The organism is Microbacterium sp. T2.11-28 (assembly GCF_950097975.1).
Lineage (GTDB): Bacteria > Actinomycetota > Actinomycetes > Actinomycetales > Microbacteriaceae > Microbacterium.
Genome location: NZ_CATNHF010000028.1, coordinates 112092 through 168787, shown reverse-complemented (window position 1 = coordinate 168787; position 56696 = coordinate 112092). Strand labels below are relative to the sequence as shown.

Sequence of the window (56696 nt, the reverse complement as noted above, 5' to 3'; positions counted from 1 at the left end):
GCGGCAAGGCGACATGGGCGGGCTGCGGCCAGCACGTGGAGGCCGCCCTGCGGGGTATCCCGGCAGAGGACCGCTGCCCCGGCCACGACGACGCGGTGGCGTGATGCGCATCGTCATCGTCGGTGGCGTCGCCGGAGGGATGAGCTGCGCCGCACGCGCCCGCCGCCTCGACGAGAGCGCCGAGATCATCGTGCTCGAGCGCGGTGCGCACGTGTCGTTCGCCAACTGTGGCCTGCCGTACTACGTCGGCGGCGAGATCGCCGAGGAGCAGTCGCTGCTGGTGCAGACGCCGGAGACGCTGCGCGCCGCGCTGGCCCTCGATGTGCGCACCGGCCATGATGTCGTCGCCGTCGACACGACGGCCAAGACGCTGAGCGTCCGAACCGTCGACGGCGACTCCGACCTCTCCTACGACGCGCTCGTGCTCTCCCCCGGCGCATCCGCATTGCGTCCGCCCCTGCCCGGGCTCGACTCGCCGCGCGTGCGCACGCTCCGCACGGTGGAGGACGCGATCACCCTGCGCGGCGCGGTGCTCGGCGGCGCTCGCCGCGCCGTCGTCCTCGGCGCCGGCTTCATCGGCATCGAAGCGGCCGAGGCGCTGGCCGGGCAGGGGCTCGACGTGTCTGTCGTCGAGTTGGCACCACATGTGCTGCCGCCGCTGGAGACCGAGCTGGCGTCTCTGGTGGCCCAGGAGCTCGGCGCGCTCGGCGTCGACGTCCGCGCCGGGATCGGGGCGGCGAGCGTCGAGCACGGTGACGACAGCGACATCGTCGTGCTCTCCGACGGAGCCCGCATCCCGGCCGACATCGTCGTGCTCTCGGTGGGCGTCCGCCCCGACACGGCACCGTTCGAAGCCGCCGGCATCGCCTGCGAACGCGGCGCCATCATCGTCGACGAGCACGGCCGCACCTCGGCCGAGAGCGTCTGGGCCGCGGGCGACGCGACGGTGTCGGTCGACGCCGTGACCGGCAGCCGTCGTCCCGTCGCGCTCGCCGGCCCGGCCAATCGTGCGGGGCGACTCATCGCGGACGACATCCTGCGGCCGGGCGCTGCGCGTGCCCTCCCGCAGCCCGTCGGCACCGCGATCGTGCGCGTCGGGTCGCTGACCGCCGCCCTCACCGGCGCGAACCGCTCCTCGCTCGACACCGCCGGCATCGCGCACCGTACGCTCCACCTGCACCCCAATCAGCACGCCGGCTACTTCCCCGGCGCTGCGCAGATCCATCTCATCGTGCAGCTGCGTGCCTCCGACGGACTCCTCCTCGGTGCGCAGGCCGTGGGCACCGAGGGCGTCGACAAGCGGATCGACGTGCTCGCCACGGCCATCCGCGCGGGGATGACGGTCGACGACCTCATCGACCTCGACCTCGCCTACTCCCCGCCCTACGGACAGGCGAAAGACCCGGTGAACCTCGCCGGGATGGTCGGCGAGAACGTCCTCACCGGCGCGCTGACCCTCTGGTACGCGGACGAGCTCGAAGAGCAGCAGCACCGCGCGCTGATCCTCGACGTGCGCACCGCCGCCGAGTACGCCACCGGCGCCATTCCGGGGTCACTCCACATTCCGCACACCGAGCTCCGCGAGCGCATCGATGAGGTCCGCGAGGCGGCCGAGGGCCGCCCGGTGCGGGTGACCTGCCAGTCCGGCGTGCGCTCGGCCATCGCCCATCGCGTGCTCACCCAGGCGGGATTCGACTCCGCCTCGCTGTCCGGCGGCATGCTGACCCTCCGCGCCTGGCTCGGTGAGCGTCAGTCCGAGGTCCTCACCGCGCCGGCAGTGCTCCAGCATGCCTGACCTCGCCCACTCCCCCTTCCACCGCCAAACCGACCGATCCGGAGAGAACGCATGAGCACCATCGACGTCGAGGCGCAGAAGCGCATCCTCAACCGCCTCCGCCGCGCGCGCGGCCAGCTCGACGCCGTCATCGCCGCGGTGGAGAACGAGCGGCCGTGCCGCGAGGTCGTGACGCAGCTGTCTGCGGTCTCGAGCGCCCTCGACCGCGCCGGCTTCGCGATCGTGTCGACCGCGATGAAGGACTGCATCGCCGATCCCGACGGGGCCCGGGAGAGTCAGGGCCTCACGACGGAGGAGCTCGAGAAGCTCTTCCTCATGCTCGCCTGAGAGCGACGCCCGCCGCCGACGACCCCGAAGGAGAAGACAGACGATGTGTTACCCCGTGACCTGCCGGAAATGCGGAAAGACGACGTGGTCCGGTTGCGGGCAGCACGTGGACCAGGTGATGCGACGCGTTCCCGCTTCTCAGCGCTGCGCGGGGCACCAGGCCGACCCGTCCAGCGGCTTCTTCGCGCGACTGTTCGCGCGCTGACACCGGCGGGCGGGCTGCCTCCGCTCAGCCGCGCGCCGGCTCCTCGACGGCCGCTCCCCAGCCGTCGTAGTCACCGCCGTGGCGCTCGATGATCGCGATCACCTCGCGCAGGAACTGCGCAACGGTGTCGTCGCTCAGCGCTTCCTGGCGCGCCGCTCGAAGGATGGTCTTCATCCAGCGGCGGCCCAGGCCGACCTCGAATCCCGCCGCAACGAGCTCATCGCCTGCGGACTCGGCCTGTGCACGACGCGTGAAGATCGCGAAATGCTCCACCTCGCGCGGCACGCTGAGCACGTCACCGAGTCCGCCGCGCTGATCGCGCTGCGTGGGCCACATCGACATCTGGAAGTCGTAGGTAGACATTCGCCCAGTATGGCCGAACGGGCGAGAGTGCCGCCCGGCGTCGCGGTCGGAGCGTCCTGGCAGCCTCGTGCGTCCCGTCCGACCTGAGCTGACCAAGCTGACCCCCTCCTGCACGGTGAGGGGTGGGAAGCACCCGTTCACGGGATGCGGGGCGACCCGACCGCCGCGCATCATGGGCGGAGACAAGCTCCCCGGCGCCGTTCACCCGTGTCCGCCAGGACACGGCGCCGCCCAGGAGCGAAGGAGTGCGACCATGCTCACCAAAGCTCTTCTCGTTCGCCTCGAGGCGCTGCCGGGCAAAGAGGAACAACTGGCGAACTTCCTGATCGGTGCGCGGTCGGTGGTCATGGAGGAGCCGGGCACCATCGCGTGGTTCGCGATTCGGCTCGGCCCCTCGACGTTCGGTGTGTACGACGTCTTTCCCGACGATGCCGCTCGAGACGCCCACCTCGCCGGTGGTGTCGGTCAGGCGCTCGGTCCCAACACGGGTGTCCTGTTCAGCGAGCCGCAGGTCGAGCGGATCGACATCCTCGCCGACAAGATGCCGGCATAGCCAGGTAAAGCTGAGGACCCTCATGACTACCTATAAGGTCGGCTACTTCGTCGGAAGTCTGTCGTCGACGTCGATCAACCGCATCCTGTCCAGAGCACTCATCCGCGTGGCCCCGGACGAGCTCGAGTTCAGTGAGATCCCGATCGGTGACCTGCCGCTGTACAGCCCGGACTACGACACCGACTATCCGCCCGCCGCGCGCGAGCTGAAGGCTGCCATCGACGCCGCCGACGCAGTGCTGTTCGTCTCCCCCGAGTACAACCGTTCCATCCCCGGCGCGTTGAAGAACGCGATCGACTGGGCGTCCCGGCCGTGGGGTCAGAACTCCTTCGATCACATTCCCGCCGCAGTGATCGGAGCCTCGATCGGTCAGATCGGAACGGCGATCGGTCAGCAGAGCCTGCGCGCTGTGCTCAGCTTCTGCAACGCACGTCAGATGACCTCACCCGAGGCGTACATCCATTACTCCGCCGAGGTCTTCCGGGACGACGGCGAGATCACCAACCACTCCACCGAAGAGTTCCTCCGCGCCTACATGGGCGAGTTCCGCACCTACATAGCTATGGTTCTCACGGTCCTCCCCCGCCGACCGGCGGCGTGATCAGCCTCGTACGCGCTCGGCGGCGTCTGCTCGGTCAGCCCTGGCGTGCAGCCGCCGACCCGCAGGTGCAGGGCCACTGGACCGTGGGGTGTCGGCAGAACCACTCGTGGTACTGATGGCCGTGAAGCGACCGACTCCCAGTGAACACCTCATCGCTTTGCGCATCGGCGCCCGCTGCGCAAATGTTCCCGTTGAGATCCCGCACAGCACGCTCAGCCGCGTACGGTCGACACCCCGCCGTATCTGATGCACAGGTCGCCAGCGAACGCCTTGCGAGACACGATCGTCTTCTCCAGCGCCGCGCACGTGACGAGGCTCCCCGCGGTCCCGGTGACGTATACCCACTTTCCGCCCGGGGGCTTGGCGAAGTAGAAGCCGGCGTTCGGAACGCGCGCCGACCATGAGAAGACCCGTCCGCTCACGTAGCCGGGGGTCCCGGAGCGGGTGCTGAGGCTGTGGAAGACCGCGTTCTCGAGGCGCGCAGGGTTCAGCGCCGCGATGAGCTTCAGGAACGGGCGGTAGCGGTCGACGATCGTTGCGAGAGTGGACCGGTCGATGCAGCGAATCCAGACCTGGGCGAGCGATTGCGTCCTCGCGAACGAGCGGTCGATCTGGCACATCAGCGTCGAGGAGACGAAGTTGCTGACCGTGCTGAGGGTTCCGTGGATGCCGCTGATCCGACCATCGCGTACGAACCCACTGGCGAGGAGAGCCTCCCGTGCGGCGATGACGTACTCCGTGCTACCGGTCTCCCCGTAGAAATAGGTGCGTGTCTGCGTGACGGTTCCGTCGACGTACCACGTCCGGCCGGGCACCTTGAGCTCCGCAGTTGTGCGCTCCACCGCGACTTCGGGGTTTATGCCGAGCGTGGCCACCGCAGCAAGACCGGCATCGTGCGCCGCCTCCCGGGCCGCCCACGCCGGCGGTGTCGCCGCGTTCGCCGCGGTCGCCGGGACCAGGGGTGTCACCGCGAGAAGCACGGCGATGACCGCACCCCACGCTCTGCGGCTGCTCGAACCGAACGACTTCATCTGATTCCGGTTCCCTTCGGCCTGGCCGGCGTTCACGCTACGCGACCTTCTTCGCGGCAGACAGGCGCGCGACCGTGGTGTACCCGGACTTCTTGCCGGTCACTTTCACGGTCAGGTACCTCCCCCGCAGCGACGACGGGATCACGTACGTGGACTTCGTCGCCCCTCTGATCGCCCTTCCGCTCGCGTACCACTGGTACGTGAATGTGGTGCCCGTGCTCCACGTCCCCGGCTTCGCGGTCACCTTCGCACCGGTCTTCACCGTCCCAGAGATCGTCGGGACCGCCGTCCGCGGCACCTTCAGCGTCGCCTTCGACGCGAGGCTGACGGTCGTGTACCCCGACTTCTTCCCCGCGACCTTCACCGTGAGCGACTTCCCCATCAGGCTCGACGGGATCGTGTACGTGGCCTTGGTCGCCCCTGAGATCTTCACTCCATTCGCGTACCACTGATACAGGAACGTCGTCGACGTAGACCACGCACCCGGCTTTGCCGTCAACGTCGCCCCCACCTTCGCGGTCCCCGAGATCGTCGGAACCGACGTTCGCGGCACCTTCAGCGTCGGCGCGGACTCCTTGAACTCCTGGTGGGACTCCGCGAGCTGGGCCCAGACGTTCACCGTGATGCTCTTGCCGAGGACGGCCGATGTGACCTTATAGGTCGACGAGGTCGCATCGGTGATCCGCGCCCCGTTCGCCAACCACTGGTAGCGGAGTGTGAGCCCCGCGGGCCACGCGCCTGTGGTGGTGGTGAGAGTGCTCCCGACGACCGCGGTGCCGGAGACCACCGGACGTGCCGGCAGACCGCCGACGGTGTCGACGTTCATGTCCACGCCCGTGACGGCGGTGCTCGTCGTCAGATCGACGGGAGTGGCTCCCGTCTGGTCGACCGAGTCGTTCCACCACTCGCCGGCGGATGATGCTGTTCCGGCGCCCGCTCCGAAGCGACTGAAGGCATGGACGAAGTAGACGCCGGGCACGTTGCGGCGGATCGTGTACGTGCCGTCGTCCTCCACGCGCACGAAGCCATACCCATTCGGCTCGGCGGACACCATCCAGTAGTCGTCGCGCGTCGCCTCGAACCAGGCGCCGCTGATCCGCCCGGAGATGGTCCGGCCCTCCATCAGCGTCTGCGTGACCTCGACGGTCGCGCCGGGGGCCGCCACGGTGATCGTGTGAGCGCCCTCGAAGTCGAAGGCGCCGCCCTGCCACTGGTACACGACGACGTTGCCCGTCTCCGAGTAGTCGTGGTTCTCATATTTGATCTTGTAGGACCCGGGCGGGAACCCGTCCAGGGTGAACGTCCCGTCGTCCGCCGCGTGAGCCGACGCGACCCGATCCTCCGGGTCGTCTACACGGTAGAGCGAAACATCCGTGGAGATCTCGGTCACGTCCGTGCCAGCGGGGTAGGTCACCGTCCCGGTGATGGTGGACCCCAGCGCGAGCTCCGCGTCGACACCCGTGCGCGCCTCCCCCTCCGCCAGAGTGATCGGTGTCGCTCCCCCGAGTGTGGGTGAGTCATGCCACCATTCCGAGGCGAAGGTCGGTCCCGCAAAGAACAGCACCCGGTAGGTTCCGGCGTCCAACCCGCTGTAGGTGTATGTCCCATCCTCCCAGCTGACGCGTCGGCTGCTGCTGAAGATCGGGCGGCTGTCCTCGTCGAGCATGGTGACGACCGCATAGATCGCGTCTTCGTCGACAGTGTGCCCGGCAGGCACGGCGACGGTCCCCGAGATAGACGCGGTGCTCCCCGCGATCGCAGGTGCCGCGACGAGCGACAGAACGAGGGCGAGCACGACGCTCGTAGCGACGGTGAGCGAGCGCGAGCGAGTGCGCATGGACATCATCTCCCCAGATGATCGAATCCAACGGTCGGAGGCAGAGCCAGCTGCACCCGAAACCCCAGGTGCGGGGTCAGCCTACTGGGGCCTAGCCCGGTCCGGATAGGGAATCGCAGACCAGGAGTCACGCAAACCCTCGGCGGTCCCTCGCGTTGCCCCACAAGCCGGCGACGACCGATCCAGTCGCCCCATAGACCATCGACACCACGGAAACGAAGAAGGGCACCGGCTGATAGCCGGTGCCCTTCCTCATTTTCGACCGTTTTGCCAACGGCCCAACCGTCGGGATGACAGGATTTGAACCTGCGACCCCTTGACCCCCAGTCAAGTGCGCTACCAAGCTGCGCCACATCCCGGTTCGCTGTCCGCACGCGGACAACTCCCCCATCTTACCCGCTCGCGGCGCGCCCCGCGAACCGGCTCGGCAGTGTCGGTGGTGGACCGTATGGTCGCGACATGGCCGAGATCGAGATCCTGCCGGCGTCCGCGGACCGCTTCGACGACATCGAGCATGCGCTGACGGGAGGTGGGGACGGCGGCTCGTGCTGGTGTCAGTGGTGGATGCTGCGGGCCAAGGACTTCGACGCGACGACCAACGACGAGAGGCGTGCTCTCCTGCGCGAGGACGTCGCCGCCTCCCCCGCGAGCGGGCTGGTCGTCTACGTCGATGGAACGCCGGTCGGATGGGTGAAGGTGTCGCCGCGTCCGGAGCAGCCACGCCTTGCGCTGACACGCAACTTCCACCAGTCGCCCGAGCCGTTCGACGACCCTGCCGTGTGGGCGATCACCTGCTTCGTCGTGCGACGGGAGTTCCGCAAGCAGGGCCTGTCGGAGCGGCTGCTCGATGCCGCAGTCACCCATGCGCGCACGCATGGAGCCCGGGTCGTGGAGGGGTACCCCGTCGACACCGACGCCACCCGCGCGTCCTCCAACAGCCTGTTCCACGGCGCGCTGTCGACGTTCGTGTCGGCGGGGTTCGTCGAGGTCGCCCGCCCAACGCCCAGCCGCCCGATCGTGTCGCTCGTGCTGGTCTGACGCGTCGTACGATGAGTGCCATGTCCACCTTCCGGCGGACGGCGGGTGAGCGAAGGGCCGCGATGACGCAGCAGGACACGAGATCCGCGCGCCTCGAGGCGACCCGCTGGTGGGGATTCTGGCTCTTCGCCGCGGTCGCCGCCGTCCACGTCGCGGCGATCGTGCTCCGCGCAGAGACGCTGACGTATCCGACGAAGCTCGTGCTGATCCCGACGCTCGCGCTCGCCTGCGTGTGGGCGCTGCGCGGAAGCCCCGCCACACCCACGGCGACGCTCCTGTACGCGGCGCTCGCCTTCTCGTGGCTCGGCGACGGCGCGGCCTTCTTCTTCCCGTACCTGACCGATGAGCTGCCGGCCATGCTGCTGTGCTTCGGCCTGGCGCACCTGCTCTACATCGCACTGTTCGCCGGGCGGGTCCGCGAACGGCAGGTGCCGCCGTGGGCTCTCGTCTACGCGGTGTGGTGGGGCGTCATGATCGCCGTGCTGTGGCCGCATCTCGGCGGACTGCTCGTGCCGGTCATCGTCTACGGCGCGGTGCTCGCCGGCACGGCCGTGTTCGCGACCCGGGGCGGCACGCTCACGACGGCGGGCGGCGCGCTCTTCCTGGTCTCGGACACCCTGCTGGCCCTGCGGCTGTTCCTCCCCGGCGTCTCGGAAGCGGCCGCAGGTCCCTGGATCATGGCGACCTACTGCGCGGGGCAGGGGCTGCTCGTGCTCGGTGTCGCCCGCATCCTGCGACGGGACCTGCGATGAGCGAAGCCGTGCGTGTCGATTCCTGGCTCTGGGCCGTCCGCGTCTACAAGACGCGCTCGGCGGCGACGACCGCGTGCCGCGCCGGACATGTGCGGGTCAACGGCGAGAAGGCCAAGGCGGCGCAGGCGGTGCGCGTCGGCGACGAGCTGCGGGTGCGGATCGCCGGCTTCGACCGCATCCTCATCGTGCGCCAGCTGATCGTCAAGAGGGTCGGCGCCCCGCTGGCGGCGGTCGCCGCCGAAGACCGGACGCCCGCCCGAGAGCCCACCGCCATGCTCGCCGTGCGCGATCGCGGCGCGGGACGCCCGACCAAGCGCGAGCGCCGCGACATCGACCGCCTGCGCGGCCGCGAGTGACTCAGCCGCGAGCGGGCCGTGCGGCCGCCCGGCGCGCGACCACATCCGTCACCGCTGCGATGGCGACCGTCGCCACGTAGACGACCAGGTCGCGCGGGTCGAACACGGTGCCGAGCACGAGCATGGCCGGTCCGAACCCCGCGCCCCACTGCGCGGGCAGTCCCGTGAGCTGGAACAGCTCGACCCCGACGCACCACGCCCCAGCGATCGCCGCGACGACCGGCGACGACAGCCGCGGCGCGACCGCCACGAGTCCCGCATAGACGGCCACCGCGTACAGCACGTCGCCTGCGATGTCGCCTCCGACGCCCGTGAGCCGCAGATGGACGAACAGCCCGACCGCCACCGCCGATGCGAGCGCGGAAGCCGCAGCGATGCGCCGCCCCGTCGCCGTGCGGGTGCGTGTGCGCCGTCTCGGCGTCAGAGCAGTGCCCGCAGCCACGAGACGGGCTCCACGGCGACGCCCGGGCCCTCGGTCAGACGCGAAGCCAGGCCGCGGTCGCTCGTCACCGCGGTGACGCGGCGGCCCGCCGCCGCCAGTCCCTTCGCCTGGTCGACGATCGCGTCGTCGCCGTGCGCGTCCGCGCGCACCACCGTCACCCCGTCGACCTCCGCGGCAGCCCTCGCCTCGCCCTCCAGCACCGCCACGATCTCGGGATACCAGCGGTCCTCGGGAAGCCCGAGCGCGGCGCCGTCTATGCCGTCTCCGGCCAGTTCGGCCAATCGCGCGAGCAGACCGGACGCAGCGCCGGCGCGGTCCTTCCACCAGCCGTCGGGGACGGAGCCGACGACGTTCGCGGCATCCACGACGAGCACCGGCCGCACATCGAGGAGGGGAAGCAGGTTGCGCCACGAGGCGGCGAAGCCCGGATGCAACGGGTAGTCGGTGACGGACTCCACCGGCACCCAGGAGAGCTCGCGGCTCTCGGGGTCGCTGATCACCGCTTCGAAGGGCGTCGTGACGTCGGCGACGACGGTGCTGTACGTCCAGATGCCCACGTCGAAGACACTGATGAGGCGCGGGTGGACGGCGTCGGCCGGGACACCCGCTTCTTCGGCGGACTCGCGCAGTGCGCCGTCGCAGGCCGACTCGCCCTCATGACGAGCGCCGCCCGGGAGCGCCCAGGTGTCGCCGTGATGGCTCCACGAGACCCGATGCTGGAGCAGGACGGACCCGCGCGTCCCCCGTGCCGGATCAAGGGCGAGCAGCCCCGCCGCACCGAAGCGGCCCCAGTACTGCGTGCCGTCCGGGGCGACCACCCACGCGTCGCCGGGATCGCGCGGCCCCGAGGGCCGGCGCGGCTCTCCGGGTGCGGGGGGCACGATCGTCATCCCCCCACCTTCGCACACGATGCGACCCCGGCCGCCTGCGTGTCGCAATAGGCAAGCGAGATTCCTTGCGACACGCCATATGTGTACTCGACGAAGCCAACAACCACTACATATGGTGGTCAGACCACATTCGGCGAGAGATCGCCGCTCGTCTTCTGAGAGAGGAACCCCCATGTCTTCCCGGCCCACCCCGCGCACCGTCACCGTCTCCGAGACCGTCGACGAGTACCTGTCGCGCGCCGACTGGCGCGTCAATGCCAACGCGAACCAGGGCTATTCGCTGGGCGGCATGATCCTCAACTCCGCCGGCAAGCTCATCGCGAACTACTGGCTCGACGAGGTCTACGCGCCGGAGGCGGGCGCCGCGCACCGCGACGGCGATCTCCACATCCACGACCTCGACGTGTTCGCGGGGTACTGCGCCGGGTGGTCCCTGCGCATGGTGCTCGAGCAGGGCTTCAACGGCGTCGCGGGCAAGATCTCCTCCGCGCCGCCCAAGCACTTCTCCAGCGCTCTGGGGCAGCTCGTCAACTTCCTGGGAACCCTCCAGAACGAATGGGCGGGCGCGCAGGCGTTCAGCTCCTTCGACACGTACCTCGCGCCGTACGTGCGCATCGACGGACTGGACTACGCGCAGGTGCACCAGGCGATGCAGGAGTTCATCTTCAACCTCAACGTCCCGTCGCGGTGGGGAACGCAGACGCCGTTCACCAACCTCACCTTCGACTGGGTGTGCCCTGACGACCTCGCCGCGCAGCATCCGCTCGTAGGCGGGTCGGTTCAGCCGTTCGCGTACGGCGACCTGTCCGAGGAGATGGGACTCATCAACCGCGCCTTCATCGAGGTGATGACGGCGGGAGACGCCGACGGCCGCGCGTTCACCTTCCCCATCCCGACGTACAACATCACCCGCGACTTCGACTGGGACGGTCCCCACGTCGAGGCGCTCTTCGCGATGACCGCGAAGTACGGCCTCCCCTACTTCCAGAACTTCGTCAACTCCGACCTCGACCCGCACATGATCCGCTCCATGTGCTGCCGCCTGCAGCTCGACCTCACGGAGCTGCTCAAGCGCGGCAACGGGCTGTTCGGCTCGGCCGAGCAGACGGGATCGATCGGCGTCGTCACGATCAACTGCGCACGGCTCGGCTTCGTGCACTCCGGCGACGAGACGGCAGCGCTCGCCCGACTCGACGCGCTGCTCGAGATCGCGCGCGACAGCCTGGTCGCCAAGCGCGCCGTCGTCACCGAGCACCTGGAGGGCGGCCTGTTCCCCTACTCGAAGCGCTACCTGGGCACCTTCGACAACCACTTCTCGACGATCGGCGTGAACGGCATCAACGAGTACGTGCGCAACCTCACCCGAGACGCCGACGACATCACCACCGAGGCAGGCGCCGCCCTGGCGACCCGCCTGCTCGACCACGTCCGCGCGCGCATGGTCGAGTTCCAGGAATCCACCGGCCACATGTTCAACCTCGAGGCCACTCCCGCCGAGGGCACCACCTATCGGTTCGCGAAGGAGGACATCGCACGGTTCGGCGATGCCGGCCTCCTCCACGCGGGAACACCGGCGCAGCCGTACTACACGAACTCGTCCCAGCTGCCGGTCGGCTACACCTCCGACCCGTTCCTGGCGATGGAGATGCAGGAGCCGCTGCAGGCCAAGTACACCGGCGGCACGGTCCTCCACCTCTACCTCGGCGAGGCGATGTCGTCGGCAGCCGCGTGCAGGCAGTTCGTGCGCCGGTCTCTCGAACGGTTCCGACTGCCGTACATCACGGTCACGCCGACGTTCTCGATCTGCCCCACGCACGGGTACCGCTCCGGGGAGCACGCGGTGTGCCCGGACTGCGGCCGCGAGTGCGAGGTCTGGACGCGCGTCATGGGTTACTTCCGGCCGATCGCCTCGTTCAACATCGGCAAGAAGGGCGAAGCTGAAGAGCGACGCCACTTCATCGCCGACGCCGTCGAGGAGGAATCATGGAGCGATCGCCCTCTGCTCCCTACGATCTGAGGATCGCGGGGCTCACACCGTTCTCGACCGTGGACTGGCCGGACATGCTGGTCGCCACGGTGTTCCTGCAGGGCTGCCCGTGGGACTGCTTCTACTGCCACAACCCGGCCCTGATCGACCCGCGCGCCGAGACGGTGCTGAGCTGGAGCGACGTCACCGATCTCCTCTGCGACCGCATGGGGCTGCTCGACGGCGTCGTGTTCAGCGGCGGCGAGCCCACGATGCAGAGAGGTCTCGTCCCGGCGATGCAGATCGCGCGGGCGCTCGGCTTCCAGGTCGGCCTGCACACGGGCGGCGCCTATCCGTCGCTGCTGGCAAAGGCACTCCCCTACGTGGACTGGGTGGGCCTCGACATCAAGGCGGCACGCGAGGACTACGCCGGCGTCACCGGCCGGGGTCCGAGCGGTGACCACGCGTGGCGGTCCCTGGAACTCGTGCTGGCCCACAACCTGCTGCGGACCGGCACGAAGCACCCGCTGGGCTACGAGGTGCGCACCACCGTGCACCCGGCAGCCATCGACGACGACGGGCTCCAGGAGCTCGGATGCCGCCTCGCCGACGCGGGCGTGGAGTGCTGGGCCGTGCAGCGGTTCCGTGATGCGGGGACCCGGCATCCGCTCCCCCGCATCACGGAGGCGGCCGCGGAGCTGCACTTCGATCGGCTGCCGGTCGAGCGCTTCGCGTCGTTCGAGCTCCGCTGAGGGCGACGACGTTTCGTCTCGTCGCTGCGCTCCTCGCTCAACGACCGGAGGGGCGAACCGGGCGACGTTTCGTCTCGTCGCGACCGGGGGCGAGCCGGCCGGTCGTTGAGCGAGCGCAGCGAGACGAAACGAAGTTCGGTCAGCGCTGGCGGCGCTCGCGCACCCGCATGTTCGTGACGATCGGCGTGCCCTCGAACCCGAACAGCTCGCGCAGCCGCCGCTGGATGAACCGGCGGTAGCCGGGGTCGAGGAACCCCGTCGTGAACAGCACGAAGGTGGGCGGGCGGGTCGAGGCCTGCGTCCCGAAGAGGATGCGGGGCTGCTTGCCGCCGCGGAGCGGGTGCGGGTGCTCGGCGACGAGTTCGGCCAGGAAGGCGTTGAACTTGCCGGTGGGGATGCGCTGGTCCCACGACTCGAGGGCGGTCTCGAGCGCCGGAACGAGCTTGTCGAGGTGCCGTCCGGTGCGGGCGGAGAGATTCACGCGGGGCGCCCAGGCGACGTGGGCGAGATCCTGCTCGATCTCGCGCTCGAGGTAGCGGCGACGGTCGATGTTCTCCATGTCGTCGTCGTTCAGGCGGTCCCACTTGTTGTAGGCGAGCACGAGCGCCCGGCCCGACTCCAGCACCAGGTCGATGATGCGGACGTCCTGCTCGCTGATCGGCTCGGACACGTCGAGGACGACGACCGCGACCTCGGCCTTCTCGAGCGCGGCGGAGGTCCGCAGCGACGCGTAGAAGTCGGCGCCCTGCTGCAGGTGCACGCGCCGGCGGATGCCCGCGGTGTCCACCAGCCGCCACAGCTTGCCGCCGAGTTCGACGATCTCGTCGACGGGGTCGCGGGTGGTGCCGGCGAGATCGTTGACGACCACGCGCTCCTCGCCCGCGGCCTTGTTCAGCAGCGACGACTTGCCCACGTTGGGGCGCCCGAGGATCGCCACCCGACGCGGACCGCCGAGCTCGTTCTTGGCGACGGCCGAGACCTCCGGCAGCACCTTCATGATCTCGTCGAGCAGGTCGGCGACACCACGGCCGTGGATCGCCGAGACGGGGTGCGGCTCGCCGAGGCCGAGGTTCCACAGCGCCGCGGCCTCCGGCTCCTGCCGTGCATCGTCGATCTTGTTGGCGACGAGGAAGACGGGCTTGTCGGCCTTGCGCAGAAGGCGGACGACCTGCTCGTCGGTGGCCGTGGCACCGACCATGGCGTCGACGACGAACAGCACGACGTCGCACAGCTCGATCGCGACCTCGGCCTGCGCGGCCACGGAGCGGTCGATGCCGCGGGCGTCGGGCTCCCACCCGCCGGTGTCGACGAGGGTGAACCGGCGATCCATCCACTCGGCCTTGTACGTCACCCGGTCGCGGGTGACGCCGGGGGTGTCCTCGACGACGGCCTCGCGACGTCCGAGGATGCGGTTCACGAGAGCCGACTTGCCGACGTTGGGGCGCCCGACGATGGCGACGACGGGAAGGGCGGGCAGGACCTCGACGACCTCGCCGCCGGCGGTGAAGCCGGCCAGCAGGTCGGCGTCCTCCTCGTCGAGCTCGTAATCGGCCAGCGACGCGCGCAGCGCCGCCGCCCGCTGCTCGGCGAGCTCCTCGTCGAGGTTCGCGAGCTTCTCCTCGAGACGGTCGGGACCGCCCTCGTACTCGTCGTCCACTGCGGCCATCAGCGCGCTCCCGTTCCGTCGCCGACGACGGCCAGGACGGCGTCGACGGTCTGTGCGAAGTCCAACTCGGTCGAATCGACCACGGTCACGCCCGGTGCGGCGGTGAGGAAGTCGACGACCTTCGAATCGGCCGCGTCGCGCTGGTGCAGCGCGGCGGCGACGGCCGCGGCGTCCTGACTGGAGACCTCGGCGCTGCGCCGCGCGGCACGGACCTCGGGCGCGGCGGTGAGGAGGATCCGCACCGGCGCGTCGGGGAAGACGACCGTCGTGATGTCGCGGCCCTCGACGATGACCCCCGGGACGGCGGCATCCGCCACGAGTGTGCGGAAGAGCCCATTGACCGACTCGCGGACGGCGGGCACCCGCGCGACTCCGCTCACGGCGCCGGAGACCCGCGGGTCGCGGATCGCGTCGGTCACCGCGACGTCGCCGACGCGCACCCAGTAGTCGTCGGGGTCGAGCGAGATGGCGTAGTCGAAGTCGGCGACGGCGGCGAGCACCGCTTCGGCGTCCGAGGTGTCGCCACCGCGCTCGAGGACGTGCCAGGCCAGGGCCCGGTAGGCGGCGCCGGTGTCGAGGTAGCCGTAGCCCAGCCGGCGGGCGACCTGCTTGGACACGCTGGACTTGCCGCTGCCGGCGGGTCCGTCGATGGCGACGGCCCGCACCTCCGCGGAATCGGACGGGTGGTGGTCAGTCATTCGAGAGGCTCGCAATCTTCCAGCCGCGCGCTTCCAGACCATCGACCGCGTGCCGCAGCACGGCGGGGTCGACGCTGATGTCGGCGAGGCCGAATTGAGCGCCCGGAGAGTGCTCCAGGCGCAGGTCTTCGACGTTCACGTCGAGTTCGCCCAGCTCGCCGAAGAGGCGGCCGAGCTGGCCGGGGGTGTCGTCGACCATCACGACGAGCTGCTCGAAGCGACGGTTCTGCCCGTGCTTGCCGGGCAGCCGCTCCACGCCGTCGTTGCCGCGACGGATCGTCTCGGCCACGGCGCGACGGGCGCCGGGAGACTCCGGGGCGCGGAGGGCGTCGGCGACGGCGGCGAGATCGCCTGCCAGCGCGTCGAGCACGTCGACGACCGGTGCCGCGTTGGCACCGAGGATCTGGACCCACAGCTCGGGGCCGGACGCCGCGATGCGCGTGGTGTCGCGCACGCCCTGACCGGCCAGACGCAGAGAGCCGTCCGGCGCGTCGACGAAGCGCCCCGCGAGGAGCGAGGCCACCAGCTGCGGCACGTGCGAGACGAGGGCGACGGCCCGGTCGTGCTCGTCGGGGGTCATCTCGATCGGGGTGGCGCCGAGGTCGAGCGCGAGGCCCTCCACCAGCGCGAGGTCGGCCGCCGGCGTCTCGCCGTCGCGGCACACGACCCAGGGGCGGCCGACGAAGATGTCCGCGCGGGCCGAGATCGCGCCCCCGCGCTCGCGACCGGCCATCGGATGCGAGCCGATGTAGTGGGTGAGGTCGATGCCGCGCTCCCGGAGCGCGCGCAGCGGCTCCAGCTTCACGCTGGCGACGTCGGTGACGACGACGCCCGGGAAGGACGTGAGCTCGCGCTCGATGACGTGGGCGGTCACGTCCGGCGGAACGGCGACCACGATCAGCGACGGCCGGTCGTCGTCCCGCGCGGGGCGGCCGGCGCCGTAGTCCACCGCCAGACGCAGCTGAGCGGGCGACGCGTCCGACAGTGCCACGTCGACGCCCAGGGCGCTCAGCGCGTGGCCGATGCTCGAACCGAGCAGACCCGCGCCGACGATGCGGACCGTCCCCGACGTGCGCGCCGCGCGGGCGCGCGCATCCGCAGAGGTCGAGTCGGTCACCGCTACTCCGGTCTCATGTCGCGTCGGGGTGGGGCGGCGGGGCCGCCTGGCGCGCGAGAGTCAGCAGCGCGCCGCGTTCCATCGTAGTCAACTCCCGTGCGCGGCCCGCTGGGAGCGTGCCCAGGTGCAGCGGCCCGAACTGACGGCGGACGAGCTCGCGCACCGGGTGGCCGACCGCGGCCATCATGCGCCGGACGATGCGATTGCGGCCCGAGTGGAGCGTGAGCTCCACCAGGCTCGTGTCCCCGCTGGCATCCAGCAGTCGCGCCTTGTCGGCGGCGATCGGCCCGTCCTCCAGGTCGATCCCCCGCGTCAGCCGAGCGATGGTCTGCGCCGTGACACGGCCCTCGACCTTCGCGATGTAGACCTTCGTCACCCCGAACGAGGGGTGCGCGAGGACGTGTGCGAGGTCGCCGTCGTTGGTGAGGACGAGCAGTCCGCTCGTCTCGGCGTCGAGCCGGCCGACGTTGTAGAGCCGTTCGGGCCAGTCCGCGGTGAAGCGGCGCAGATCCGGGCGCCCCTGCTCGTCCTTCATCGACGACACGACGCCGGTGGGCTTGTTCAGCACGACGTAGCGCTTGGTGGCGTCCAGCTGGATGGCGGTCCCGTCGACGTCGATGAGGTCGGACGACGGATCGATGCGCGTGCCGAGCTCGGTGACGACGACACCGTTGACGCGCACGCGCCCTTCCACGATGTACTGCTCGCTGACCCGGCGCGACGCGACGCCGGCGTTGGCGAGCACCTTCTGCAGGCGCACGCCGTCCTCGCGCCCCTCGGACGTCGGATCGATGTCGCTCATCTGAGCACCTCGCTCTCGAAGCCCTCGGCGCCGTCGTCGAGCAGTGGCGAGATGTGCGGCAGCTCGTCGAGGGAGTTGATGCCGAGGTTCACCAGCAGCGCATCGGTGGTGCCGTAGTTGATCGCTCCGGTCTCGGGATCGGTGTACAGCTCGGTGATGAGGCCGCGGGCGACGAGGGTGCGGACGACCGAGTCGACGTTGACCGCGCGGATCGAGGCCACCTGGCTGCGGGTGACGGGCTGCTTGTACGCGATCACCGCGAGGGTCTCGAGGGCCGCCTGCGACAGGCGCGACGGAGCCTGCGCGTTGACGAACTCGCTCACCAGATCGTCGTGCTCCTCGCGGACGTACAGGCGCCAGCCGCCGCCCACTTCGCGCAACTCGAATCCGCGGCGCGATCCCCCGTTCTCGCCGTCGTAGTCGGCGACGAGCGCCTCGACGGCCTGACGGACGACCGGCACGGGCGAGCCCACCGCCGCGGCGAGCGCGACGAGGCTGTGGGGCTCGTCGACCACCAGCAGAATCGCCTCGAGGCGCCGGGCGACGTCGGCGGGGTCCTGCGACCGCGCCGGAGCCTCCCCGTCGATCGCCTCGGTCCCCGAGCTCGTCGAGGGGTCGTTCACGTCATCGGTCATAGTCGGCTCCCAAGGTGGCGAGGTTCTCTTCGGACCAGCGTTCGGCCGTCCAGCGCAGGGTGAGTTCGCCCAGCGGTTCGAGCTGCTCGAAGGTCAAGGCCGCGTGCCGGTACAGCTCCAGCACGGCCAGGAAGCGGGCGACGACCACGCCGGTCTGATCGACGCCGGCGATCAGCTCGCGGAAGTTCAGCTGTCCGGCGCCGCGCAGAAGCGTGACGACGACCGCGGCCTGCTCGCGGATCGAGATGAGCGGGGCGTGCAGATGGTCCAGGCCGACGTGCGGGATCTCCTTGGGCGCGAAGGCCAGCATCGCGAGCGCCGCGAAATCCTCCTTCGACAGCGTCCACACCAGCTCGGGAACGGCGCGCCGGTAGCGCTCGTCGAGGCGCACGGCGCGCACATGGCGGCGGTCCTCGCGCTGCATGCGCCGCGCGAACCACGCCGACACCTCTTTGAATGCGCGGTATTGGAGGAGCCGCGCGAACAGCAGGTCCCGCGCCTCGAGCAGGGCGACGGACTCCGCGTCGACGAGCTCGCCCTGCGGCAGCAGGCCCGCGACCTTCATGTCGAGGAGCGTGGCGGCCACGACGAGGAACTCCGAGGCCTGCTCGAGCTCCTCCTCGTCCTCGAGACCCTTGAGGTAGGAGATGAACTCGTCGGTGACCTTGCTCAGCGACACCTCGGTGATGTCGAGCTCGTGCTGCGAGATCAGCGAGAGCAGAAGGTCGAACGGTCCGTCGAAGTTGGCGAGCGAGACGCGGAACCCTTCGACAGGTTCAGGGACCGTGACGTCGACAGGCTCAGGAACCGACTCGTCAGGCGACGGCGCCACGGGCGACCAGCTCCCGCGCCAGTCGCAGATAGGCCTGGGCGGCCGGATGCTCGGGCGCGAACTTGGTGATCGGCACGCCGGAGACCGACGCGTCGGGGAACTTCACAGTGCGGCCGATGACGGTCTCGAGCACGTCGTCGCCGAAGGCCTCCACGACGCGCTCGAGCACCTCGCGCGAGTGGAGCGTGCGGGGGTCGTACATGGTCGCCAGCACGCCGTCGAGGGTGATCGAGGGGTTCAGCCGATCGCGCACCTTGTCGATCGTCTCGATCAGCAGCGCGACGCCGCGCAGCGCGAAGAACTCGCACTCGAGCGGGATCAGCACGCCGTGGCTCGCGGTGAGGGCGTTGACGGTCAGCAGCCCCAGCGAGGGCTGGCAGTCGATGAGGATGACGTCGTACTCGCCGGCGACCTTGCGGAGCACCCGGGCGAGGATCGTCTCACGGGCGACCTCGTTGACGAGGTGCACCTCCGCCGCCGACAGGTCGATGTTGGCGGGGATGACGTCGAGGCCGTCGACCGACGTGGAGACGATGACGTCGTGAGGATCGCGCTTGGTGTCCAGCAGCAGATCGTAGATGGTCGGCACGTCGTGGGTCTGGAGGCCGAGTCCGGCCGACAGCGCTCCCTGCGGGTCGAAGTCCACGGCCAGCACGCGGCGCCCGTACTGGGCGAGCGAGGCGGCCAGGTTGATGGTGGTCGTCGTCTTGCCGACGCCGCCCTTCTGGTTGCACAGCGCAATGATCCGCGCCGGCCCGTGCCCGTCCAGCTGAGGCGGGGTGGGGAACCCGTGATACGGGCGCCCGGTCGGACCCATCGGGGTCTCGTCCGGGGAGGCCTTCTTCGTCCCCCGCGCCTTGTCCGCCACCGACACTCCTGCTCTCTGATGCGTGCGTTCGATTCTCGCACAGCCGCGGCGGCGTCAGTCGATGCCTCGCAGGGTGTCGACATCGACCAGTCCGGCCCTCAGGCGCCCGCCCGCGACCAGCGACGGGATCGCGAGGGTGCGGATCTCCTCCTCCACGACGACGCGGGTCTCGGCCAGGGTCTGCGCTGTCTCGGACGATGCGGCGAGTTCGGCGATCTCCGTCACCTCTTCGGGGCGGTAGCCCGCGTCGCCGAGCCAGGCGTGCAGCTGCGCGCGCGCCTCGGTGGCCGAGGCGGTGTTGAGCCAGATCTGCCAGTCGAGACCGTCCGCGTTCTGCTGTGTGAAGAGCGTCTCGAGGATCGCCCAGTCCGCGCCGGACGCCGGCCCGCCGGCGGAGTCGTCGTAGGCGCGGATCGCCGTCAGATACGACGCCACGAGCGGGGAGTTCGCGAAGCGCGGCCCATCGTCGGTGACGATCGGGTACACGAGGTAGGTGACGTTGTGGGTGCGATCGAAGCCCCCTTCGCGCATGTTGCGGAACAGCTGCGCGCAGAAGCGGCAGCCGGGGTCGATGATCTCGAGCGCCGTCGGCAGGCCGCTCGTGTAGCCGCCCAGGTAGGTGGCGTCCGCGGCGGCGTAGTCCGCGGCGTCCCAGTCCCGCAGCCGGCTGGGGACGGCCGCGAACGTCTCGCCGAGCGAGGCGAACTCGTTGCCGAAGGCGCCGACCACGTCGCCTTGACCGATCGACTCCCAGAAGCCGATGGGCCCCGCATCGATCGAGCACATCTCCGCCGCCAGCGAGCAGGACTGCGCGTCCTGCTTGTCGCAGGTGCCGTAGACGAACAGGTTGAGGCCGCTGCGGCCGAGGATGAACAGGCTCACCACGAGCGAGAGGACCATCAGCCACGCCGTCACCTCGATCGCGATGCTCGCCGGTGTGACGAGCCGCGGTGCGCGCACGGCCAGGGGCGCCAGCAGCGAGCTCTTCACGTCGTCGCGGAACGTCGTGTCGCACGCCCGGAAGGTGACCTTGCGCCATGCGCAGCCCCACGCTCTGCCCAGCAGCCTGCGGTATCTCGCCGACACCGCCGACAGCACGAGCACCACGACGAACGCGACGACGCACAGCATCTCAGAGTCCCCGCATCATCCGCGACGTGACGTCGAGGGCGCGGTCCACGTCTTCCGCCGTGCTGTGGGCGCCCAGGCTGACGCGCACGAGCGGCTCCATCCCGAGGCGGTCGGCCAGCCAGTGATGCGCGCAGAAGTGCCCGCTGCGGACCATGATCCCCGCCTGCGACAGGAAGACGGCCAGGCGGTGGGCGCCGACCCGCGCGGGGACGAAGGAGATCACGGGAGCGGCGGCGGTGTTGAACAGGGTCAGGTGCGGCATGCGGGCGAGCCCGTCGAACAGCCGCTGCGCCAGGCGGGCCTCGGACTCCTCGATCGCCGCGAGCCGCGGTGCCAGCCATTCCAGCGCGGCCCCGAACGCGATGACCTCGCCCCACGCCTGCAGCCCCGGCTCGAGTCGCGTGTGGGGCTCGCTCAGCAGGGTGAAGTCGTCCCGCGTGACCGCGGAGACCTGGCCGCCCCCGAGGAAGGAGGCGTCGAGCGACATCAGCAGGTCGGTCGTGGCCGCCACCACCCCCAGGGACGGTCCGTACATCTTGTGCGCCGAGAGGCAGACCGCGTCGGCGGTGATGCCCCGTAGCCGGCTGAGCGCGTGGGGCGCCGCCTGAGCGGCGTCGACGATGACGATGCCTCCCCGCCGCTGGACCTCCGCCACGAGGTCGGCCAGGTCCGCGGTGACGGTGCCCGTGACGTTGTCCATGGCCGACAGGACGACCACCGCGTCCGTGAGATCGTGCCCGGTGAGATCCACGGCGCCGTCGGCCCCGCGGTCGACGACCGTCCGCGGGATCCCGAGCCGCCGTGCCGCGGTCATGGTGGACACGAAGACCGCATTGTGCTCGGTGTGGGTCGTGACGATGCGGCCGTAGCGGCCGGCCGGCAGCTGCTGGAGCAGGAGGTTCAGGCCGTAGGTGGTGTTGAGGGTGAACGCGCACGCATACCGGCGGGCCGGCAGCCCGAGCACGGAGAGCACCCGATCGCGGGTCGCCGAGACGCCGGCCTCCACCCGTCGCCCCCACGCGTACCTCACCCGGTCACCGCATGCCCCGTACTCGGTGTAGTAGGTGGTCAGGGCATCGATCACCGGACGCGGCCGGAGGGTCTGGCAGGCGCTGTCGAGGTAGACGTCGTCGGCCGAGAGGTAGTCGAATCCGTCCCGCGCACTCGACGCCGCCGGGCGAGGGCGGCGTCGAAAGAGCGAACGAGGGGATGCGGTCGCGGCCATGGGCTCATTGTCCGCTCGCATCGCGGCGCCGTCGGGGCCGGTCCGCCGGGAAAAACGCGGCTACAGGCTGCCGATCACGTCGAGCCGCAGCTGAGCCGCCACGGCGATGACGAGGTAGTCGAGGAGGACGATCAGCGGCAGCCAGGACAGGATGACCGCGCCCGCCCGCGCGGGGGCTCTCCCCCACACGCCGTCGCGGAGCGTCCAGCCGAGCACCGACCAGAAGAGCGGGATCGTCACGAGCCACACCACCATGCACCACGGGCACAGCGAGCCGTACTCGAACACGCTGCGCGCGGCGAGCACATGGACGAAGACGAACGCCGCGCCCACGAACGCCGCGAACGTGCGCCAGTACCAGGCCGACAGCCCGCCCGGGGCGGCGAGCGCGCTGACCCCGGCGTAGACGGGACCGACGAACAGCACCACCCCGATGATCGAGTTGCTGAACCCGAGCAGATTGCCGCCGGGCGTGAGCAGATTCGGCCCGCAGGTGACGATGGGGCTGATGTCGCAGGAGATGATCGCGTCGGCTCCCGTGAGCTGCCCGACGTACTCCTTGTAGAGGAGGAACGACACCACCCAGCCGAGCAGCGCGGCGACGATCCAGAACACGGCGAGCCCCCGCCCGGGCCGGAAGCGAGCAGCCGGCGTCGCGGCGTGGTCGGTGGTCATGGTCCCAGTGTCCGCCACGGCGGCGCGGCCGGAAGCCGGAAGGGCCGTGAGAAACCCCGTCCCCTGGCGGCTGGGCGACCCGCGGGATCAGCGCGCGCGAGGGTGCGAGGTGACGTACACGTCGCGGAGCGCGTCGACGGTGACGTGCGTGTAGATCTGCGTGGTCGCGACCGACGCGTGGCCGAGCAGCTCCTGGACCACCCGCACGTCCGCGCCGCCCTGGAGAAGGTGCGTGGCGAAAGAGTGCCGCAGCGTATGCGGCGACACGTGTGCGCGCAGCGCGGCGCGCTCTGCCGCCTGCTGGATGATGAGCCACGCGCTCTGCCGCGACAACGGCGCTCCGCGCACTCCCAGGAAGAGTCGCGGCGTCGCCTTTCCGCGCCGTGCGAGCTCGGGACGCACCCGCGCCAGGTAGGCGTCGACCGCGGCGCGCGCGTACGAGCCGACCGGCACGATGCGCTCCTTCGCGCCCTTCCCGCGCACGCGCAGCACGTCGCCGTGCGCCAGATCGTCCACGTCGAGCTGGACGATCTCCGACACGCGGGCTCCGGTCGCGTACAGCAGCTCGAGGAGCGCCCGGTCGCGCAGCCGGATCAGGCCGCCCTCGCCGGTCTCGCCCGCCGCATCCCCGGGGAGCGGGCCGGCGCCGTCGAGCAGGGTCTCGACCTGGTCGATGGTGAGCGCTTTCGGGAGTCGCTGCGGTGTCTTCGGCGGGCGCAGCCGGCTGGTCGGATCGTCGCCCGTCAGCCCCTCCTGCGCGAGGAAGCGATGCAGCCCCCGCACCGACGACTGCAGCCGGGCGAGCGAGGTGGCGGCGGGCGGGGGCTCGGCCGAGGCGCGCTCGGCGACGAACGCCGCCACCAGCTCGGCGGTGACGGCGCCGACATCCTCGACGCCCCGGTCCTGCAGCCATCCCGCGTAGCCGGAGAGGTCGCGGCGATAGGCGGCGACGGTGTGCTCGGAGAGGCCGCGCTCGATCGCGACGTGACGCAGGTACGTCTCGACCGCGCGTGCGAGCCTCATCTCATCCCTGCGATGACCGTCGCGCCCGCTCGGCGGCGGCGAGCACGCCGGCGGCGAGGATGCCGTTGCGCATGCGTCCGGTCAGCACCGCGTCGACCGCCTCGGACAGCGGCATCCACTCCAGCCGGATGTCCGCCTCTTCCTGCTCGCGTGCGTGCGGATGCGGGGCGGGCGAGAGCCCGCGGGCGAGGAAGATGTGCACCGTCTCGTCGTTGCCGCCGGGCGTGGTGAAGATGCTGAGGAGCGGCTCGACCGACTCGGCGACGAGGTCGACCTCTTCCGCGAGCTCCCGCCGCGCGGTGTCGATCGGCGGCTCGCCCGCGACATCGAGCAGCCCCGCCGGGATCTCCCAGTCGCGATGCCGGATGGGGTGGCGGTATTGCTGGATGAGGGCGACCCGCTCGTCGTCGTCGAGCGCGACGACCGCCACGGCGCCGGGGTGGGCGACGTACTGCCGCACGATCTCCCCGTCGCCGTAGCGCACGGTGTCGCTGCGCACGTCCCACACGCGACCCTCGTAGACGAGGTCGCTGTCGATCACCTCGGCGTCGACGGGCTCGTCGCGCAGCTCAGTCATTGTCGACGTCGAACAGCTCGCTCGCGCTGTGACGCTCCAGCGCCGCCGCGATGAGGCCGCGGAACAGCGGGTTGGCCTCGGTGGGCCGCGAGCGCAGCTCGGGGTGGGCCTGCGTGGCGATGTAGTACGGGTGCACGTCGCGCGGGAGCTCGACGTACTCGACGAGGTTGCGGTCGGGCGAGAGCCCCGAGAACGAGAAGCCGGCCGCGGCGATCTGGTCGCGGTACTTGTTGTTGACCTCGTAGCGGTGACGGTGACGCTCCGACGCCCGCGTCGATCCGTAGACCTCGGCGGCGAGCGACCCCTCGGCGAGCTCCGCCTCGTAGAGCCCCAGGCGCATCGTGCCGCCCAGGTCGCCGCCGGCGAGGATGTCCACCTGCTCGGCCATCGTCGCGATGACCGGGTGCTCGGTGTCCGGATCGAACTCGCTGGACGACGCCCCCTCCAAGCCGACGACGTTGCGCGCGTACTCGATCACCATGCACTGCAGGCCCAGGCAGATCCCGAGCGTCGGGATCCCCTGCTCGCGCGCGAACTTCAGCGCGCCGAGCTTGCCCTCGATGCCGCGGATGCCGAACCCGCCGGGGACGACGATGCCGTCCAGCGGCGCGAGCGCCTTCTCGGCGCCCTCGGGCGTCTCGCAGAGGTCGGACGGGATCCAGGTGACCTTCACCTTGGTCTCCTGTGCGAAGCCGCCGGCCTTCAGGGCCTCGGTGACCGACAGGTACGCGTCGGGCAGGTCGATGTACTTGCCGACGAGGCCGATCGTGACCTCGTGCTTGGGGTTGTGGACCGCCTGGAGCACCTTACCCCAGCGCGTCCAGTCGACCTCCGCGGCCTTGCCCAGGCCGAGCTTGTCGACGATGTAGGCGTCGAGGCCCTGCTCGTTGAGCATGGAGGGGATGTCGTAGATGCTCGGCACGTCGACCGCGTTCACGACCGCGTCCTCGTCCACGTCGCACATGAGCGCGATCTTGCGCTTGTTGGACTCGGTGACCGGCCGGTCGCTGCGCAGGACCAGCGCGTCGGGCTGGATGCCGATGGAGCGCAGCGCGGCGACGGAGTGCTGCGTCGGCTTGGTCTTCTGCTCACCCGAGGCGCCCATGAACGGCACCAGCGAGACGTGGACGAAGAAGACGTTCTTGCGCCCGAGCTCGTGCCGGATCTGCCGGGCCGATTCGATGAACGGCTGCGACTCGATGTCGCCGACCGTGCCGCCGATCTCGGTGATGATCACATCGGGCCGCGGCGACTCGTCGGCCTGCAGGCGCATGCGGCGCTTGATCTCGTCCGTGATGTGCGGGATCACCTGCACCGTGTCGCCGAGGTACTCGCCGCGGCGCTCGCGCGCGATCACCTGCGAGTAGATCTGGCCGGTCGTGACGTTGGCGGCCTGGCTCAGCTCGATGTCGAGGAAGCGCTCGTAGTGGCCGATGTCGAGGTCGGTCTCGGCGCCGTCGTCGGTGACGAAGACCTCACCGTGCTGGAACGGGTTCATCGTCCCCGGGTCGACGTTGAGGTAGGGGTCGAGCTTCTGCATCACCACGCGCAGGCCGCGCGCAGTGAGCAGGTTGCCCAGACTGGCGGCCGTCAAGCCCTTGCCCAACGAGGAAACGACACCGCCCGTCACGAAGATGTGCCTGGTGGTGTCGTTCGAAATGATGCCCGCGTCTGAAGTGTCCGTCACGGGCTTTCATCCTATCAGCCCGTGGCCGCCGAGGCTCAGCAGCTCACGTGCGTGTTCGAGGGCGGTCTCCGAATCGGCCAGTCCCGACAGCAGGCGTGCCATCTCCGCTTCGCGCTCTGCGCCGTCCAGCCGGCGGACGCTGGAGGCGGTGACCGACCCGTCTCCGGACTTCACGACGCTGAGGTGATTGCCCGCGAACGCGGCCACCTGCGCCAGATGGGTGACCGCGATGACCTGGCTCGACTGCGCCAGCTGCGCCAGGCGGCGCCCCACCTCGATCGCCGCGGCGCCGCCGATGCCCGCGTCCACCTCGTCGAACACGAAGGTGGGCACCGGATCGGTGCGGGAGATCACCACCTCGATGGCGAGCATCACCCGGCTGAGCTCACCGCCCGAGGCCCCGCGGGCCACCGGACGCGGCTCGGCGCCGGGATGCGGGGCGAGCAGGATGGTCACCTCGTCCCGACCGGCCGCGCTGTGCGCACCGGCCGCGACCGCCACGGTCAGGCGGGCATCGGGAAGAGCCAGGTGACGCAGCTCCTCGGTGACCGCCGCGGCCAGCCTCTCCGCCGCTTCCGTCCGCGCACGGGTGAGGATCTCGGCGGCGGCGTCGAGCTGCGCAGCTGCGGCCTCCTGCTCCGAGGCGAGTCGCTCGATGCGATCCCCGTCGTCTTCCAGTTCGAGCAGTCGGGCCGATCCGCGGTCCTGCAGGGTCAGCGCCGCCTCGAGCGACCCGTGCCGGCGGACGAGCACCTGAAGAGCGGCCCGTCGCTCCTCGACGGCGGCGAGCTCGTGCGGTCCGGTCTCGTCGAGGTCGGCGAGATACGCGCTCAGCTCCCCCGCCAGGTCGGCGGCGCGGTAGCCGAGCTCGCCGACCTGCTCGGCGATCGCCCCGAGCCGCTCGTCGCTGTGCGCGGAGCGCTCCAGGCTCCGCCGTGCTTCCGCGAGGAGCGCGATGACATCGGGGCGGTCGTCCTCGCCCGACAGCGCGTCGTGGGCCGTCGCGGCGGCCAGGCGCAGCTCCTCGGCGTTGGCCAGACGCTCCGCGCGCTGGGCGAGCTCGGCGTCCTCGCCCGGCTGCGGGTCGAGCTGCTCGATCTCGGCGAGAGCGTCGCGCAGCTCGTCGGCCTCGCGTGCCCGCTCGTCGCGGTGGGCGGTCAGCTCCGCCAGCTCGTCCGACAGCGAGCGCGCCCGCTCCCATGCGTCGCGGTAGGCCGCGAGCGCGTCGGCGACGGGAGCGCCGGCGAACCGGTCGAGGGCGTCGCGCTGGGCGGCGCCCGAACGCAGGCGCAGCTGATCGGACTGGCCGTGCACGACCACGAGCTGATCGGCGAGGTCGGCGAGGACCCCGGCGGGCGCCGTGCGGCCTCCCACCGTCGCTCGCCCCCGGCCCTCGCTGGAGATCGTGCGCCCGAGGTAGAGCTCGGCGTCGCCGGAGCCCACGGGCTCCACGTCGCCACCCGCCTCGCGCACGCGTTCGGCGACCGGCCCGTCGGCCGGGACGATCCAGACGCCTTCGACCGACGCCTGCGCGGCGCCGGAGCGCACGGCCCCGGAATCAGCGCGCTGCCCGAGAAGCAGTCCCAGTCCGGTCACGACCATCGTCTTGCCGGCGCCGGTCTCGCCGGTGATCGCCGTGAAGCCCGGTCCGATCGGAAGAGTGGCCTGCGCGATCACGCCGAGATCGCGCAGCGTCATCTGCTCGATCACTCAGCCTCCATCACCGTGCCGGCCGGGCCGCGCCACCCCGCCACGGGGAGGCGGAACTTCCGCACCAGCCGATCGGTGAACGACGCGGGGTGCAGCCGCGCGAGGCGGACGGGCCGGCTCGAGCGTCGCACGACCACGCGCGCTCCAGGCGGCAGGTCGTGCGAGCGGCGGCCGTCGCACCACAGGATGCCGGTGCCGTAGGTGCGCGCCAGCACCTCGATGGCCACGGAAGCCTCCGGACCCACGACCAGCGGCCGGGCGAAGAGCGCGTGCGCCGACAGCGGTACGACGGCGATCGCCTCGACGGAGGGCCAGATGACCGGACCGCCGGCAGAGAAGTTGTACGCCGTCGACCCCGTGGGGGTGGCGACGACCATGCCGTCGCAGCCGAAGGTCGACAGCGGGCGGCCGTCGATCTCGATGACGACCTCCATCATGCGTTCGCGCGACGCCTTCTCGACGGTGGCCTCGTTGAGCGCCCACGTCTCGTAGATGACGGAGCCGTCGACGTCCTTCACGCGCACCGAGAGCGCCATGCGCTCCTCGACGTCGTAGTCGCGCGCGATCACCCGGCGCATCGCGTCGTCGATGTCGTCGGCCTCGATCTCCGCCAGGAAGCCGACATGGCCCATGTTGATGCCGAGCACGGGGGCGGTGCTCTCGCGGACGATCTCCGCCGCGCGCAGGATCGTCCCGTCGCCGCCGAGGACGATGGCGAGCTCGATCTGATCGATCTGCACGTCGCGGCCGAGCACGCCGAACCCGCCGGTGGCCGACAGGGCATCGATCAGCGCGTCGTCGTCGCCGGGCAGCACCGGGTGCGCCCCCGCGGCGGTCAGCGCCGTGACGACGCGCGCGGCCGCGGCGACGGTGTCGGCACGGTGTGCGTGCGCGACCACCAGGATCTCGCGTGTGGTCATCAGATTCCCGCCAGTCGGTTCACGGTGCTCAACCATTCTGTCGGATTGCCGGCGTCGGGGTCCGAGCCGCGCACGCGCAGGTGGGCGAGGAACTCCGCATTCCCGTGCGTTCCGATGATCGGCGAGGCGATGACGCCATGGGTGCCGAGGCCGGCGTCCCATGCCTGCCACAGCACCCCGGCGACCGCGTCGGCACGTTTGCCCGGGTCGGTCACGACGCCCTCGCGCACGCCGGTGCGGCCCACCTCGAACTGAGGCTTCACGAGGACCACGATGTCGGCGGAGGGATCGACCACCTCAGCGACGGCCGGGAGGACGTGACCGAGCGAGATGAACGAGAGGTCGGCGGTGACGACCTCGGGACGCGTCGACACGCCGCTGGCCTCCGCCAGGGCGCCGGCCGTCATGTGCCGCACGTTGAACCCCTCGACGCCGATCACACCGGGATCATCGGCGATCTGACGCGACAGCTGCCCGTGGCCCACGTCGACGGCGAGCACGGGCTGTGCGCCGCGCTCGCGCAGCACCTGCGTGAATCCGCCGGTGGACGCGCCCATGTCGAGGGCGATCCGGCCATCCACCACCACGCCGAACGCATCGAGGGCGGCGATGAGCTTGTGAGCGGCGCGACTGACGTAGTGGTCTGTCGGCGCGACCTCGATGCGCGCCTCGTCGTCGACCTTCGTCGCCGCCTTCACGACGCCGACACCGTCGACGGTCACCAGCCCCGCGTCGATCAGCTGGGCGGCGTGGGTCCGCGACCGGGCGAGACCGCGCTGGGCGAGAGCCGCGTCGAGGCGGCTCGTCATGCGTGGCTGTCGCGGGGACCGGACTCGAGCCGCCGTGCGAGTTCGTCGTGCAGGGCGGCGTACGCGGCGGCGCGCTCGGCGAGCGGCTGCTCCTCGATCACCTCGAGGGTCGAGAGGAGATCCTCGCGGCGCTCGTCGCGGTCAGCGGCATCCATCGACATGCCTCCACCCTACGCGCGTGACGGTCAGGGCCGGTGGAACGGATCGGCGTAGAGGCGTTCGGGAACGCGGAACCCGTAGATCGCACGCCCCGTCGCCCAGATGGCCGCGGCGCCGGCGCGCACCAGGTCGATGGGCCGGTCCCCCTCGGCGATGATCCGCACGTCCGGTCCGTCGATGCGCACCGAGGCGGATCCGACGGTGGTGACGTCGCCCTTCACGATCGTCTCGGGGTACGGCTCGTGGAGCTCGCGCAGGTCGGACAGGATGAAATCGGGACGCGAATGGGTCGGCGCGGCCAGCACGTGCTTAGGCCTGTCGATGCCGGTCAGCACGAGAGCCGATGCCATGCCCGCCGCCTGCGCGCCGGCGATGTCGGTGTCGAGGCGGTCGCCGATGAACAGCGGCCGCTGCGCGCCGAAGCGGGCGACGGCCTCGTCGAAGATCGGGCGCTCGGGCTTGCCCGCCACCGTCGCGAGCCGTCCGACGGCGGTGTGCACCGCCGACACGAGCGTGCCGTTGCCCGGCGCGATTCCCCGCGCCTGCGGGATGGTCCAGTCCGTGTTGGTCGCGATCCACGGGATCCCGCCCTCGTCCTCCGGGAGCGCCAGCGCATAGGCCGCTTCCGCCAGTTGCGCCCATCCCACCTCGGGCGCGAACCCCTGGACGACCGCGGCGGGAGAATCCTCCGCGCTCCGCGTGACGCGGTACCCGGCCTTCTCGAGCTCGTGCACGAGCCCGTCTCCCCCGACCACGAGCACGACGGCGCCCGCGGGCACCCGGTCGCGCAGCAGTCGCATCGCGGCCTGCGGGCTGGTGACCACATCGCGCGCCTGCGTGTGCAGACCGAGCTCGCGCAGGTGCGCGGCGACGGTCTCGTCACGTCGGGACGCGTTGTTGGTGATGTATCCGAGCGGTCGGTCCTGCGCCGCGCGATTCAGGCTGTCGATCGCGTGGGGAAGTGCGCCGGGACCGGCGTAGACGACGCCGTCGAGATCGGCGAGCAGCAGGTCGACGCCGTCGAGCGGCGTCGGACGCGAGCGGGAGAACAGCGCCATCAGTCGCGGTCGACCTCCGGCTGGGCAGCGGGCTGCTCCTCAGCGGCGGCCGGCTGCTCGTCGTCGGTCTCGTCGGCCTCGGGACCGGGATCGTCGACATCCGCCGGCACCGGTCCCTCGTCCGCACGGGCCGCGTCGTCCTGGAGGTCCTCGTCGATGTCGAGTTCTTCGATCTCGTCGATCTCGATCTCCTCGAGGTCGGCATCGACGGCGCCGAGCGCCTCGGCCGCGATGTCGGCGCGGCGCTGCCAGCGCTCCGCCTCATCGAGCCGCCCCAGCTCCTCGAGCACGGTCGCGCGCGCGGCGAACAGTGCCGGGCTCCACGAGAACGCCCGGTCCGGGTCGAGTTCCGGAATGTCGAGCTCCTGCAGCGCCCGCTCGGTCTGACCGAGGTCGAGTCGTGCCCCCGACATGGCGATCGCCAGTTCGACGCGGACGTCGACGGGGAGCGAGGCGCGGTCGACCGTGCGACCCACCTCGAGGGCACGGTCGGCGCGTCCCACTCCGCGCTCGCTGTCCACCATCAGTGCGATCTGGTCGTCGCGACCGGAGATCCGACGGTAGGTGCGCAGCTCACGCAGTGCGAGGGCGAAGTCCCCCGTCGCATATGCCGTGATCGCGACGGTCTCGCGCACCACCGCGATGCGGCCTGCGCGGCGCGATGCTGCCAGCGCATGCTCGTGGGCGAGCGTGGGATCGTCGTCGATGAGGCGCGCGGCCATCGCGAGGTGGCGCGCGACCTCTTCGGCGTTCTCCTTGCTCAGCGTCTTCAGCTCGTTGCGCGCCTGACCGTTGAGATCCCGCCCGGTGACGTCGTCGGGGATCTCGGGCCCTCGCTCGCGCCGGCGGTCGTCGTCCTGCGGCGGGCGGGACGGGCGGCGATCGTCGCGCTTGGCGTACGGACGGTCACCATCGCGACGCTCATAGGGACGCTTGTCACCATCGCGCTTCGCGTACGGCTTGTCACCGTCGCGACGCTCGTAGGGGCGCTTGTCACCGTCGCGACGCTCGTAGGGGCGCTTGTCACCATCGCGACGCTCGAAGGGACGCTTGTCACCATCGCGACGCTCGAAGGGACGCTTGTCACCATCGCGACGCTCGAAGGGACGCTTGTCACCATCGCGCTTCGCGTACGGCTTGTCACCATCGCGCTTCGCGTACGGCTTGTCACCATCGCGCTTCGCGTACGGCTTGTCACCATCGCGCTTCGCGTACGGCTTGTCACCATCGCGCTTCGCATACGGACGCTTGTCACCATCGCGCTTCGCGTACGGCTTGTCACCATCGCGCTTCGCATACGGACGCTTGTCACCATCGCGCTTCGCGTACGGCTTGTCACCGTCGCGCTTCGCGTAGGGACGCTTCTCACCATCGCGCTTCGCGTATGGCTTGTCGCCGTCGCGGCTCGGCCGGGGTCGACGGGAACCCGAGGCAGGGGCGTACCGAGGCTTGTCGCCTCGGTGGGGTCGCTCTTCTTCTGCCATCGCAGCATTCCTTTCCTGCGCGTTAACGAGAAATGGCCACCCAACTCTGGGTGGCCATTTCACGAAAGAAGTCCGGCGGTGTCCTACTCTCCCACAGGGTCCCCCCTGCAGTACCATCGGCGCTGTGAGGCTTAGCTTCCGGGTTCGGAATGTAACCGGGCGTTTCCCTCACGCTATGGCCGCCGAAACACTATTGATGTTTCAGTCTGCACAACAATGTCATTGTCATGCGGTTCTCGACCGTACATCGAGAACCACTCAGTGGACGCAAGCACCAAAAACGGTGTGTTATCAAGTCATCGGCTTATTAGTACCGGTCAGCTTCACGCGTTACCGCGCTTCCACATCCGGCCTATCAACCCAGTAGTCTGGCTGGGAGCCTCTCGCCCGAAGGCATGGAAATCTCATCTTGAGGCCGGCTTCCCGCTTAGATGCTTTCAGCGGTTATCCATCCCGAACGTAGCTAACCAGCGGTGCTCTTGGCAGAACAACTGGCACACCAGAGGTTCGTCCAACCCGGTCCTCTCGTACTAGGGTCAGATCCTCTCAAATTTCCTACGCGCGCAGCGGATAGGGACCGAACTGTCTCACGACGTTCTAAACCCAGCTCGCGTACCGCTTTAATGGGCGAACAGCCCAACCCTTGGGACCTACTCCAGCCCCAGGATGCGACGAGCCGACATCGAGGTGCCAAACCATGCCGTCGATATGGACTCTTGGGCAAGATCAGCCTGTTATCCCCGAGGTACCTTTTATCCGTTGAGCGACAGCGCTTCCACAAGCCACTGCCGGATCACTAGTCCCGACTTTCGTCCCTGCTCGACCTGTCAGTCTCACAGTCAAGCTCCCTTGTGCACTTACACTCGCCACCTGATTGCCAACCAGGTTGAGGGAACCTTTGGGCGCCTCCGTTACTTTTTGGGAGGCAACCGCCCCAGTTAAACTACCCACCAGGCACTGTCCCTGAACCGGATTACGGTTCGAAGTTAGATATCCAGAGTGACCAGAGTGGTATTTCAACAATGACTCCACAAGAACTGGCGTCCCTGCTTCAAAGTCTCCCACCTATCCTACACAAGCCACACCGAACACCAATACCAAGCTGTAGTAAAGGTCACGGGGTCTTTCCGTCCTGCTGCGCGTAACGAGCATCTTTACTCGTAATGCAATTTCGCCGAGTTCGCGGTTGAGACAGTTGGGAAGTCGTTACGCCATTCGTGCAGGTCGGAACTTACCCGACAAGGAATTTCGCTACCTTAGGATGGTTATAGTTACCACCGCCGTTTACTGGGGCTTAAATTCTCAGCTTCGCCTTGCGGCTAACCGGTCCTCTTAACCTTCCAGCACCGGGCAGGCGTCAGTCCGTATACATCGTCTTGCGACTTGGCACGGACCTGTGTTTTTAATAAACAGTCGCTACCCACTAGTCTCTGCGGCCTCCAAACGCTTTCGGAGCAAGTCCTAGTACGTCGAAGGCCCCCCTTCTCCCGAAGTTACGGGGGCATTTTGCCGAGTTCCTTAACCACGATTCTCTCGATCTCCTTGGTATTCTCTACCTGACCACCTGAGTCGGTTTGGGGTACGGGCGGCTAGAACCTCGCGTCGATGCTTTTCTCGGCAGCATAGGATCACCCACTTTTTATCCGCATCGTGTCTCAGCCTATGTGAGAGACGGATTTGCCTATCTCTCGGCCTACGCACTTGCACCAGGACAACCATCGCCTGGCTTGGGCTACCTTCCTGCGTCACACCTGTTAATACGCTAACCGCACCAGCATGGGGTCGTGCGCTAGCTCCAACGTTCTCACCCCGAAGGGATCGATACAGAGGAATTCGGGCACTTAGCACCACTGGATTAGCTTGGGCGGTTCTTCGCCGGTACGGGAATATCAACCCGTTGTCCATCGACTACGCCTGTCGGCCTCGCCTTAGGTCCCGACTTACCCAGGGAAGATTAGCTTGACCCTGGAACCCTTGGTCTTTCGGAGGACGTGTTTCTCACACGTCTTTCGCTACTCATGCCTGCATTCTCACTCGTGTAGCCTCCACGGCTGGTTCACACCGCCGCTTCGCTGGCCACACGACGCTCTCCTACCCATCAACACGGCTGGACCACGAAGGCCTACCAATAATGTCAATGCCACAACTTCGGTGGCGTGCTTGAGCCCCGTTACATTGTCGGCGCGGAATCACTTGACCAGTGAGCTATTACGCACTCTTTCAAGGGTGGCTGCTTCTAAGCCAACCTCCTGGTTGTCAAGGCAACTCCACATCCTTTCCCACTTAGCACGCGCTTTGGGACCTTAGTTGGTGGTCTGGGTTGTTTCCCTCTCGACTATGAAGCTTATCCCCCACAGTCTCACTGCTGCGCTCTCACTTACCGGCATTCGGAGTTTGGCTGACGTCAGTAACCTTGTAGGGCCCATCGGCCATCCAGTAGCTCTACCTCCGGCAAGAAACACGCAACGCTGCACCTAAATGCATTTCGGAGAGAACCAGCTATCACGAAGTTTGATTGGCCTTTCACCCCTATCCACAGCTCATCCCCTCAGTTTTCAACCTAAGTGGGTTCGGCCCTCCACGACGTCTTACCGTCGCTTCAGCCTGGCCATGGATAGATCACTTCGCTTCGGGTCTAGGACACGCGACTGAATCGCCCTATTCAGACTCGCTTTCGCTACGGCTACCCCTCTCGGGTTAACCTCGCCACGTATCGCTAACTCGCAGGCTCATTCTTCAAAAGGCACGCTGTCACAGCTGCTAGGGCTGCTCCAACGGTTTGTAAGCAAACGGTTTCAGGTACTATTTCACTCCCCTCCCGGGGTACTTTTCACCTTTCCCTCACGGTACTTGTCCGCTATCGGTCATCTGGGAGTATTTAGGCTTATCAGGTGGTCCTGACAGATTCACACGGGATTTCTCGGGCCCCGTGCTACTTGGGATACTCTTCGCGTCAAGGGAGGCATTTCGACTACGGGGTTGGCACCCTCTATGACCTGGCTTTCAATCCAGTTCGTCTATACCTTCTTGTAACGCCGGCTGCTCGGCAGAACAGCCCGAAAAGTCCCACAACCCCGAATACGCAACTCCTGCCGGATATCACACGTACTCGGTTTAGCCTGTTCCGGTTTCGCTCGCCACTACTAACGGAATCGCGGTTGCTTTCTCTTCCTGTGGGTACTGAGATGTTTCACTTCCCCACGTTCCCTCTACCCGCCCTATATATTCAGGCGGGAGTCACTGGGTCGGCACGCCGCCCAGCGGGGTTTCCCCATTCGGAAATCCTCGGATCAAAGTGTGCTTATCCACTCCCCGAGGCTTATCGCAGATTGCTACGTCCTTCTTCGGCTCCAGATGCCAAGGCATCCACCGTTTGCTCTTAAAGACTTGAAATCACATGAGTTTTATCAAGAATCGGTTCGGACCGAAGTCCGACTCGAAATTGACTAATGATCTTTAAGATCATCTATATGAACTGACTTGCGTCAGTTCAAAGATGCTCGCGTCCACTGTGTAGTTCTCAAAGTACGGGCGGTACCTTCCCCGCTTGCCGATTCGGCAGCCAGAAAAGGTCCTGAGGTTGGCTTGCTCCGAAGAGCACATCCGGTCCCTCAGGACCCAACAGCGTGCATGTGCCGGCTGGCTTGCCCCGAACCTTTCCAGCTGCAAGCAGCGTACTGAGTTCGAAGGTCACCCTCCGGCACCTTGTCAAATGTTCCACCCATGAGCTAACCGGCAGGACGCATTCGGTCCTGATCCGGCGCCTGGACACCACTGTGTTCGAAAACCCAGGGTGCCAGATGCTCCTTAGAAAGGAGGTGATCCAGCCGCACCTTCCGGTACGGCTACCTTGTTACGACTTAGTCCTAATTACCGATCCCACCTTCGACGGCTCCCTCCACAAGGGTTGGGCCACCGGCTTCAGGTGTTACCGACTTTCATGACTTGACGGGCGGTGTGTACAAGACCCGGGAACGTATTCACCGCAGCGTTGCTGATCTGCGATTACTAGCGACTCCGACTTCATGAGGTCGAGTTGCAGACCTCAATCCGAACTGGGACCGGCTTTTTGGGATTCGCTCCACCTCGCGGTATTGCAGCCCTTTGTACCGGCCATTGTAGCATGCGTGAAGCCCAAGACATAAGGGGCATGATGATTTGACGTCATCCCCACCTTCCTCCGAGTTGACCCCGGCAGTATCCCATGAGTTCCCACCATTACGTGCTGGCAACATAGAACGAGGGTTGCGCTCGTTGCGGGACTTAACCCAACATCTCACGACACGAGCTGACGACAACCATGCACCACCTGTTTACGAGTGTCCAAAGAGTTCTACATTTCTGCAGCGTTCTCGTATATGTCAAGCCTTGGTAAGGTTCTTCGCGTTGCATCGAATTAATCCGCATGCTCCGCCGCTTGTGCGGGTCCCCGTCAATTCCTTTGAGTTTTAGCCTTGCGGCCGTACTCCCCAGGCGGGGAACTTAATGCGTTAGCTGCGTCACGGAGACCGTGGAATGGTCCCCACAACTAGTTCCCAACGTTTACGGGGTGGACTACCAGGGTATCTAAGCCTGTTTGCTCCCCACCCTTTCGCTCCTCAGCGTCAGTTACGGCCCAGAGATCTGCCTTCGCCATCGGTGTTCCTCCTGATATCTGCGCATTCCACCGCTACACCAGGAATTCCAATCTCCCCTACCGCACTCTAGTCTGCCCGTACCCACTGCAGGCCCGAGGTTGAGCCTCGGGTTTTCACAGCAGACGCGACAAACCGCCTACGAGCTCTTTACGCCCAATAATTCCGGATAACGCTTGCGCCCTACGTATTACCGCGGCTGCTGGCACGTAGTTAGCCGGCGCTTTTTCTGCAGGTACCGTCACTTTCGCTTCTTCCCTGCTAAAAGAGGTTTACAACCCGAAGGCCGTCGTCCCTCACGCGGCGTTGCTGCATCAGGCTTGCGCCCATTGTGCAATATTCCCCACTGCTGCCTCCCGTAGGAGTCTGGGCCGTGTCTCAGTCCCAGTGTGGCCGGTCACCCTCTCAGGCCGGCTACCCGTCGACGCCTTGGTGAGCCGTTACCTCACCAACTAGCTGATAGGCCGCGAGCTCATCCCTGACCGAAGTTCTTTCCAGCTGCTGAAGATGCCTTCGCAGCTCGTATCCGGTATTAGACGCCGTTTCCAGCGCTTATCCCAGAGTCAGGGGCAGATTGCTCACGTGTTACTCACCCGTTCGCCACTGATCCAGCAGAGCAAGCTCCGCCTTCACCGTTCGACTTGCATGTGTTAAGCACGCCGCCAGCGTTCATCCTGAGCCAGGATCAAACTCTCCGTAAAGAAATGTTGCTGCGATCAGCCGGAATGGACTGAAGCAGCGAGTTTGATCTGACCAAAGGGATGTCATTGCTGACTATCCGTTGCCGACACCGAAGTGCCGGACTTTGATCCAAAGGAATCTCATTCAGCCGAAGCTGAATCGAGGTTTTTTGGCATTTGACAAGTGCACGCTGTTGAGTTCTCAAGGATCGGATGCTCCTGCTGTTCGGCCTCTCAGCCTCCCCCGCAGGGCAACTTCTCTATCTTATCCATCCCGTTCCGTCTGTCAAATCGACGCGCCGGGATCTTCAGATCCACGGGAGCAGTCGATGACCGCGGTCCACGGGGTGGAAACTCCATCCTAGACCCGAAGGTCATGCTTCCTCTACGAGGTGTTTGGGTTGGAGGTGGTTCTCCGCTTGAGGGGGCGAGGCCTTCCGGCCTTCTCGCTCTTCCCTGTGGGGCGAACAAGTAATAAGTTACGTGGGTTCCGCCACTTGGGCAAATCGGGCTCGCATCCCGGGCGTGTCGCGCCCGCGATCCGCGGAATTCCGCGGATCTGGACGCGAGGGCACGTGCACGTCCGCTCAGTGGGGCGTAGCGTCGGGCCATGGTCGATCGTGTCGACGTCCCGCTCAGCGCCCGCCTCTCCGTCGGGGCGCTCGCGGAACGCGCCGTCGCAGACGCTTCGCGGGCCGCGGCCTCGCTGGCCGGAAGCACCCCCGGACCGCTGGACGGCGATCGCATCGCCGTCGCGTTCACCAGTGAGCGGTGGCTGCGCGTCGGCGGAGAGCGCCCGACCGCCTTCGGCGAGCTGTCGGCCTTCTTCCCGACGAGCGACGGCTGGGTCCGCACGCACGGCACCTACCCGCATCACGCCGCCGCGCTGCGCCGCGGACTCTCCGTGCCGCCGGACGCGGGCCGGGATGCCGTTGCCGCGGCGCTCCGCGGGCGCACCAGCGCCGACGCGGCCGCAGCGGTCACGGCGGAGGGCGGGCTGTGCGTACCGGTCGCGGCCGAGAGCCCGGCGGACGGGGCCGCGCCCGGCTCCGACGCCGTCGCCATCTCGCGTCTCGCCGACGCGCGCCCGCGGCCGCTTCCCGGGGGTCCGGTCGACGCGCCCCTGCGGGGAGTCCGCGTGCTGGACCTCACGCGGGTGATCGCCGGGCCGGTCGCCACCCGCACCCTCGCTCTCCTGGGCGCCGATGTCCTCCGGATCGACCCGCCCCGCACGCCCGAGATCTCCTGGCAGCATCTGGACACCGGCCACGGCAAGCGCTCGGCACGGGTGGATCTCGCAGCGCCCGCGGGACGCGCCGTGTTCGGGCTCCTCCTCGAGACCGCCGATGTGGTCGTCCTCGGGTACCGGCCGGCCGCGCTCGAGCGGCTCGGCCTGTCGCCCGAGGCGCTGGCCGCGCGGCGACCCGGCGTGATCGTCGCGCGTCTCACCGCCTGGGGCTCCCCCGACCGGCGCGGTTTCGACAGCCTCGTGCAGGCCGAGACCGGGATCGCGTGGGTGGAGTCGCCGGACGGACGGACCCCGGGCGTGCTCCCGGCCCAGGCCCTCGACCACAGCGCCGGCTATCTGCTCGCGGCAGCGATCCTGACCCTTCTCGCCCGGCGAGCCGCGGAGGGCGGGTCCTGGCTCGCCCAGACGAGCCTGCGCCGCGTGGCACAGGAGCTGCTGGCGATGCCGCGGCGCGCGGAACCCGGGACCGCCGCGCCTCCGGACGACGCGGGTCACCTGCAGACGTTCGACCTGGACGGCCTGGCCCTGACGACGTCCGCGCCGGCGATCGCCTACGCCGGCGGTCCGACCGCCTTCGCGGCGCCGCGCCCGTGGGGGCGCGATGCGCCGACCTGGATCGAGGCCGCCGATGCTCCCTGAGCCCGGCGGCCGGCCCCAGGATCTGGCCGCGGCGGCGTGCGAACTGTTCGGGCGCGAGCTCGTCGTCGACTGGTGCGAGCAGCTGCTGTCGGGCCGGGCGGGCGACGCGGATCGCCGCTGGCCGGACATCGCGTGGCTCGGCGGCACGATCGGCTGGCCGGATCACTGGCGCCGCGTCTGGGGAGCCCGCGGACTGCTGCATATCGGACCGCCGCGCCACCCCCGCCTCGTCGTCGACGCTCTGAGCGACCCCCACTGGCGCGTGCGGGAGATGTCGCTCAAGGTGATCCGCGCACACGACCTGCCCGACTCCCGCGGCCTCGTCGACGCCCTGACCGAGGATCCCGTCGAGCGGGTGCGCCGTCAGGCCTGGCGCACCCTCGGCGTCCCCGGCCCGCCGGAGTAGCGCCGCGCGACGACGACACCGCACAGCACCACGGTGACCGCGCCCCAGACGGCGCACGCCGGCGGAAGCACGCGGTAGGCCAGGTGCGCGGCCGTGAACGTGCCCTCGATGGGGCCGAGCACGACCAGCCCGCCGATCCAGGCGACCAGGAGGACGAGCGGGAGGGAGAGCCACCAGCTCACGCGCACCCACGTCGGGAGGACGCGGACGACGGGTCCGGTGCCGGCGCGCGCGAGCCACCACGCACCGAAGGCGGCGAGCACGACCAGGCCGAGGACGCCCGAGCCGTATTGGAGCCACTTGTAGCCGAGCAGAGGGCCCCACGGTTCCTCGAGGGAGGGGAACACCTCGAGCCCCCATCGCCCCTCGTGCGTGAAGGCGTCCCACACGATGTGCGAGATCACCCCGAGAAGCAGGGAGAGCGCGACGAGCACGGCGAACACCCCCGTGCGACGCCACAGCTCCCGCTGTGCACCCGGCCGCGGCGCGCGGACGGACTCCCAGGCGCGCCGTCCGGTGGCGTCCCACGCGGGCGGGAGCCGGCGCGCGAGCCACGTGGGCGAGATCTCCCGCACCGCCGGTCGCAGCACCGCGTACCAGATCACGAGGAGCAGGAGGGCGAGCAGCGTCGAGGCGAGCAGGTCGGTGTGGGTCACCTGGTAGCTGATTGGCAGGAAGCGCACGAACAGCGGGAGGTCGGGCGCCATCGCGCCGATCGCGATCGCCGCGGGCAGCAGCGGCGTGCGGACGAACGGGATCGCGACGATCGCGTGCGACGGGGTGAACGGCATGCGTCAGCCGACGAAGAGGCCCGCGAGCGTCTTCTTGCCGCGGCGGAGCACCGAGACGCCACCGGGGAGCGACCCCGTGACGACGACGGACTCGTCGGCGACCTTCTCGCCGTCGAGCGACACGCCGCCCTGGGCGATCGCGCGCCGGGCCTCGCCGAGGCTCGACACCAGCCCGGTGTCGACGAGCGCCTGCACGACCGGGGAGCCGTGCGCCACCTCGGCGTGCGGAAGCTCTCGCAGCGCACTGCGCAGCGTCTCGGCGTCGAGCGCGGACAGATCCCCCTGACCGAAGAGGGCCTCGGATGCCGCGATGGCCGCAGCCGTCGCCTCCGCCCCGTGGACGATGGTGGTCACTTCCCGCGCGACGCGCTTCTGGCCGACGCGGCGGAACGGCGCGGCCTCGTGCTCGGCCGCCACCTCTTCGATCTCGGCGCGCGTCAGGAACGTGAACACCTTGAGGCGGTCGATCACGTCGGCGTCGTCGGTGTTGAGCCAGAACTGGTACATCGCGTAGGGGCTGGTGAGCTCCGGATCGAGCCAGATCGCGTTGCCCTCGCTCTTGCCGAACTTGCGTCCGTCGCTGTTCGTGATCAGCGGCGTGCCGATGGCATGCACCGCGACGCCCTCGGCCTTGCGGATGAGGTCGACCCCGCTCGTCAGGTTGCCCCATTGGTCGCTTCCACCGGTCTGGAGGACGCACCCGTGCTGCAGGTACAACTCGCGGTAGTCGAGGCCCTGGAGGATCTGGTAGCTGAACTCGGCGTAGCTGATGCCGTCTTCCGAGTTCAGGCGTGCGCTGACGGCGTCCTTCTTCAGCATGGTCCCGACGCGGTAGTGCTTTCCGATGTCGCGGAGGAAGGTGATCGCGCTCATCGGCTGGGTCCAGTCGAGGTTGTTGACCAGACGCGCCGCATTCACTCCGTCGAAACTGAGGAAGCGCGCGACCTGCGACTGCAGGTAGCCCACCCATTCCGCGACCACCGTCGCGTCGTTCAGCGTGCGCTCGGCCGTGGGCTTCGGGTCGCCGATGAGACCCGTGGAACCCCCCACCAGCCCGAGCGGGCGATGGCCCGCCAGCTGCAGGCGACGCATCAGCAGGAGCTGGACGAGGTTTCCCAGGTGGAGGCTCGGGGCCGTGGGATCGAATCCGCAGTAGTACGTGATCGGGTCCCCGCCGAGCAGCGCACGCAGCGCTTCCTGATCGGTGGACACGTGCACCAGGCCACGCCAGACGATCTCGTCCCAGACGTTCTCGAACGCGGGGTCGTTGGCGGGCGCCGGGGCGCTCACGACGGTTTCAGACACGCGTTCCAGGCTATCAGCGCGACCGAGGCGACCCCGCGCACGGGGCGGCGGCCGAGCGTCAGGCCCCGGTCCCCCACCACAGGAGGAACGCCGCCCCGAGGGCGGTCACCCAGCTCACGAGGCTGCCGATGAGGAAGTACTCCGCGCGCGTCCCCGCCTCGGTGTCGCGCGAGATCTCCGGGAAGCGCACGATCCCCTTCGCGGCGAGCACCGCCGCCAGCAGGGTGAAGGCCCCGGTGAGCGTCAGCGCGAACACGAGGATGCGCTCGAGCGGACCGATGAGCCGGCCTCCCTTCAGCGCCGCCGGCGCGTCGTCGGGCACACTGCCTTCCCGCAGCGCGGCGCGCACCACGACGTTGCCGGACTCGGTCAGGAAGGCCACGGCGCCGACGGTGAAGACGGCGACGTCGAGGCTGACCAGGCCGAGCGGCGATGCGACCGGCCAGAGCTCGCCGAGCGGTCCCTGCTGGGGGCGCACGCCCACGATCGAGACCGCGATCGCCGACACCGCGGCGATCAGCACGACGGGCCACAGACCCGCCCGCCCGCCGCGACGGTCCGGCGTGCCCCAGACCCACAGGGTCGCCGTGCCGAGCGCGACGAAGGTCCAGACCACGGCGTCGGCGCCAGCGGAGAGGATCAGCAGCAGGACCGCGCCGAGCGCGAAGGCGGCGGGCCGTCCGCGCCGGGGCATGTACTGGCGGAGCAGGTCGACCGCCCCGACCGCCAGCAGGACGATCCCGGCGCCGATCACCGGTCGTCCCCTTCGAGCGCGGACAGTCCCGCCAGCAGCGCCGCGGACCCGGCGGCCGCCAGCATCTGGGAGACCGCGGGCTGGCTGATGCCCTCCTCCTCGGCGAGCTCCCGCTGCGTGCGGCCAGCCCACCGTCCGTATGTCAGGCGGCGCGCCCGCGAGCTCATCGCCCCGACGAGTTCGTCGCGCGCAAGCAGATAGGCGTTGGCCATCCGGATCTGCGACATCATGTCGGCATCCTCCTCCGGGGCTCCGACCACGCGTGTGCGCGCCTTCGGCATGCCGCGATCCTGCAGGCGGTGCACCGCCTCGATCGCGTCGCGCGCCGCCCACCACCCCGGCCCGTCGGAGATCAGCTCCGTGCGCGAGTCCACGGCCCGCACACCGCCCACCCCCACCCCGAATCGGAGCTCGATCCCCTCCGGAAGCGCGAGCTGCAGCAGCAGCAGCGATCGGAGCGCGGCGGAGAGCTCGGTGTGCACCGCCTGGAACTCGTCGCCCACGGTCGCCACGAGCGGCTGCTCGGCCGCCGGCGCGTCGCGCTCCACGCGGGTCACCGCATCCTCGATGGCGCGCTGGGCAGCGCTGCGGTCGGGCAGGCTGCGCGAGCCGACGATGTCGGCGATGGTGACGATACGGCGCTCCATGGAATAAGCGTAGCACTTATTTCATGGAGATATAAGTCAGATACCTATCGCGGTGCGCAGATAAGCGGATCAGAGACCGAGTGCCCGCGCCGCGCCCTGCGCACGCTCGACGAGCTCACGCCGCTGCTCCTCGACGCGGATCGGCGCCGTGCCTCCCGCGCCGGTGCGGCTGGCGACCGATCCCTCGATCGTCAGGACCTCGCGCACCGCCGGCACCAGGTGGGCCGAGACCTGCGCAAGGAGGGCGTCGTCGGCATCCTCCAGCCCGATCCCCCGCTCCTCGCAGGCACGGACCAGCGACCCGGAGATCTCATGGGCGTCCCGGAACGGCAAGCCCTGCCGGACCAGCCACTCGGCCACATCGGTGGCCAGCGAGAACCCCTCCGGAGCGAGGGACGCCATGCGGTCGGTGTCGAATCGTAGCGTCGCGATCATCCCCGCGAAGGCCGGCAGGACGACCTCGAGGGTGGTGACCGAGTCGAAGACGGGCTCCTTGTCCTCCTGCAGATCGCGGTTGTACGCGAGCGGCAGCGCCTTGAGCGTCGCGAGCAGCCCCGACAGGTTGCCGATCAGCCGACCGGCCTTTCCTCGTGCGAGCTCCGCGATGTCGGGGTTCTTCTTCTGCGGCATGATGCTCGAGCCGGTCGAGTACCCGTCGTCGAGGGTGACGAAGCCGAACTCGCGCGTGTTCCAGATGATGACGTCCTCCGCGAAACGCGACAGGTCGACGCCGATCATCGCGGCGATGAACGCGAACTCGGCGACCACGTCGCGCGCCGCCGTGCCGTCGAGCGAGTTCTCCGCCGGGCGGGCCAGTCCCAGCTCGGCCGCGACCAGCTGCGGATCCAGCCCGAGCGTCGCCCCCGCGAGGGCGCCACCGCCGTACGGCGACACGCTCGCGCGCGCCGACCAGTCCCGCAGTCGCTCCAGGTCGCGCACCAGCGGCCACGCATGCGCCTGCAGGTGGTGGGCGAGGAGGATCGGCTGCGCGTGCTGCAGGTGGGTGCGCCCCGGCATGATCGCGGTCGGGTGGGCCTCGGCCTGCGCGACCACCGCGTCGATCACGCGCAGGAGATCGCGGGCGATCACCCGGGCGTGATCGAGAAGGTAGAGCCGCACGAGAGTGGCGATCTGGTCGTTGCGGCTGCGGCCGGCACGGAGCTTGCCTCCCAGCTCGGGGCCGACGGCGGCGATGAGGGCCGCCTCGAGGGCGCCATGGACGTCCTCGTCGCCGGGCTGGGCGACCAGCGTCCCGTCGGTCACCGCGCGCGCGAGCGCGTCGAGACCCGCGTGCATCCGCGACTCCTCGTCGGGCGTGAGGTACCCGGCGGCGGCGAGCGCGGCAGCGTGGGCGTGCGAGCCCGCCAGGTCGTACAGCGCGAGGACCCAGTCGAAGTGGGTGGATCGGCTCAGCGCCTGCAGTTCGGGGGACGGTCCGGTCGCGAAGCGCGCCCCCCAGAGGGCGCCTTCGTTCGTGCCATGCGCGGATGAGTCGGTCACCGTCCCAGCCTAGCCAGCCGCGCGCCCGCCGCCGTCGTGGGGATCAGCCGCGCACGAGCGTGCGGACGATCCACGCGACTCCGCGCTCGAGGGGACCGCGCCCGAACAGCAGGGCCCAGGCGGTGCATGCCACGAGGGTGGTGACGATGAACGGCCCCAGCGGGTCGAGGGCGCGGAAGCCGCCGAGGTCGCCGGTGTCCCCGAGGACGACCGCGGCGATGACCGCCCACGCCAGGAGCTGACCCACGTAGGCCGTGAGCGGCATCGAGCCGACGGCGCGGAGCGGGATCAAGACCCAGGCCAGCGGCGTGCGGCACACGAGGAGCGAGGCCCCGAGGACGGCGAGCGCGACACCCCCGGAGCCGAGGACCTCGGGGAGGCCGCCGGAATGGGCCCGGTCGGTCCACACCTCCCCCACCCATCCCGGTCCGTCCGCCACGGGCCAGAGGGCGACCGCGCCGTAGCCCACGACGGCGGCCGCGACGCCGACCGCCACCAGCGCGAGCTGCGTCCCCAGCCGGCGCAGGTCGCTGCGGCCGGCGGCGAGCCCCGCGAGCACGAAGGCCAGCCAGAGCGTGAACGGGTAGTGCCAGCCGAGCATCAGCTCGACGTCGGATCCGGCACGGGCGACGATCTCGTTCAGCGCCGGCTGCAGCAGCGGCATCGTCAGGGCGAGCGCGGCGGCGAGCAGCCACAGCGCCGGAGCGCGCAGCCGGAGGAAGGGAAGCGCCAGCAGGAAGAGCACCGCGTAGGCCGGGAGGATGACGTAGACCGGAACGCCGGTGAGGATGAGCAGGATGCCGATCGTCCACAGGACCACCGCGCGCACCGCGGTCCGCGCCCGGACCAGCCGCAGACGGTCGCCCGCGACGGGAGCGGCGCCGCCGGAGACCAGCGCGAGGGAGACGCCGGCGAGCACGGCGAACAGGATCGAGGACCGCCCGTTGACGATGTCGACCCAGGTGGCCGGCGCGCTCGGGTCGAATGACTCGATCGCCAGCAGGTGGGCGGTGAGCATGCCGAGGACCGCGAGACCCCGCGCCAGATCGACACCCGCGAGCCGGGAGCCGGTCTGCAGGTGCGACGTGGCGAGGGCGCCGGCCACGGTCACGTCACTGCTGGCGCAGCAGCCAGACCAGCAGCGCCTTCTGGGCGTGGAGACGGTTCTCCGCCTCGTCCCAGACGACGCTCTGCGGGCCGTCGATCACCTCGGCGTCCACCTCGTAGCCGCGGTCGGCGGGCAGGCAGTGGATGAAGATCGCGTCGTCCTGTGCGAGCGCCATCGTCTCCTGGGTGACCTTGTAGGCGCCGAGATCGCGCAGGCGTGCGATCTTCTCCTCCTCCTTGCCCATCGAGACCCACGTGTCGGTGACGATCACGTCGGCGCCCGCGGCCGCCTCGACCGGGTCGGTGTACAGGGCCACCGATCCCCCGGTGGTCGCCGCGATCCGATCGGCGTCGGAGATGACGTCCTCGCGCGGCGCGTAGTCCTCGGGCGAGGCGACGCGCACGTGCATGCCCGCCGTGACGCCGGCGAGAACGTAGGAGTGCCCCATGTTCGACTTGCCGTCGCCGAAGAAGGTGAGCGTCAGGCCGGCGAGCTCGCCCTTGTGCTCGCGGATCGTGAGGAGATCGGCGAGCAGCTGGCACGGGTGGAAGTCGTCGCTGAGGGCGTTGACGACGGGGACGCGGGTGCCCGCCGCCATCTCCTCCAGCCCCGCCTGGGCGTACGTGCGCCACACGATGGCGGCGACCTGCCGCTCCAGCACGCGGGCCGTGTCGGAAGGGGTCTCCTTGCCGCCGAGCTGGCTGTTGGCGGTCGAGATGATCAGCGGCGAGCCGCCCAGGTCGGCGATGCCCACCGCGAAGGACACGCGGGTGCGCGTGGACGACTTGTCGAAGATCACCGCCACGGTCTGCGGGCCCTCGAGGGGCTTGAGCTTCCAGCGGTCCTTCTTCAGCGAGAGGGCGAGGTCCAGGATCTCGGCCTGCTCGGCCGGGCTGAGGTCGTCGTCGCGGAGGAGGTGGCGAGTCATGCGGATTCCTTCGAGTGGTCGGTCGGGTCCTCGAGCAGCAGCGAGTCCTCGACGGTGTGGAGTGCGCGTCCGAAGAGGTCGATGAACTCGTCCACCTCGACGTCGCCGATCGTGAGGGCGGGGGCGAGCCGCACCGTGTCCTCGTTGGCGGCGTTCACGATCAGGCCGTGCTGCTGCGCGGCCGCGACGACGGCGCCGGCGACCGGATGCCGCAGGCCGACGCCGATCAGCAGGCCCCGGCCGCGTGTCTCGCGGACCAGCGGCGAGTCCAGCGCCTCGATCGCCGTGCGCAGCTGCACGCCCCGCTCCGCCGCGTTGGCCAGGAGCCCCGCGCGTTCGATCTCGCGCAGGACGGCGACCGCGACCGCGGTCCCCAGCGCATTGCCGCCGAAGGTGGACCCGTGGGTGCCGGGGTAGAACAGGTCACTCGCCTCGCCGTAGGTGATGAGGGCGCCGATGGGGAAACCGCCGCCGATCCCCTTCGCGACGGTGATCGCGTCGGGGGTGATCCCTTCGTGCTGGAACGCGAACCACTCCCCCGTGCGACCCGCCCCGGTCTGGATCTCGTCGACGATCAGCAGGGCGCCGTGGCGCCGGGTGATCTCGCGCGCCGCGCGCAGGTAGCCCTCGGGCAGCTCGACCACCCCGGCCTCGCCCTTGATGGGCTCGACGAACAGGGCGGCGACACGGTCGTCCATGGCGGCCTCGAGCGCCGCGACGGTCGAGTCGAGGAACTCCACCCCCGGGACCATGGGGAGGAAGGGCTCCTGCATGTAGGGCTTGCCCGTCAGGGCGAGCGTCCCCATCGTTCGACCGTGGAAGGCGTTCTCGAGGGCGAGGATGCGCGGGCGCGGCGTGCCGCCGTTGCGGTCGGCGGCGCCGTGGAGGCGCGCGAGCTTGAACGCCGCCTCGTTGGCCTCGGCGCCCGAGTTGCCGAAGTAGACGCGTCCCGCCTCCCCTGCCCCGGCGATCTCCTTGAGGAGGGCGGCCAGCTCGAGCTGTGGCGGGGTCGCGAAGTAGTTCGAGACGTGGGCGAGGGTCGCCGCCTGCCGGGCGATCGCGTCGACGAAGACGGGGTGGGCGTGCCCGAGCGAGGTCACGGCGATCCCGCCGAGGAAGTCCAGGTAGCGTCGGCCCGAGTCGTCCCACACCGACGCGCCCTCGCCGCGCGTGAACATCGCCAGTCGGGCGCCGGCGTTGCGCACCAGGTCGCGCGACGCGTCCTCCTGCCAGCGTGCCTGCGTCGTCGTGTCGGTCACTTCGCCACCACCTCTGTTCCGATTCCGTGTTCCGTGAAGATCTCCACCAGCACCGAGTGCGGCTGGCGGCCGTCGATGATCGCCGCCGTGTCGACGCCGCCCTCGACGGCATCCAGGCAGGCCTGCATCTTGGGGATCATGCCCGACTCCAGCGTCGGCAGCATCTCGCGCAGCTCGGACGCCGTCAGGTGCGAGACGAGGGATTCCCGATCGGGCCAGTCGGCGTACAGTCCCGGAACGTCGGTGAGCACCACGAGCTTGGTGGCGCCGAGGGCGACCGCGAGCGCTGCGGCGGCGGCATCCGCGTTGACGTTCAGCGAGTGGCCGGGATTGTCGTGGTCCGGGGCGATCGAGGAGACGACGGGGATCCGGCCCGCGGTCAGCTGATCGAGGACGGGCTGCGGATCGACGCCCACGACATCGCCCACGAAGCCCAGGTCGTGCTCGACGCCCTCGATGACGACCCCGCGCCGCCGACCGCGGAACAGCCCCGCATCCTCCCCGGACAGGCCGGTCGCGAAGGGCCCATGGGCGTTGATCTTCGCCACCAGCTGGGGGTTGATCTGGCCGGTCAGCACCATCCGCACCACACCGATGGCCTCCGTCGAGGTCACCCGGTAGCCGCCCTTGAACTCGCTCGGGATCGACAGCCGGTCGAGCATCTTCGAGATCTGCGGCCCGCCGCCGTGCACGACCACCGGCTTGACGCCCGCGAAGCGCAGGTACGCGATGTCCTGCGCGAAGGCGTCCTGCAGCTCCTCGGAGACCATGGCGTTGCCGCCGTACTTGATCACGATGATCTGGTCGCGGAACCGGCGCAGCCAGGGCAGCGATTCGATCAGGACCGCGGCCTTCTCGGCCGCCTCCTCGGGAGTCGTCTGCTGGAGATCGGTCATGAGGCCTGCTCGTTCATGAGGAGTACGCGCTGTTCTCGTGCACGTAGTCGTGGGTGAGGTCGTTGGTGAGGATCGTCGCCTCGGCGTCTCCGACCTTCAGGTCGATGAGGATGCCGGTCGCGCGCGGCGTGAGGTCGACCTCCTCGCGAGGACGGTCGGGGGCGCCCGCGCTGCAGACGCGCACGCCGTTGAACCAGACGTCGACGTCGTAGGGGTCGAAGGCCGCGTCGGTCGTGCCGATGGCCGCGAGCACCCGGCCCCAGTTGGGGTCGTTGCCGAAGACGGCGGCCTTGAACAGGTTGTTGCGCGCCACCGACCGTCCGACCGCCACGGCGTCGTCGTCGGAGGCGGCGTGGACGACCTGGATCGTGATGTCGTGACTGGCGCCCTCCGCGTCGGCCTGCAGCTGCTGCGCGAGGTCCTGGCACACCTCGGTCAGCGCGCGGGCGAACTCGTCGAGGTCCGGTGCGATGCCGCTGGCCCCGCTGGCCAGGAGCGTGACCTGGTCGTTGGTCGACATGCAGCCGTCGGAGTCGAGCCTGTCGAAGGTCAGCCGCGTCGCGCGGCGCAGCGAGGTGTCGAGGTCGGCGGAGCCCACGACGGCGTCGGTCGTGATCACGACGAGCATCGTGGCCAGTCCCGGCGCGAGCATCCCCGCGCCCTTGGCCATGCCGCCGATCGTCCAGCCGCTGCGCGAGACCACGGCCCGCTTGGGCTTCGAGTCCGTCGTCATGATGGCCAGCGACGCGTCGTCCCCGCCGTCGGCGGTGAGGGTGCGGATCGCTTCCGCCGTGCCCTGCAGCACCTTGGCGCGGAACGTCTCGTCGCCCGTCCCGATCAGCCCGGTCGAGCAGACCAGCACGTCGCCGGGGCTCACCCCGAGCAGGCCGGCCGCGGTCTCGGCGGTCTGATGGGTGGTCTGGAATCCGAAGCTCCCGGTGAAGCAGTTCGCGCCTCCGGAGTTCAGGACCACCGCCTCCGCGACGCCGTCGGCGATCGCCTGCTGCGACCAGAGGATCGGGTTGGCCTTGGCGCGGTTGCTGGTGAACACGGCCGCGGCGGCCTTGGCCGGCCCGCGGTTGACGACGACGGCGACGTCCTTGGCCCCGGTGGACTTCAGCCCCACCGCGACACCGGCCGCCTCGAATCCCCTCGCTGCGGTGACGCTCACGGCGCGACTCCGTTCACGGTCAGGCCCGTGGCCTCGGGGAGGCCGAGGGCGATGTTCATGGACTGGACGGCGGCACCGGCGGTGCCCTTGACGAGGTTGTCCACCGCGGTGACCACGACGACCTTGTCGGCGGCGCGGTCGATCGCCAGGCCCATGAGCGCGGTGTTGGCCCCGAGCACGTCGGCGGTGCGGGGGAAGGAGCCCTCGGGCAGGAGCTGGACGAAGGTCTCGTCGCCGTAGGCGGACTCCCATGCCTCGCGGATCTCGGCGTCCGAGGCCCCCGGCGCGATCCGCGCGACGCTCGTGGCGAGGATGCCGCGCGCCATCGGCACGATCACGGGGGTGAAGGAGATCCCCACCGCGTCGTCGGCCAGCGGCACCCGGCGACCGCCGGCGGCCACGAGCGCCTGCCGGATCTCCGGGATGTGGCGGTGCGTGCCGCCGACCGCATAGGGGTTCGCGCTCCCGAGGATCTCGGAGGCCAGCAGGTGGGTCTTGGCGCTCTTGCCGGCACCGGAGGGGCCGACCGCCAGCACGCTGACGATGTCACCGGGGTCGATGACGCCGGCGGCGACGCCCGGTGCGAGGCTCAGCGCGACCGTGGAGGCGTTGCAGCCGGGGGCGGCGATGCGCGCCGCGCCGGCGAGGTGGGTGCGCTGCTTGACACCGTCCACGAGCAGCTCGGGGACGCCGTACGCCCACGGCTCGTGGAAGTCACCGCCGTAGAAGGCCTCCCACGCGTGGGCCGAGGTGAGCCGGTGGTCGGCGCCGGCGTCGATGACGAGCGGCACGCCGGCAAGGGCCTCGGTGTACTGCCCGGACTGCCCGTGCGGCAGCGCGAGGAAGACGATGTCGTGACCGGCCAGGGTCTCCGGCGCCGTCTCCTGGAGCGTGAGGTGTGCGAGCGAGCGCAGGTGCGGCTGCTGCTCGATGAGCGGCTGCCCCGCGTTCGAATGCGCCGTCACCGTGCGGATCTCGATGTCGGGGTGGGCGGCCAGCAGGCGCAGGATCTCGCCGCCGGCATAGCCGGATGCGCCGGAAACGGCGACCGAGTAGGTCATTGTCCAACCTTATTGTCTGAGGAACGGGCCCTTGGACGGGCTCAGGCCGAAGACGGCGACACCGGCGGCTCGACCCGCGGGAGCGGGGAGCGTGCGGGGTCGCCTAGAGTCGGCGTCCGCCCTGGCGTCGACGCGCGCGCATGACCGTGGGAACGGTGATCGCGGACGCCGAGGACATGCGGCGACGATATCGCCGCCGAGCACGATCCGCCAAATCCGGGGCTCCGGCCGTCAGGCGCCGAGCGCCGCCCGCAGCTCCGCCTCCTCCGCGCGGCCCAGGCCCGCCCGCCGCGGCCGGTCCAGGCCCCGCGCCCGTTCATCGGCGAGCACCCGCTCCACGGTCTCGCCGAGAGGACGAAGCCGACCGCCCGCGGCACGGTAGGCGCGCCCGTCACGGGTGGCGAAGCCGGGCATGTCGGCGGGCAGCCACAGCGGCAGCGAGCGCGGCCCCGACCAGTGCGCGACGCCCCGGTCGCGCAGCCACTCCGCCGGTGCGCTCACCACCGGGCCGCGATGGCCGGCGATCGTCCGCACCGTCTCGAGCACCGACGACAGCGGAGTGGAGACGCCCACGGCGTTGACCGTGCCCCGCCACCCGCGGCGACCGGACCGGACGATGAAGTCCGCCAGGTCGTCGACGTCGATCACCTGCGCGAACGCGCCCTCGTGCGGCGGGACCAGCACGGGCGCGTCCGCGTCGGCGGCGAAGCGCGCCGGCCAGTAGCCGAAGCGGTCGGTGGGGTCGCCCGGCCCGACGATGAGCCCCGCCCGGCTGATCGCGACGCGGTCCCCGAGCGCTCCGACGGCGCGCTCGGCCGCCGCCTTCGCCCGCGCGTAGTCGTCGGGCGACCCGTCGTCGGCGGGAACCGCCAGGGGGGCGGTCTCGTCGGCTCCGGGCCGGTCGGCGTCGGCGTAGACCGACACGCTCGAGACGTAGCTCCAGTGGACGGCCCGTTCCTCGAGTGCGGCGACCGCCTGCGCGACGTGGCCCGGGTGCGAGGAGACATCGACCACCTCGTCCCACTCCTGGCCGACCACCGCTGCGTACGCGTCCGGCGCATCGCGGTCGGCGACGACGAGTCGCGATCCGCGCGGGGCGGGCCGGCCGCCGCGTCCGACGCAGGTCACCGAGGCGCCCTCGTCGATCCAGCGCTGAGCGATACGCCCGCTCAGCCACCCCGTCCCCCCGAGGATCAGCACGTCCGTCATGCCCTTCACCACAGCACGCCCGCCGCGCGGACGCGAGCGTGTCCGCTGTCGGCGCAACGGCTCAGGTGGGGAAGGCCTTGATGCGCTGCAGGAGGTCGGGAGCCGTGCGATCGAGGGTGCGGCCGCCGAGCAGCACCCCGCCGGCGATCGCGGCGAGACCCGCCCCGACCCCGACGGCCAGCGCGATCCATCCCAGCACCGCGGACCCGCCCACGGTCGCGACGACGGCGAGGACGAGGGCGGGAGAGGCCAGCACGAGCGCGGCTCCCCACACGACGAAGACCAGCAGGCTGTTCAGAAACGTCTGACCGGGCACGGACCGGAACGGGCTGTCCCCCGGTGAGGGCACCGGGGTGACGATGAGCGCCGACGACACCGCGGTCACCCCGTAGCCCGACAGGAGCAGACCGAGCGCGGCGCCGAGCAGCGCCGGCAGATTCTCCTGGGTGCCCGCGACGGAGGTCGTGATGATCGCGACCGCCAGCAGCAGCGGGACGCCGATGCAGGCGGCACCCAGCAGTCGGCCGAGCCGGTCATCCCGCCCCCGGATCCCGGTGGAGATGACCGAGGCGAAGGCGGTCCCGTCGTAGGAGATGTCGGCGTAGCCCGCGATGGCAAGCACCAGGGCCGCCATGACCGCCGATGCGCCGAAGAGCCAGCCGTCGACCCCGCCCGCGAAGGCGAAGAGGATCGGGAACAGCGGGACGACGATCAGCTGCCGCAGGTACCGCGGGTCCCGCAGCCACGCGGTCAGCGAGCGCGCCCACGTCGCCCCGACTCCCCCGGTGGGCATGCGGCCGAAAAGCTGAAGGGCGCCCGATCGCACCGCGCGCACCGACCGACGGGCCGGTGCGACGGTCGACGCGGTCAGCACGCGGTCCCACAGCCACACCAGCAGCGCGAGGGTCGCGGCCGCGATCGCCAGCTTCGCGAGCGCTGCGGCCCACGACCCGGCGGCGGCATCCACCGGCGCCGACCAGGCCGCCGCCAGGGGCGTCCAGCCGAGCACGGCGGCGGCGTCCGCGAAGCGCGACGACAGCTCGCCCGTCGCGCGATCGAGGACCGACAGGACGCCGGTGAGGATCGGACCGGACAGGATGAGCACGATGAGCACCAGCGTGCCGGTGATCTCCCGGCCGCGGCGCGAGCCGGAGCTCTGCGACAGCGCCGACATGAGCTGCGTCGCGACGACGCACGTGGCCACCGCCAGCACCACGGCGGGCACGGCGACGAGCAGCGCGGCAGGCCATCGCACCCAGAGGATCAGCGAGGAGCTCGCCGCCGCGGCGGTGATGATCCCCGGGATGCCCGTCGCCCCCACGGCGGCGAGCGCCGACATGAGCTGGGAGCGGCGCAGGGGGAAGGGAGCGAGCCGGGAGGCGTCGACCGTCGAGTCCAGTCCGGCCAGCAGCAGCGGCCCCAGCAGCCAGCCCAGCAGCAGCAGGCCGCCGCCGAACACGAGGACAGGCGCGATGAGAGACAGCGACTGCGATGCGGAGAGCGCGACGAACCCGGCCACGATCAGCGCCAGCAGGCCGAGCGCCCACAGGACGCCGAAGCAGAAGCCCACCAGCTGCCAGGGTCGGCGGGAGAGGTTGTTGCCGAGGATGCGGTAGCGGAGCCTCAGGACGGTCGCAACCACTGCGGGCCCTCCGAGGTGTGACGCCCGCCGACGAGGGAGACGAAGCGGTCCTGGAGACTCTCGCCCGCGCGGACGTCTTCGACCGTTCCGGCGGCCAGCACGCGCCCCGCGGCGATGACGGCGACGTGATCGCACATGCGCTGGACGAGGTCCATGGAGTGGCTGGAGATGATGATCGTTCCGCCGGAGGACGTATAGCCGCGCAGCACGTCCTCGATGTTGGCCGCCGACACGGGATCCACGGACTCGAACGGCTCGTCGAGCACGAGCAGGCGCGGCGCGTGCACCAGGGCGCACGCCAGGGCGACCTTCTTGGTCATGCCCGCCGAGTAGTCGGCGACGATCGTGCCGGCCGCGTCACCGAGATCCATCAGCGCGATCAGGTCCGCCACCCGAGGGGCGATCTCCGGCCTCGGCAGCCCGAACATCATGGCCGTGTAGGTGATCAGCTGCTCGCCGGTCAGCCGGTCGAACAGCCGCACGCCGTCGGCGAGGTTCCCGATCATGCGCTTGGCCACGACCGGCTCGGTCCACACGTCCACGCCGTGGACCCGCACGAGACCCGCGTCGGGCCGCAGCAGCCCCGTCGCCATCGACAGCGTGGTCGTCTTGCCCGCGCCGTTGGGGCCGACGAGCCCGAAGAACGAGCCGGCGGGAACCTCGAGGTCGATACCGGCCACGGCGACCTTCTCACCGAAGCGCTTCACGAGCTGGGAGACCTGGAGGGCCGGCGGAGGGGACGCGGTGGAGTCGCTCATCAGCCCGAGCCTACCGGGGGTGGTGTCCGGGACGGATGAGAGGCTGGAAGGCATGCTGCAGACCCTGGCCGTGTCGGGATACCGCTCCCTCCGCGACGTGGTGGTGCCGCTGGGCCCCCTCACGGTGATCACCGGCCCCAACGGCTCCGGCAAGTCGAACCTGTACCGCGCACTGGGGCTGCTGGCGTCGGCCGGCCGAGGCGACGTCGTGGGGGCACTGGCCCGGGAGGGCGGGCTGCCGTCGGTGCTGTGGGCGGGGCCGGAGAACGGCGGCGATCAGGGCACCGTCCGCACACGGCCGGTCGCCGTGCAGCTCGGCTTCGCCTCGGACGAGCTCGGCTACCTGGTGGACCTCGGCATCCCGCAGACCGACCAGCGCAGTCCGTTCGCCCGCGATCCGGAGATCAAGCGCGAGCAGATCTTCGCCGGCGCCGTCGCCAAGCCCGCCACGCTGATCATCGACCGCACGCGGCAGCACACCCGGGTGCGGGCTGACGGGTGGGTGTCGCTGCGTCAGCAGCTCGCCCCGTTCGAGAGCATCATCACCGACCTCGCCGAGGGCGACACCGCGCCCGAGCTGCTCTCGCTGCGCCGCACCTTCGGCGGGTGGCGGTTCTACGACCACTTCCGCGTCGATGCGGATGCGCCCGCCCGGCGCGCGCAGGTCGGCACCCGCACTCAGACCCTCGCCCACGACGGGGCGAACCTCGCAGCGCTGTGGGCGACGGTGGTCGAGGCCGGTCATGGCAGCGCACTCGATCGAGCGGTCGACGAGGCGTTCCCGGGCGCGCAGGTGTCGGTGACGGCGACCGACGGTCTGTTCCGCCTGTCGTTCCGGCAGCCCGGCCTGCTTCGTCCGCTGCAGACCGCCGAGCTGTCCGACGGCACGCTGCGCTACCTGCTGCTCGTCGCCGCGCTCCTGCCGGCACGGCCCGCGCCGCTGCTGGTGCTGAACGAGCCCGAGGCGAGCCTGCACGCGTCGCTCCTCGAGCCGCTGGCGCGGCTCATCGTGGCGGCCGCCGAGCGCACCCAGGTCCTCGTCGTCTCCCACGCGGCCGCGCTGGTTGACTCCTTGCCCGATCCCTCGCGGGTGGAGCTGCGCCCGGGCGTGGGCGGCACAGAGGTCGTCGGCCAGGGCCTCCTCGATGTCCCTGCATGGAACTGGGGCACGCGCTAGAGCCGCGGCACGGGTCGCCCGCCGGCGCCGGGACCTACTCGCGCAGCGTCGCGCCGAACCGCTCGGCGGCGACGGCCACTCCGGCGAGCTTCGCCTCGGTGGCCTCGGCGGCGGTCAGCGTGCGGTCCGCGGCACGGAACCGGAGCGCGAACGTCAGGCTCTTGGCCCCTTCGGGCACGCCGGCCCCGCGATAATCGTCGACGAGTCGCAGCGCCTCCAGGAGCGGGCCGGCACCGTCGACGAGGGCGGATCGCACCGCTCCCGCAGGCACATCGGCACCGAGCACCAGCGACACGTCCTGCGTCGCCGCTGGGTAGCCCGACAGCGTCTCGGCGACGACCCGCGTACCGGCCGCATCGATGAGGCGGTCGAGGTCGAGCTCGGCGACGATCACCCGTCCGGGCAGGTCGGCCGCCTCGGCCACCGCCGGAAGGAGCTCCCCGACGTAGCCGACCTCGGCGCCGCCCACCGAGACGACGCCGGTGCGACCGGGATGCAGGGCGGCACGGGCCCCCTGGGCGACCTCGATCTGCACGCCCGCCGCGCCCGCGATCGTGCGCAGCGCGTCGATCCCGTCCGCGACGTCGAACGGCTCGGCGGCGACGCCCGGCTGCTTGGCCACACGCTGACCGGTCAGCAGGACCGCGATGTGACGCGGCTGCGGGGGCAGGGCGGCGTCGAGCGCGGCGAGCGTCGCCGCGTCGGGCCGCACCGCGGCCGGTGGCACCGTCGCCGTGCCGTACCGCACGCCCGGCGCGGGAAGGAAGACCGTGCCCGTCTCGAACAGGGCGAGGTCGGTGAGGCCGCGCGAGAGATTCCGGTGCGCGACCTGCAGGAGTCCGGGGATGAGCGAGCGACGCAGATAGGGCGCCTGTCCGTCGAGCGGATTGGCGAGCTT

The 56696-nt window shown here is 69.9% G+C and carries 52 protein-coding genes, 1 tRNA gene and 3 rRNA genes (2 of these 56 cut by a window edge); 13 read left to right on the top strand and 43 right to left on the bottom strand.

The window, feature by feature from the left end; all coding sequences use genetic code 11:
• The 3 genes in view from QQZ13_RS11955 to QQZ13_RS11945 are tightly spaced (at most 51 nt apart) and all read left to right on the top strand, a layout consistent with a single transcriptional unit that may run on beyond the window.
• On the top strand, positions 1 to 104 hold the 3' portion of the coding sequence (locus tag QQZ13_RS11955; protein WP_284529417.1) for a hypothetical protein. 28 nt of this gene lie to the left of the window's left edge; only the last 104 of its 132 coding nucleotides appear in the window; its start codon lies off the left edge, out of view; it ends in the stop codon at positions 102 to 104.
• Positions 104 to 1795 carry an FAD-dependent oxidoreductase gene (locus QQZ13_RS11950; RefSeq protein ID WP_284529416.1) on the top strand — a complete coding sequence of 564 codons (1692 nt, stop codon included), beginning with the start codon at positions 104 to 106 and terminating at the stop codon, positions 1793 to 1795. Before QQZ13_RS11955 ends, QQZ13_RS11950 begins: the two co-directional genes overlap by 1 nt.
• Positions 1796 to 1846: 51 nt before the next feature.
• Entirely contained in the window at positions 1847 to 2122 is a 276-nt protein-coding gene (locus tag QQZ13_RS11945) for a metal-sensitive transcriptional regulator (RefSeq protein ID WP_284529415.1), read from the top strand.
• A gap of 229 nt (positions 2123 to 2351) precedes the next feature.
• Here the strand turns inward: QQZ13_RS11945 and QQZ13_RS11940 are convergent, their stop codons facing one another.
• Positions 2352 to 2690, bottom strand: coding sequence for a ribonuclease E inhibitor RraB (locus QQZ13_RS11940; protein ID WP_284529414.1), 339 nt, complete (start codon positions 2688 to 2690; stop codon positions 2352 to 2354).
• A 253-nt stretch (positions 2691 to 2943) separates the two neighbouring features.
• On the opposite strand from QQZ13_RS11940, the gene QQZ13_RS11935 reads away from it, so the two are divergent.
• Both QQZ13_RS11935 and QQZ13_RS11930 read left to right on the top strand, forming a co-directional pair.
• Positions 2944 to 3243 carry a putative quinol monooxygenase gene (locus tag QQZ13_RS11935; RefSeq protein ID WP_284529413.1) on the top strand — a complete coding sequence of 100 codons (300 nt, stop codon included), beginning with the start codon at positions 2944 to 2946 and terminating at the stop codon, positions 3241 to 3243.
• A 22-nt stretch (positions 3244 to 3265) separates the two neighbouring features.
• Positions 3266 to 3844, top strand: coding sequence for an NADPH-dependent FMN reductase (locus tag QQZ13_RS11930; RefSeq protein WP_284529412.1), 579 nt, complete (start codon positions 3266 to 3268; stop codon positions 3842 to 3844).
• 212 nt (positions 3845 to 4056) lie between these two features.
• Here the strand turns inward: QQZ13_RS11930 and QQZ13_RS11925 are convergent, their stop codons facing one another.
• From QQZ13_RS11925 to QQZ13_RS11915, 3 genes are all read right to left on the bottom strand, one after another.
• Entirely contained in the window at positions 4057 to 4719 is a 663-nt protein-coding gene (locus tag QQZ13_RS11925) for a hypothetical protein (protein WP_284529411.1), read from the bottom strand.
• 193 nt (positions 4720 to 4912) lie between these two features.
• On the bottom strand, positions 4913 to 6712 hold the full coding sequence (locus tag QQZ13_RS11920; RefSeq protein WP_284529410.1) for a hypothetical protein: 1800 nt from the start codon (positions 6710 to 6712) through the stop codon (positions 4913 to 4915).
• A gap of 285 nt (positions 6713 to 6997) precedes the next feature.
• A tRNA-Pro gene (locus tag QQZ13_RS11915) sits at positions 6998 to 7071 on the bottom strand.
• Positions 7072 to 7171: 100 nt separating this feature from the next.
• Here QQZ13_RS11915 and QQZ13_RS11910 point away from each other — a divergent pair.
• From QQZ13_RS11910 to QQZ13_RS11900, 3 genes are read left to right on the top strand one after another with little or no spacing between them, the layout of a single operon-like run.
• Positions 7172 to 7750 (top strand): GNAT family N-acetyltransferase, encoded by a 579-nt coding sequence (locus QQZ13_RS11910; RefSeq protein ID WP_284529409.1) that lies wholly within the window; start codon positions 7172 to 7174, stop codon positions 7748 to 7750.
• A 20-nt stretch (positions 7751 to 7770) separates the two neighbouring features.
• Positions 7771 to 8502, top strand: coding sequence for a lysoplasmalogenase (locus QQZ13_RS11905; RefSeq protein ID WP_284529408.1), 732 nt, complete (start codon positions 7771 to 7773; stop codon positions 8500 to 8502).
• On the top strand, positions 8499 to 8858 hold the full coding sequence (locus tag QQZ13_RS11900) for an RNA-binding S4 domain-containing protein (protein ID WP_284529407.1): 360 nt from the start codon (positions 8499 to 8501) through the stop codon (positions 8856 to 8858). Before QQZ13_RS11905 ends, QQZ13_RS11900 begins: the two co-directional genes overlap by 4 nt.
• A gap of 1 nt (position 8859) precedes the next feature.
• Here the strand turns inward: QQZ13_RS11900 and QQZ13_RS11895 are convergent, their stop codons facing one another.
• Both QQZ13_RS11895 and QQZ13_RS11890 read right to left on the bottom strand, forming a co-directional pair.
• Positions 8860 to 9300, bottom strand: a complete 441-nt coding sequence (locus tag QQZ13_RS11895) for a DUF2809 domain-containing protein (protein ID WP_284529406.1) — start codon at positions 9298 to 9300, stop codon at positions 8860 to 8862.
• Positions 9279 to 10190, bottom strand: a complete 912-nt coding sequence (locus tag QQZ13_RS11890) for an NUDIX domain-containing protein (RefSeq protein ID WP_284529405.1) — start codon at positions 10188 to 10190, stop codon at positions 9279 to 9281. Before QQZ13_RS11890 ends, QQZ13_RS11895 begins: the two co-directional genes overlap by 22 nt.
• A 172-nt stretch (positions 10191 to 10362) precedes the next feature.
• Here QQZ13_RS11890 and QQZ13_RS11885 point away from each other — a divergent pair, with 172 nt between their 5' ends.
• Complete coding sequence (locus QQZ13_RS11885; protein ID WP_284529403.1) at positions 10363 to 12207, top strand: ribonucleoside triphosphate reductase; 1845 nt, start codon at positions 10363 to 10365, stop codon at positions 12205 to 12207.
• Positions 12174 to 12908 (top strand): anaerobic ribonucleoside-triphosphate reductase activating protein, encoded by a 735-nt coding sequence (locus QQZ13_RS11880; protein WP_284529402.1) that lies wholly within the window; start codon positions 12174 to 12176, stop codon positions 12906 to 12908. Before QQZ13_RS11885 ends, QQZ13_RS11880 begins: the two co-directional genes overlap by 34 nt.
• Positions 12909 to 13047: 139 nt before the next feature.
• Here the strand turns inward: QQZ13_RS11880 and der are convergent, their stop codons facing one another.
• The 22 genes from der to QQZ13_RS11770 all read right to left on the bottom strand — a co-directional run bounded on the left by der (position 13048) and on the right by QQZ13_RS11770 (position 37319).
• The gene (gene der, locus QQZ13_RS11875; RefSeq protein ID WP_284529401.1) at positions 13048 to 14574 is read right to left on the bottom strand and encodes a ribosome biogenesis GTPase Der; all 1527 of its coding nucleotides are present in this window, start codon (positions 14572 to 14574) and stop codon (positions 13048 to 13050) included.
• The gene (gene cmk, locus QQZ13_RS11870; protein WP_284529399.1) at positions 14574 to 15272 is read right to left on the bottom strand and encodes a (d)CMP kinase; all 699 of its coding nucleotides are present in this window, start codon (positions 15270 to 15272) and stop codon (positions 14574 to 14576) included. The genes der and cmk overlap by 1 nt, the downstream gene beginning before the upstream one ends.
• A complete protein-coding gene (locus QQZ13_RS11865) occupies positions 15265 to 16389 on the bottom strand; it encodes a prephenate dehydrogenase (protein ID WP_284529397.1) in 1125 nt (374 codons plus the stop codon). Before QQZ13_RS11865 ends, cmk begins: the two co-directional genes overlap by 8 nt.
• Before the next feature lie 13 nt (positions 16390 to 16402).
• Positions 16403 to 17191, bottom strand: coding sequence for a pseudouridine synthase (locus QQZ13_RS11860; protein WP_284529396.1), 789 nt, complete (start codon positions 17189 to 17191; stop codon positions 16403 to 16405).
• Entirely contained in the window at positions 17188 to 17826 is a 639-nt protein-coding gene (gene scpB / locus QQZ13_RS11855) for an SMC-Scp complex subunit ScpB (protein WP_284529395.1), read from the bottom strand. Before scpB ends, QQZ13_RS11860 begins: the two co-directional genes overlap by 4 nt.
• Positions 17816 to 18658, bottom strand: coding sequence for a ScpA family protein (locus tag QQZ13_RS11850; RefSeq protein WP_284529394.1), 843 nt, complete (start codon positions 18656 to 18658; stop codon positions 17816 to 17818). Before QQZ13_RS11850 ends, scpB begins: the two co-directional genes overlap by 11 nt.
• The gene (locus tag QQZ13_RS11845) at positions 18642 to 19475 is read right to left on the bottom strand and encodes a ParA family protein (protein WP_284529597.1); all 834 of its coding nucleotides are present in this window, start codon (positions 19473 to 19475) and stop codon (positions 18642 to 18644) included. Before QQZ13_RS11845 ends, QQZ13_RS11850 begins: the two co-directional genes overlap by 17 nt.
• A 105-nt stretch (positions 19476 to 19580) precedes the next feature.
• The gene (locus QQZ13_RS11840) at positions 19581 to 20657 is read right to left on the bottom strand and encodes a hypothetical protein (RefSeq protein ID WP_284529392.1); all 1077 of its coding nucleotides are present in this window, start codon (positions 20655 to 20657) and stop codon (positions 19581 to 19583) included.
• A 1-nt stretch (position 20658) separates the two neighbouring features.
• The gene (locus tag QQZ13_RS11835; protein ID WP_284529391.1) at positions 20659 to 21882 is read right to left on the bottom strand and encodes an aminotransferase class V-fold PLP-dependent enzyme; all 1224 of its coding nucleotides are present in this window, start codon (positions 21880 to 21882) and stop codon (positions 20659 to 20661) included.
• A gap of 60 nt (positions 21883 to 21942) precedes the next feature.
• Positions 21943 to 22557 (bottom strand): vitamin K epoxide reductase family protein, encoded by a 615-nt coding sequence (locus QQZ13_RS11830; protein WP_284529390.1) that lies wholly within the window; start codon positions 22555 to 22557, stop codon positions 21943 to 21945.
• An 87-nt stretch (positions 22558 to 22644) separates the two neighbouring features.
• The gene (gene xerD / locus QQZ13_RS11825) at positions 22645 to 23580 is read right to left on the bottom strand and encodes a site-specific tyrosine recombinase XerD (protein WP_284529389.1); all 936 of its coding nucleotides are present in this window, start codon (positions 23578 to 23580) and stop codon (positions 22645 to 22647) included.
• A gap of 1 nt (position 23581) precedes the next feature.
• Positions 23582 to 24157: an NUDIX hydrolase gene (locus QQZ13_RS11820; protein WP_284529388.1), complete on the bottom strand. Its 576-nt coding sequence runs from the start codon at positions 24155 to 24157 to the stop codon at positions 23582 to 23584.
• A complete protein-coding gene (locus QQZ13_RS11815) occupies positions 24150 to 25844 on the bottom strand; it encodes a CTP synthase (protein ID WP_284529387.1) in 1695 nt (564 codons plus the stop codon). The genes QQZ13_RS11820 and QQZ13_RS11815 overlap by 8 nt, the downstream gene beginning before the upstream one ends.
• Before the next feature lie 6 nt (positions 25845 to 25850).
• Positions 25851 to 27554, bottom strand: coding sequence for a DNA repair protein RecN (gene recN / locus QQZ13_RS11810; protein WP_284529386.1), 1704 nt, complete (start codon positions 27552 to 27554; stop codon positions 25851 to 25853).
• Positions 27551 to 28474 (bottom strand): NAD kinase, encoded by a 924-nt coding sequence (locus tag QQZ13_RS11805; protein WP_284529385.1) that lies wholly within the window; start codon positions 28472 to 28474, stop codon positions 27551 to 27553. Before QQZ13_RS11805 ends, recN begins: the two co-directional genes overlap by 4 nt.
• Entirely contained in the window at positions 28474 to 29283 is an 810-nt protein-coding gene (locus tag QQZ13_RS11800) for a TlyA family RNA methyltransferase (protein WP_284529384.1), read from the bottom strand. The genes QQZ13_RS11805 and QQZ13_RS11800 overlap by 1 nt, the downstream gene beginning before the upstream one ends.
• Entirely contained in the window at positions 29280 to 29444 is a 165-nt protein-coding gene (locus QQZ13_RS11795) for a hypothetical protein (protein WP_284529607.1), read from the bottom strand. Before QQZ13_RS11795 ends, QQZ13_RS11800 begins: the two co-directional genes overlap by 4 nt.
• 24 nt (positions 29445 to 29468) lie before the next feature.
• The gene (locus QQZ13_RS11790; RefSeq protein WP_284529383.1) at positions 29469 to 30500 is read right to left on the bottom strand and encodes an HAD-IIA family hydrolase; all 1032 of its coding nucleotides are present in this window, start codon (positions 30498 to 30500) and stop codon (positions 29469 to 29471) included.
• Positions 30500 to 31984 carry a primosomal protein gene (locus QQZ13_RS11785; protein WP_284529382.1) on the bottom strand — a complete coding sequence of 495 codons (1485 nt, stop codon included), beginning with the start codon at positions 31982 to 31984 and terminating at the stop codon, positions 30500 to 30502. Before QQZ13_RS11785 ends, QQZ13_RS11790 begins: the two co-directional genes overlap by 1 nt.
• Positions 31985 to 32054: 70 nt before the next feature.
• A 5S ribosomal RNA gene (gene rrf / locus QQZ13_RS11780) occupies positions 32055 to 32171 on the bottom strand.
• Positions 32172 to 32271: 100 nt separating this feature from the next.
• Positions 32272 to 35377, bottom strand: a 23S ribosomal RNA gene (locus QQZ13_RS11775).
• A 418-nt stretch (positions 35378 to 35795) separates the two neighbouring features.
• Positions 35796 to 37319 (bottom strand): 16S ribosomal RNA (locus QQZ13_RS11770).
• The 16S, 23S and 5S rRNA genes sit together here, the layout of an rRNA operon.
• Positions 37320 to 37908: 589 nt before the next feature.
• On the opposite strand from QQZ13_RS11770, the gene QQZ13_RS11765 reads away from it, so the two are divergent.
• Positions 37909 to 39186: a CoA transferase gene (locus QQZ13_RS11765; RefSeq protein ID WP_284529381.1), complete on the top strand. Its 1278-nt coding sequence runs from the start codon at positions 37909 to 37911 to the stop codon at positions 39184 to 39186.
• On the top strand, positions 39176 to 39592 hold the full coding sequence (locus tag QQZ13_RS11760) for a HEAT repeat domain-containing protein (protein ID WP_284529380.1): 417 nt from the start codon (positions 39176 to 39178) through the stop codon (positions 39590 to 39592). Before QQZ13_RS11765 ends, QQZ13_RS11760 begins: the two co-directional genes overlap by 11 nt.
• On the opposite strand, the gene QQZ13_RS11755 is transcribed toward QQZ13_RS11760, so the two are convergent.
• From QQZ13_RS11755 to QQZ13_RS11690, 14 genes are all read right to left on the bottom strand, one after another.
• Complete coding sequence (locus QQZ13_RS11755; protein WP_284529379.1) at positions 39550 to 40383, bottom strand: DUF4184 family protein; 834 nt, start codon at positions 40381 to 40383, stop codon at positions 39550 to 39552. The two genes, QQZ13_RS11760 and QQZ13_RS11755, sit on opposite strands and share 43 nt — an antisense overlap.
• 3 nt (positions 40384 to 40386) lie before the next feature.
• On the bottom strand, positions 40387 to 41688 hold the full coding sequence (gene tyrS, locus QQZ13_RS11750) for a tyrosine--tRNA ligase (protein WP_284529378.1): 1302 nt from the start codon (positions 41686 to 41688) through the stop codon (positions 40387 to 40389).
• Positions 41689 to 41746: 58 nt separating this feature from the next.
• Positions 41747 to 42442, bottom strand: a complete 696-nt coding sequence (locus QQZ13_RS11745; RefSeq protein WP_284529377.1) for a hypothetical protein — start codon at positions 42440 to 42442, stop codon at positions 41747 to 41749.
• A complete protein-coding gene (locus tag QQZ13_RS11740) occupies positions 42439 to 43089 on the bottom strand; it encodes a SatD family protein (protein ID WP_284529376.1) in 651 nt (216 codons plus the stop codon). The genes QQZ13_RS11745 and QQZ13_RS11740 overlap by 4 nt, the downstream gene beginning before the upstream one ends.
• A 69-nt stretch (positions 43090 to 43158) precedes the next feature.
• Complete coding sequence (gene argH, locus QQZ13_RS11735; protein WP_284529374.1) at positions 43159 to 44589, bottom strand: argininosuccinate lyase; 1431 nt, start codon at positions 44587 to 44589, stop codon at positions 43159 to 43161.
• A 43-nt stretch (positions 44590 to 44632) separates the two neighbouring features.
• On the bottom strand, positions 44633 to 45700 hold the full coding sequence (locus QQZ13_RS11730) for a heparan-alpha-glucosaminide N-acetyltransferase domain-containing protein (protein WP_284529372.1): 1068 nt from the start codon (positions 45698 to 45700) through the stop codon (positions 44633 to 44635).
• 1 nt (position 45701) lies between these two features.
• On the bottom strand, positions 45702 to 46625 hold the full coding sequence (gene argF / locus QQZ13_RS11725; protein ID WP_284529371.1) for an ornithine carbamoyltransferase: 924 nt from the start codon (positions 46623 to 46625) through the stop codon (positions 45702 to 45704).
• Positions 46622 to 47884, bottom strand: coding sequence for an acetylornithine transaminase (locus tag QQZ13_RS11720; protein WP_284529370.1), 1263 nt, complete (start codon positions 47882 to 47884; stop codon positions 46622 to 46624). Before QQZ13_RS11720 ends, argF begins: the two co-directional genes overlap by 4 nt.
• The gene (gene argB / locus QQZ13_RS11715; protein ID WP_284529368.1) at positions 47881 to 48780 is read right to left on the bottom strand and encodes an acetylglutamate kinase; all 900 of its coding nucleotides are present in this window, start codon (positions 48778 to 48780) and stop codon (positions 47881 to 47883) included. Before argB ends, QQZ13_RS11720 begins: the two co-directional genes overlap by 4 nt.
• Positions 48781 to 48793: 13 nt before the next feature.
• Positions 48794 to 49951 (bottom strand): bifunctional glutamate N-acetyltransferase/amino-acid acetyltransferase ArgJ, encoded by a 1158-nt coding sequence (argJ, locus tag QQZ13_RS11710; protein WP_284529367.1) that lies wholly within the window; start codon positions 49949 to 49951, stop codon positions 48794 to 48796.
• Positions 49948 to 51012 (bottom strand): N-acetyl-gamma-glutamyl-phosphate reductase, encoded by a 1065-nt coding sequence (gene argC / locus QQZ13_RS11705; protein ID WP_284529365.1) that lies wholly within the window; start codon positions 51010 to 51012, stop codon positions 49948 to 49950. Before argC ends, argJ begins: the two co-directional genes overlap by 4 nt.
• A 231-nt stretch (positions 51013 to 51243) precedes the next feature.
• Positions 51244 to 52221 carry an NAD-dependent epimerase/dehydratase family protein gene (locus QQZ13_RS11700; protein ID WP_284529364.1) on the bottom strand — a complete coding sequence of 326 codons (978 nt, stop codon included), beginning with the start codon at positions 52219 to 52221 and terminating at the stop codon, positions 51244 to 51246.
• 61 nt (positions 52222 to 52282) lie between these two features.
• Complete coding sequence (locus QQZ13_RS11695; RefSeq protein ID WP_284529363.1) at positions 52283 to 53863, bottom strand: hypothetical protein; 1581 nt, start codon at positions 53861 to 53863, stop codon at positions 52283 to 52285.
• A complete protein-coding gene (locus QQZ13_RS11690) occupies positions 53845 to 54621 on the bottom strand; it encodes an ABC transporter ATP-binding protein (protein ID WP_284529361.1) in 777 nt (258 codons plus the stop codon). Before QQZ13_RS11690 ends, QQZ13_RS11695 begins: the two co-directional genes overlap by 19 nt.
• A 52-nt stretch (positions 54622 to 54673) precedes the next feature.
• On the opposite strand from QQZ13_RS11690, the gene QQZ13_RS11685 reads away from it, so the two are divergent.
• A complete protein-coding gene (locus tag QQZ13_RS11685; protein ID WP_284529360.1) occupies positions 54674 to 55798 on the top strand; it encodes an AAA family ATPase in 1125 nt (374 codons plus the stop codon).
• Between the two features lie 34 nt (positions 55799 to 55832).
• Here the strand turns inward: QQZ13_RS11685 and pheT are convergent, their stop codons facing one another.
• Positions 55833 to 56696, bottom strand: the 3' portion of a protein-coding gene (pheT, locus tag QQZ13_RS11680) for a phenylalanine--tRNA ligase subunit beta (RefSeq protein WP_284529359.1). 1656 nt of this gene lie beyond the right edge of the window; the window shows 864 of its 2520 coding nt (coding positions 1657–2520); its start codon lies off the right edge, out of view; the stop codon is at positions 55833 to 55835.

Bases quoted from the DNA above. Each gene is read 5' to 3' on its own strand.
- QQZ13_RS11950 (WP_284529416.1), top strand. From the start codon at position 104: ATGCGCATCGTCATCGTCGGTGGCGTCGCCGGAGGGATGAGCTGCGCC.
- QQZ13_RS11945 (WP_284529415.1), top strand. From the start codon at position 1,847: ATGAGCACCATCGACGTCGAGGCGCAGAAGCGCATCCTCAACCGCCTC.
- QQZ13_RS11940 (WP_284529414.1), bottom strand. From the start codon at position 2,690: ATGTCTACCTACGACTTCCAGATGTCGATGTGGCCCACGCAGCGCGAT.
- QQZ13_RS11935 (WP_284529413.1), top strand. From the start codon at position 2,944: ATGCTCACCAAAGCTCTTCTCGTTCGCCTCGAGGCGCTGCCGGGCAAA.
- QQZ13_RS11930 (WP_284529412.1), top strand. From the start codon at position 3,266: ATGACTACCTATAAGGTCGGCTACTTCGTCGGAAGTCTGTCGTCGACG.
- QQZ13_RS11920 (WP_284529410.1), bottom strand. From the start codon at position 6,712: ATGCGCACTCGCTCGCGCTCGCTCACCGTCGCTACGAGCGTCGTGCTC.
- QQZ13_RS11910 (WP_284529409.1), top strand. From the start codon at position 7,172: ATGGCCGAGATCGAGATCCTGCCGGCGTCCGCGGACCGCTTCGACGAC.
- QQZ13_RS11905 (WP_284529408.1), top strand. From the start codon at position 7,771: ATGTCCACCTTCCGGCGGACGGCGGGTGAGCGAAGGGCCGCGATGACG.
- QQZ13_RS11900 (WP_284529407.1), top strand. From the start codon at position 8,499: ATGAGCGAAGCCGTGCGTGTCGATTCCTGGCTCTGGGCCGTCCGCGTC.
- QQZ13_RS11890 (WP_284529405.1), bottom strand. From the start codon at position 10,190: ATGACGATCGTGCCCCCCGCACCCGGAGAGCCGCGCCGGCCCTCGGGG.
- QQZ13_RS11885 (WP_284529403.1), top strand. From the start codon at position 10,363: ATGTCTTCCCGGCCCACCCCGCGCACCGTCACCGTCTCCGAGACCGTC.
- QQZ13_RS11880 (WP_284529402.1), top strand. From the start codon at position 12,174: ATGGAGCGATCGCCCTCTGCTCCCTACGATCTGAGGATCGCGGGGCTC.
- der (WP_284529401.1), bottom strand. From the start codon at position 14,574: ATGGCCGCAGTGGACGACGAGTACGAGGGCGGTCCCGACCGTCTCGAG.
- cmk (WP_284529399.1), bottom strand. From the start codon at position 15,272: ATGACTGACCACCACCCGTCCGATTCCGCGGAGGTGCGGGCCGTCGCC.
- QQZ13_RS11860 (WP_284529396.1), bottom strand. From the start codon at position 17,191: ATGAGCGACATCGATCCGACGTCCGAGGGGCGCGAGGACGGCGTGCGC.
- scpB (WP_284529395.1), bottom strand. From the start codon at position 17,826: ATGACCGATGACGTGAACGACCCCTCGACGAGCTCGGGGACCGAGGCG.
- QQZ13_RS11845 (WP_284529597.1), bottom strand. From the start codon at position 19,475: ATGGGTCCGACCGGGCGCCCGTATCACGGGTTCCCCACCCCGCCTCAG.
- QQZ13_RS11840 (WP_284529392.1), bottom strand. From the start codon at position 20,657: ATGCTGTGCGTCGTCGCGTTCGTCGTGGTGCTCGTGCTGTCGGCGGTG.
- QQZ13_RS11835 (WP_284529391.1), bottom strand. From the start codon at position 21,882: ATGGCCGCGACCGCATCCCCTCGTTCGCTCTTTCGACGCCGCCCTCGC.
- QQZ13_RS11830 (WP_284529390.1), bottom strand. From the start codon at position 22,557: ATGACCACCGACCACGCCGCGACGCCGGCTGCTCGCTTCCGGCCCGGG.
- xerD (WP_284529389.1), bottom strand. From the start codon at position 23,580: ATGAGGCTCGCACGCGCGGTCGAGACGTACCTGCGTCACGTCGCGATC.
- QQZ13_RS11820 (WP_284529388.1), bottom strand. From the start codon at position 24,157: ATGACTGAGCTGCGCGACGAGCCCGTCGACGCCGAGGTGATCGACAGC.
- QQZ13_RS11805 (WP_284529385.1), bottom strand. From the start codon at position 28,474: ATGACCACACGCGAGATCCTGGTGGTCGCGCACGCACACCGTGCCGAC.
- QQZ13_RS11800 (WP_284529384.1), bottom strand. From the start codon at position 29,283: ATGACGAGCCGCCTCGACGCGGCTCTCGCCCAGCGCGGTCTCGCCCGG.
- QQZ13_RS11795 (WP_284529607.1), bottom strand. From the start codon at position 29,444: ATGTCGATGGATGCCGCTGACCGCGACGAGCGCCGCGAGGATCTCCTC.
- QQZ13_RS11790 (WP_284529383.1), bottom strand. From the start codon at position 30,500: ATGGCGCTGTTCTCCCGCTCGCGTCCGACGCCGCTCGACGGCGTCGAC.
- QQZ13_RS11785 (WP_284529382.1), bottom strand. From the start codon at position 31,984: ATGGCAGAAGAAGAGCGACCCCACCGAGGCGACAAGCCTCGGTACGCC.
- QQZ13_RS11765 (WP_284529381.1), top strand. From the start codon at position 37,909: ATGGTCGATCGTGTCGACGTCCCGCTCAGCGCCCGCCTCTCCGTCGGG.
- QQZ13_RS11760 (WP_284529380.1), top strand. From the start codon at position 39,176: ATGCTCCCTGAGCCCGGCGGCCGGCCCCAGGATCTGGCCGCGGCGGCG.
- QQZ13_RS11755 (WP_284529379.1), bottom strand. From the start codon at position 40,383: ATGCCGTTCACCCCGTCGCACGCGATCGTCGCGATCCCGTTCGTCCGC.
- QQZ13_RS11740 (WP_284529376.1), bottom strand. From the start codon at position 43,089: ATGGAGCGCCGTATCGTCACCATCGCCGACATCGTCGGCTCGCGCAGC.
- argF (WP_284529371.1), bottom strand. From the start codon at position 46,625: ATGACTCGCCACCTCCTCCGCGACGACGACCTCAGCCCGGCCGAGCAG.
- argB (WP_284529368.1), bottom strand. From the start codon at position 48,780: ATGACCGATCTCCAGCAGACGACTCCCGAGGAGGCGGCCGAGAAGGCC.
- argC (WP_284529365.1), bottom strand. From the start codon at position 51,012: ATGACCTACTCGGTCGCCGTTTCCGGCGCATCCGGCTATGCCGGCGGC.
- QQZ13_RS11700 (WP_284529364.1), bottom strand. From the start codon at position 52,221: ATGACGGACGTGCTGATCCTCGGGGGGACGGGGTGGCTGAGCGGGCGT.
- QQZ13_RS11690 (WP_284529361.1), bottom strand. From the start codon at position 54,621: ATGAGCGACTCCACCGCGTCCCCTCCGCCGGCCCTCCAGGTCTCCCAG.
- QQZ13_RS11685 (WP_284529360.1), top strand. From the start codon at position 54,674: ATGCTGCAGACCCTGGCCGTGTCGGGATACCGCTCCCTCCGCGACGTG.